General features: G+C 73.1%; 41 protein-coding genes, 1 pseudogene and 1 riboswitch. Of the genes and pseudogenes, 25 read left to right on the top strand and 17 right to left on the bottom strand.

The genetic code is table 11. The features are described 5' to 3' along the window. Window positions 1–65: 65 nt before the first annotated feature. Window positions 66–1,457, bottom strand: a complete 1,392-nt coding sequence (locus tag ACQRUO_RS09590; RefSeq protein ID WP_428315339.1) for a S53 family peptidase — start codon at window positions 1,455–1,457, stop codon at window positions 66–68. A gap of 394 nt (window positions 1,458–1,851) precedes the next feature. Here ACQRUO_RS09590 and ACQRUO_RS09585 point away from each other — a divergent pair, with 394 nt between their 5' ends. From ACQRUO_RS09585 to ACQRUO_RS09545, 9 genes are all read left to right on the top strand, one after another. Next, on the top strand, window positions 1,852–2,811 hold the full coding sequence (locus ACQRUO_RS09585; RefSeq protein WP_428315338.1) for a metal ABC transporter solute-binding protein, Zn/Mn family: 960 nt from the start codon (window positions 1,852–1,854) through the stop codon (window positions 2,809–2,811). Beyond that, window positions 2,808–3,854: a metal ABC transporter ATP-binding protein gene (locus ACQRUO_RS09580; RefSeq protein WP_428315337.1), complete on the top strand. Its 1,047-nt coding sequence runs from the start codon at window positions 2,808–2,810 to the stop codon at window positions 3,852–3,854. Before ACQRUO_RS09585 ends, ACQRUO_RS09580 begins: the two co-directional genes overlap by 4 nt. Continuing rightward, a complete protein-coding gene (locus ACQRUO_RS09575; RefSeq protein WP_428315336.1) occupies window positions 3,838–4,779 on the top strand; it encodes a metal ABC transporter permease in 942 nt (313 codons plus the stop codon). The genes ACQRUO_RS09580 and ACQRUO_RS09575 overlap by 17 nt, the downstream gene beginning before the upstream one ends. Beyond that, entirely contained in the window at window positions 4,776–5,627 is an 852-nt protein-coding gene (locus tag ACQRUO_RS09570) for a metal ABC transporter permease (protein ID WP_428315335.1), read from the top strand. Before ACQRUO_RS09575 ends, ACQRUO_RS09570 begins: the two co-directional genes overlap by 4 nt. A 256-nt stretch (window positions 5,628–5,883) precedes the next feature. Further along, a complete protein-coding gene (locus tag ACQRUO_RS09565) occupies window positions 5,884–6,153 on the top strand; it encodes a hypothetical protein (protein ID WP_428315334.1) in 270 nt (89 codons plus the stop codon). 47 nt (window positions 6,154–6,200) lie between these two features. Then, a complete protein-coding gene (locus tag ACQRUO_RS09560) occupies window positions 6,201–6,611 on the top strand; it encodes an SAV_915 family protein (protein WP_428315333.1) in 411 nt (136 codons plus the stop codon). A 10-nt stretch (window positions 6,612–6,621) separates the two neighbouring features. Beyond that, on the top strand, window positions 6,622–7,677 hold the full coding sequence (locus tag ACQRUO_RS09555) for a methyltransferase (RefSeq protein ID WP_428315332.1): 1,056 nt from the start codon (window positions 6,622–6,624) through the stop codon (window positions 7,675–7,677). Between the two features lie 54 nt (window positions 7,678–7,731). Further along, window positions 7,732–8,769: an MBL fold metallo-hydrolase gene (locus ACQRUO_RS09550; RefSeq protein WP_428315331.1), complete on the top strand. Its 1,038-nt coding sequence runs from the start codon at window positions 7,732–7,734 to the stop codon at window positions 8,767–8,769. Next, entirely contained in the window at window positions 8,754–9,788 is a 1,035-nt protein-coding gene (locus ACQRUO_RS09545; RefSeq protein WP_428315330.1) for a LacI family DNA-binding transcriptional regulator, read from the top strand. Before ACQRUO_RS09550 ends, ACQRUO_RS09545 begins: the two co-directional genes overlap by 16 nt. A gap of 102 nt (window positions 9,789–9,890) precedes the next feature. Here the strand turns inward: ACQRUO_RS09545 and ACQRUO_RS09540 are convergent, their stop codons facing one another. Then, window positions 9,891–10,256 (bottom strand): ArsR/SmtB family transcription factor, encoded by a 366-nt coding sequence (locus ACQRUO_RS09540; protein WP_428315329.1) that lies wholly within the window; start codon window positions 10,254–10,256, stop codon window positions 9,891–9,893. Between the two features lie 110 nt (window positions 10,257–10,366). Beyond that, window positions 10,367–10,603: riboswitch (cobalamin riboswitch) on the top strand. Between the two features lie 37 nt (window positions 10,604–10,640). On the opposite strand from ACQRUO_RS09540, the gene ACQRUO_RS09535 reads away from it, so the two are divergent. Beyond that, entirely contained in the window at window positions 10,641–11,762 is a 1,122-nt protein-coding gene (locus ACQRUO_RS09535; RefSeq protein WP_428315328.1) for a HoxN/HupN/NixA family nickel/cobalt transporter, read from the top strand. Window positions 11,763–11,787: 25 nt separating this feature from the next. Here the strand turns inward: ACQRUO_RS09535 and ACQRUO_RS09530 are convergent, their stop codons facing one another. The 3 genes from ACQRUO_RS09530 to ACQRUO_RS09520 all read right to left on the bottom strand — a co-directional run bounded on the left by ACQRUO_RS09530 (window position 11,788) and on the right by ACQRUO_RS09520 (window position 15,085). Next, window positions 11,788–13,575, bottom strand: coding sequence for an APC family permease (locus tag ACQRUO_RS09530; RefSeq protein ID WP_428315327.1), 1,788 nt, complete (start codon window positions 13,573–13,575; stop codon window positions 11,788–11,790). Between the two features lie 126 nt (window positions 13,576–13,701). Continuing rightward, window positions 13,702–13,887, bottom strand: a complete 186-nt coding sequence (locus tag ACQRUO_RS09525) for a hypothetical protein (RefSeq protein WP_428315326.1) — start codon at window positions 13,885–13,887, stop codon at window positions 13,702–13,704. 13 nt (window positions 13,888–13,900) lie between these two features. Continuing rightward, on the bottom strand, window positions 13,901–15,085 hold the full coding sequence (locus ACQRUO_RS09520; protein ID WP_428315325.1) for a glycosyltransferase: 1,185 nt from the start codon (window positions 15,083–15,085) through the stop codon (window positions 13,901–13,903). 440 nt (window positions 15,086–15,525) lie between these two features. Here ACQRUO_RS09520 and ACQRUO_RS09515 point away from each other — a divergent pair, with 440 nt between their 5' ends. From ACQRUO_RS09515 to ACQRUO_RS09490, 6 genes are all read left to right on the top strand, one after another. After that, on the top strand, window positions 15,526–16,545 hold the full coding sequence (locus tag ACQRUO_RS09515) for a glycoside hydrolase family 16 protein (protein ID WP_428315324.1): 1,020 nt from the start codon (window positions 15,526–15,528) through the stop codon (window positions 16,543–16,545). Between the two features lie 37 nt (window positions 16,546–16,582). Next, window positions 16,583–17,395, top strand: a complete 813-nt coding sequence (locus ACQRUO_RS09510) for an NAD-dependent epimerase/dehydratase family protein (protein WP_428315323.1) — start codon at window positions 16,583–16,585, stop codon at window positions 17,393–17,395. A 296-nt stretch (window positions 17,396–17,691) separates the two neighbouring features. Continuing rightward, complete coding sequence (locus tag ACQRUO_RS09505) at window positions 17,692–21,312, top strand: putative Ig domain-containing protein (protein WP_428315322.1); 3,621 nt, start codon at window positions 17,692–17,694, stop codon at window positions 21,310–21,312. 231 nt (window positions 21,313–21,543) lie between these two features. Then, complete coding sequence (locus ACQRUO_RS09500) at window positions 21,544–23,763, top strand: NADP-dependent isocitrate dehydrogenase (RefSeq protein ID WP_428315321.1); 2,220 nt, start codon at window positions 21,544–21,546, stop codon at window positions 23,761–23,763. Between the two features lie 502 nt (window positions 23,764–24,265). Then, the gene (locus ACQRUO_RS09495) at window positions 24,266–24,685 is read left to right on the top strand and encodes a TOBE domain-containing protein (RefSeq protein WP_428315320.1); all 420 of its coding nucleotides are present in this window, start codon (window positions 24,266–24,268) and stop codon (window positions 24,683–24,685) included. Window positions 24,686–24,805: 120 nt separating this feature from the next. Next, window positions 24,806–25,513, top strand: a complete 708-nt coding sequence (locus tag ACQRUO_RS09490; protein ID WP_428315319.1) for an RraA family protein — start codon at window positions 24,806–24,808, stop codon at window positions 25,511–25,513. 64 nt (window positions 25,514–25,577) lie between these two features. Here ACQRUO_RS09490 and ACQRUO_RS09485 read toward each other — a convergent pair whose 3' ends face one another. Together ACQRUO_RS09485 and ACQRUO_RS09480 are read right to left on the bottom strand one after the other, a co-directional pair. Beyond that, window positions 25,578–26,471: a diacylglycerol/lipid kinase family protein gene (locus ACQRUO_RS09485; RefSeq protein ID WP_428315318.1), complete on the bottom strand. Its 894-nt coding sequence runs from the start codon at window positions 26,469–26,471 to the stop codon at window positions 25,578–25,580. 1 nt (window position 26,472) lies between these two features. Next, window positions 26,473–28,164 (bottom strand): FAD-binding oxidoreductase, encoded by a 1,692-nt coding sequence (locus tag ACQRUO_RS09480; protein WP_428315317.1) that lies wholly within the window; start codon window positions 28,162–28,164, stop codon window positions 26,473–26,475. A 50-nt stretch (window positions 28,165–28,214) separates the two neighbouring features. Here ACQRUO_RS09480 and ACQRUO_RS09475 point away from each other — a divergent pair, with 50 nt between their 5' ends. Together ACQRUO_RS09475 and ACQRUO_RS09470 are read left to right on the top strand one after the other, a co-directional pair. Further along, window positions 28,215–28,997 carry a TetR/AcrR family transcriptional regulator gene (locus ACQRUO_RS09475; protein WP_428315316.1) on the top strand — a complete coding sequence of 261 codons (783 nt, stop codon included), beginning with the start codon at window positions 28,215–28,217 and terminating at the stop codon, window positions 28,995–28,997. Continuing rightward, the gene (locus ACQRUO_RS09470) at window positions 28,994–30,544 is read left to right on the top strand and encodes a glycerol-3-phosphate dehydrogenase/oxidase (protein ID WP_428315315.1); all 1,551 of its coding nucleotides are present in this window, start codon (window positions 28,994–28,996) and stop codon (window positions 30,542–30,544) included. The genes ACQRUO_RS09475 and ACQRUO_RS09470 overlap by 4 nt, the downstream gene beginning before the upstream one ends. A gap of 197 nt (window positions 30,545–30,741) precedes the next feature. Here ACQRUO_RS09470 and ACQRUO_RS09465 read toward each other — a convergent pair whose 3' ends face one another. Beyond that, window positions 30,742–31,095, bottom strand: coding sequence for a DUF6204 family protein (locus tag ACQRUO_RS09465; RefSeq protein WP_428315314.1), 354 nt, complete (start codon window positions 31,093–31,095; stop codon window positions 30,742–30,744). Between the two features lie 78 nt (window positions 31,096–31,173). After that, complete coding sequence (locus tag ACQRUO_RS09460) at window positions 31,174–32,745, bottom strand: FAD-dependent monooxygenase (RefSeq protein WP_428315313.1); 1,572 nt, start codon at window positions 32,743–32,745, stop codon at window positions 31,174–31,176. A 90-nt stretch (window positions 32,746–32,835) separates the two neighbouring features. Here ACQRUO_RS09460 and ACQRUO_RS09455 point away from each other — a divergent pair, with 90 nt between their 5' ends. Beyond that, window positions 32,836–33,561 (top strand): TetR/AcrR family transcriptional regulator, encoded by a 726-nt coding sequence (locus tag ACQRUO_RS09455; RefSeq protein WP_428315312.1) that lies wholly within the window; start codon window positions 32,836–32,838, stop codon window positions 33,559–33,561. On the opposite strand, the gene ACQRUO_RS09450 is transcribed toward ACQRUO_RS09455, so the two are convergent. From ACQRUO_RS09450 to ACQRUO_RS09435, 4 genes are all read right to left on the bottom strand, one after another. Further along, window positions 33,482–34,576 (bottom strand): AraC family transcriptional regulator, encoded by a 1,095-nt coding sequence (locus tag ACQRUO_RS09450; protein WP_428315311.1) that lies wholly within the window; start codon window positions 34,574–34,576, stop codon window positions 33,482–33,484. The two genes, ACQRUO_RS09455 and ACQRUO_RS09450, sit on opposite strands and share 80 nt — an antisense overlap. 26 nt (window positions 34,577–34,602) lie before the next feature. After that, complete coding sequence (locus ACQRUO_RS09445) at window positions 34,603–34,989, bottom strand: RNA-binding S4 domain-containing protein (RefSeq protein ID WP_428315310.1); 387 nt, start codon at window positions 34,987–34,989, stop codon at window positions 34,603–34,605. A gap of 71 nt (window positions 34,990–35,060) precedes the next feature. Beyond that, complete coding sequence (locus ACQRUO_RS09440; protein WP_428315309.1) at window positions 35,061–36,767, bottom strand: CHAP domain-containing protein; 1,707 nt, start codon at window positions 36,765–36,767, stop codon at window positions 35,061–35,063. A gap of 156 nt (window positions 36,768–36,923) precedes the next feature. After that, a complete protein-coding gene (locus ACQRUO_RS09435; protein WP_428315308.1) occupies window positions 36,924–38,318 on the bottom strand; it encodes a helix-turn-helix domain-containing protein in 1,395 nt (464 codons plus the stop codon). A 163-nt stretch (window positions 38,319–38,481) separates the two neighbouring features. On the opposite strand from ACQRUO_RS09435, the pseudogene ACQRUO_RS09430 reads away from it, so the two are divergent. The 3 genes and pseudogenes from ACQRUO_RS09430 to ACQRUO_RS09420 form a co-directional block, all read left to right on the top strand. Beyond that, window positions 38,482–39,426, top strand: a pseudogene (locus ACQRUO_RS09430) (ADP-ribosylglycohydrolase family protein); the annotation flags it as partial. A gap of 455 nt (window positions 39,427–39,881) precedes the next feature. Further along, window positions 39,882–41,144 carry a PQQ-binding-like beta-propeller repeat protein gene (locus tag ACQRUO_RS09425; protein WP_428315307.1) on the top strand — a complete coding sequence of 421 codons (1,263 nt, stop codon included), beginning with the start codon at window positions 39,882–39,884 and terminating at the stop codon, window positions 41,142–41,144. A 134-nt stretch (window positions 41,145–41,278) separates the two neighbouring features. Next, a complete protein-coding gene (locus tag ACQRUO_RS09420) occupies window positions 41,279–41,500 on the top strand; it encodes a hypothetical protein (RefSeq protein WP_428315306.1) in 222 nt (73 codons plus the stop codon). A gap of 17 nt (window positions 41,501–41,517) precedes the next feature. Here the strand turns inward: ACQRUO_RS09420 and ACQRUO_RS09415 are convergent, their stop codons facing one another. Then, on the bottom strand, window positions 41,518–41,991 hold the full coding sequence (locus ACQRUO_RS09415) for a hypothetical protein (protein WP_428315305.1): 474 nt from the start codon (window positions 41,989–41,991) through the stop codon (window positions 41,518–41,520). 147 nt (window positions 41,992–42,138) lie between these two features. Between ACQRUO_RS09415 and ACQRUO_RS09410 the strand changes: the two genes are divergently transcribed. Then, window positions 42,139–42,825: a sigma-70 family RNA polymerase sigma factor gene (locus ACQRUO_RS09410; RefSeq protein ID WP_428315304.1), complete on the top strand. Its 687-nt coding sequence runs from the start codon at window positions 42,139–42,141 to the stop codon at window positions 42,823–42,825. 58 nt (window positions 42,826–42,883) lie between these two features. On the opposite strand, the gene ACQRUO_RS09405 is transcribed toward ACQRUO_RS09410, so the two are convergent. The 3 genes from ACQRUO_RS09405 to ACQRUO_RS09395 all read right to left on the bottom strand — a co-directional run bounded on the left by ACQRUO_RS09405 (window position 42,884) and on the right by ACQRUO_RS09395 (window position 44,239). Beyond that, on the bottom strand, window positions 42,884–43,534 hold the full coding sequence (locus tag ACQRUO_RS09405) for an HAD family hydrolase (RefSeq protein WP_428315303.1): 651 nt from the start codon (window positions 43,532–43,534) through the stop codon (window positions 42,884–42,886). A gap of 82 nt (window positions 43,535–43,616) precedes the next feature. Beyond that, window positions 43,617–43,778, bottom strand: coding sequence for a hypothetical protein (locus tag ACQRUO_RS09400; RefSeq protein WP_428315302.1), 162 nt, complete (start codon window positions 43,776–43,778; stop codon window positions 43,617–43,619). Window positions 43,779–43,816: 38 nt separating this feature from the next. Next, window positions 43,817–44,239 carry a hypothetical protein gene (locus ACQRUO_RS09395; protein ID WP_428315301.1) on the bottom strand — a complete coding sequence of 141 codons (423 nt, stop codon included), beginning with the start codon at window positions 44,237–44,239 and terminating at the stop codon, window positions 43,817–43,819. Between the two features lie 156 nt (window positions 44,240–44,395). Between ACQRUO_RS09395 and ACQRUO_RS09390 the strand changes: the two genes are divergently transcribed. Beyond that, complete coding sequence (locus tag ACQRUO_RS09390) at window positions 44,396–45,436, top strand: Scr1 family TA system antitoxin-like transcriptional regulator (RefSeq protein WP_428315300.1); 1,041 nt, start codon at window positions 44,396–44,398, stop codon at window positions 45,434–45,436. Window positions 45,437–45,579: 143 nt separating this feature from the next. After that, window positions 45,580–47,274, top strand: coding sequence for a hypothetical protein (locus ACQRUO_RS09385; RefSeq protein ID WP_428315299.1), 1,695 nt, complete (start codon window positions 45,580–45,582; stop codon window positions 47,272–47,274). Window positions 47,275–47,399 lie beyond the last annotated feature (125 nt).

The raw sequence follows: 47,399 nt of genomic DNA, 5'->3' as shown, positions 1-47,399 counted from the left end.
GGACCTGCTCGCCCAGCTGGGCTGAGCGAGCAGGTCCGCGGTGGTGCTCAGGAGTTGACGATGCGTCAGCCGAGCGCGGCGATCACCGGCACGAACTTCGCCGCGTCGACCGTGCCCCAACCGGTGGCCAGGTCATAGCCCTTGGTCGCCGGGAAGCCGGTCACGCCGCCGTAGGTGTTGGAGCCGCCCACGATGTCGTTGATCCCGGTGTCCGGGAGACCGGCCTGCTGCGCCGCGCCGAGCGCGTACAGGCCGTAGTTCAGGTTGCCCAGGCGGTGCCCGGCGACCTGGTCGGCCAGCGCCACCACGCCGGAGAAGATCGGGCAGGCCACGCTGGTGCCGCCCCACAGCTCCCAGCCGTCGTCCTGCGGGCCGAAGCTGTTGTAGGTCCAGACGCCGGTGTTGGGATCGCCGACCATGCTGATGTCCGGCACGCCGCGGGAGTTGCCCACCACGTTCTGCACGCCGAGCTGGAACAGCGGCCGGTCGAACACCTTGGACTTGCCGCCGCCCGAGGCGCCGCCGCCGGTCGCCGGGTCGTCCCAGACGGAGTCCGGGCTGGTCCGGTTGCCGTTGTCGTCCAGGTGCACCGAGGTGCCGCCGACGCCGGTCACCAGCGGGTCGGAGGGCGGCCAGGAGGTCACCGGGTACGGGTAGAGGGTCGAGCCGTCCGGCTCGGCGTCGGTCACGCCGTTGTCACCGGAGGAGGCCAGCACGGTGACCCCGTGCGCGGCCGCGTCCTTGAACGCGAAGCGCAGGTTCAGCAGGCTGGAGTAGTCGCCCTGGTCGAAGCCGGGGAAGGTGTTCTCGGTGGCGCCGAAGCTCTGCGAGATCACGTCGCCGACACCCTGCTTGATCAGCGAGTCCTCGGCGGCCATCATCTCCGGGAAGCCGGTGGTGCCCTCGGTCTCCGAGACGCCGGTCTCGACCAGCACGATCTTCGCGCCGGGCGCCATCGCGTGCGCCATGTCGACGTCGATCGTGGTCTCCTCGGCCCACCCGGTCATGTCCGAGTTGGTCGGGTCGAAGGCGGGGACGTTGCCCCACTTGACCACCTGCACGTTGGTGCTCGGGATGCCGTACTGGCTGCTGTAGACGTCCAGGTCGTGCTGGATGGTCGGCGACCCGTAGGAGTCGACGATCACGATGGTGCGGCCCTTGCCGTTGACGCCCTGGTCGAACAGCGGGTGCACGTCGTAGGCCTGCTCCAGCTCGCTCGCGCCGTAGCAGGAGGCCTGGAACTGGGTCTGGCACTGGCTGGGGGTGAGGGGAGCGGGGAACTGACCCGACAGCATCCGGTGCCCGATCGCGGCCGGTATCGGCTTCGCGGCCGGTGCGGGGGCCGCCGCGGCGAACGCGGCGGTGGCCGGCGCGGCGCCGGTGAGGGCGGTCGCGGTGAACAGGGCGACGGTGCCGAACGCCGCAGCGGTGGCGCGGCTGAGGGTGGAACGACGCATGGGTGTCCCTGGGGTGATGGGGGGTGTCCGTCGATGACGGTGTGGGCGATATCGCACTCCTGTCCGGGTGGGCCTGTCCGCGGCTTGTGGGAGGCATGGGGAAACCTTTGACATGTCTGTACCTGGTGGGCTGCTGCGGGCTCCTGGGGTGGCGGCGGGTCCTGGCCAGGGACTCCGGTCCGGTTGCGCTGAGCGCTCGGCTCATCACGCTCCGTGCCGCGCGGCCGCTCGAGGCGGCGATCGGGCAGGTCAGGCGGTCAAGAATCGGTAATGATTATCAGACCGGCGGCACCTCGGCTGGATGTGAAAACCATTTCTACCTACTCTCGAAGGGTCCACTGGTTTCCGGATCCCGCAGCTGGGGCCCGGCCGACCCCCGGGAGGGTGTCCCTTCATGCACGGCGCTAGGTCCGGCGGCGGTCATCGTCGCACCACCACCACGGTGCTCGGCGTGCTCGCCGCGGCTGCCGTGCTTGCCGGCACCAGCGCGTGCTCCACGGCCTCCAGCGCCGCCGACCGACCGGCCGGCGGCGCGCGGGTGCTCCGGGTGGTCGCGGCCGAGAACTTCTGGGGCAGCATCGCCCGCCAGCTCGGCGGCGACCACGTCCAGGTGGCCAGCCTGATCACCAACCCCGACACCGACCCGCACTCCTACGAGCCGACCACGGCCGACGGCCGGGCCGTGGAGTCGGCGGACTACGTGATCACCAACGGCATCGGCTACGACGGCTGGTCCGACAAGCTGCTCGCCGCCACGCCCGAGCCGCACCGCACCGTCCTCAAGGTCGGCACGCTGCTCGGCAAGCAGGAGGGCGACAACCCGCACCAGTGGTACTCGGCGGACAGCGTGCACCGGGTGATCGACCGGATCACCGCCGACTACCAGCAGCAGGACCCGGCCGACGCGGCCTACTTCGCCGCGCAGAAGCAGGCCTTCGAGACCCAGGCCCTCGCCCCGTACGAGCGGCTGGAAGCGGACATCAAGGCGACCTACGCCGGCACTCCGATCGGTGCCTCCGAGTCCATCGTGACCCCGCTGGCCGAGTCGCTCGGCCTCAAGCTGCTCACGCCGGAGAGCTTCCTGGACGCGATGAGCGAGGGCAACGACCCGACCGCCGCCGACAAGGCGACCATCGACCGGCAGATCGCCGCCAAGCAGATCAAGATCTACGTGTTCAACACCCAGAACTCCGACCCCGACGTGATGGCCCAGGTGAACGCCGCCAAGGCGCAGGGCATCCCGGTGGCCCAGGTCACCGAGACGCTGTCGCCGGCCGGCGCGACCTTCCAGGACTGGCAGGTCGGCCAACTCCAGGGGATCGAGAACGCACTGAAGCAGGGGGTCGGCAAGTGAGCATCCAGCCCAGCGAGATAGGCAACGAGTCGGGCGACGCGGCGGCGGAGCAGCCGTCGGCCGCCCGACTGCCGCTCCAGCAGCGGCGGTCCGCGGCGACGGAGCCGGTGGCGGCGTCGGACCCGGTGGTGACGTTGCGCGGCGCGGCTGTCCGGGTGGGCGGGCGGACCCTCTGGTCGGGGGTCGACCTGGCCGTCGGTCCCGGTGAGTTCACCGCGGTCCTCGGCCCCAACGGGGTCGGCAAGTCCACCATGATCAAGGTGCTGCTCGGCCTGCTGGCCCCGGCGGCCGGCGAGGTCACCGTGCTCGGCGGCGCGCCCGGTGCGCGCGCGGGGCACACCGGCCCGGGCGGCACCGGCGGCGTCGGCTACCTGCCGCAGCGCCGCAGCTTCGACGCCAGCGTGCGGATCCGCGGGATCGACGTGGTGCGGCTGGGCCTGGACGGGGACCGGTGGGGGATCCCCGTCCCGGGCCTGGGCCGGGCCAGGCGGCGGGCCGCACGGGAGAGGATCGACGAGGTGGTGGAGCTGGTCGGCGCCGCCGACTACGCGCACCGACCGATCGGCCAGTGCTCGGGCGGCGAGCAGCAGCGGCTGCTGATCGCCCAGGCGCTGGTCCGCCGGCCCTCGCTGCTGCTGCTGGACGAGCCGCTGGACAGCCTCGACCTGCCCAACCAGAGCGCGATCGCGGCGCTGCTCGGCCGGATCTGCCACCAGGAGGGCGTGGCGGTGGTGATGGTCGCGCACGACGTGAACCCGATCCTGCACCACCTGGACCGGGTGGTGTACCTCGCCGAGGGCGGCGCGATGTCCGGCACGCCGGCCGAGGTGATCACCTCCGAGACGCTGACCCGGCTCTACCGCACCCCGGTCGAGGTGCTGCGCACCAGCGCCGGGCGCCTGGTCGTGGTCGGCCAGCCCGAGGCCCCGGCCCGGCACACCGACCGGCACGCCGAGCCGGCCGGCGCGCCCGCGGTCGAGGGCGGCCCGGCGGACGCCGAACTGATCGGGAGCGGGGGTGGCGGCCGTGCAGCTGGCAACTGACGCCCTGGCGCCGGTCTTCTCCTGGAACCTGGTGGCCGACTTCCAGGAGATGTGGTCCTACGCCTTCATGGTCAACGCCTTCCGGGCCGGCCTGGTGGTCTCGGTGGTCTGCGCGGTGGTCGGCTGGTTCATGGTGCTGCGGCGCCAGACCTTCGCCGGGCACACCCTCTCGGTGGTCGCCTTCCCCGGGGCCTCGCTGGCCGTGCTGGCCGGCTTCAGCACCTCGCTCGGCTACTTCGGCTTCTGCGTGGCGGCCGCCCTGGTGATCGCCGCGCTCGGCCGCAAGGGCCAGGGGAGCGGCGCGGAGGAGTCCGCCGTCACCGGCACCGTCCAGGCCTTCGCGCTGGCCTGCGGGTTCCTCTTCATCAGCCTGTACAAGGGGCTGCTGGAGGGGCCGACGGCGCTGCTCTTCGGCAGCTTCCTCGGCATCACCACCAGCCAGGTGACGGTGCTGGCGGTGGTCGGCGCCGCGGTGCTCGCGGTGCTCGCGGTGATCGGCCGCCCGCTCTTCTTCGCCTCGGTCGACCCGCAGGTGGCGGCCGGGCGCGGGGTGCCGGTCCGGCTGCTCGGCACGCTCTTCCTGGTGCTGCTCGGTGCGGCCACCGCCGAGGCCAGCCAGATCACCGGCACCCTGCTGGTCTTCGCGCTGATGGTGATCCCCGCCGCCACTGCCGGGCAGCTGACCGCGCGTCCGGCGCGCAGCCTGCTGCTCTCGGTGCTGCTGGGCCTGGGCGCCTGCTGGGCGGGGCTGGTCGCGGCCTACTACCAGCCCTACCCGCTCGGGTTCTTCGTGACGACCTTCGCGTTCGGCGGCTACCTGCTCGCGCACCTGGTGCGGCTGATCCGCGAGGCGCTCGGCCGCCGCCGGGAGGCCGGGCCGCGGGAGGCCGGACCGGCGCTGCTCGGGGTCGGGGGTGCGGCATGACCTCGGTCCTCACCCAGGCGTTCTTCCAGCACGCGCTGCTGGCCGGCACCTTCATCGCGCTGGCCTGCGGGCTGGTCGGGTACTTCCTGGTGCTGCGCGCCCAGCTGTTCACCGGCGACGCACTCAGCCACGTCGCCTTCACCGGTGCCATGGCGGCCCTGGCCGGCGGCTACGACCTGCGGCTGGGCCTGTTCGCCGCGACCATCGGCGTCGGCCTGCTGCTCGGCGGACTGGGCCGGCGCGGCCGGCCGGACGACGTGGTGATCGGCAACGTCTTCGCCTGGATCCTCGGCCTCGGCGCCTTCTTCCTCACCGTCTACACCACCTCGCGCAGCGGCTCCGGCCAGGGCGGTGCGGGCACCAGCGTGCTGTTCGGCTCGATCTTCGGGCTGGACTCCGCGGCGACCACGCTGGCCGTGGTCATCGCCGGCGCGGTCTGCCTGCTCACCCTGCTGATCGGCCGTCCGCTGCTCTTCGCCACCCTGGACGAGGCGGTCGCGGCCGCCCGCGGGGTCCCGGTGCGGCTGCTCGGGTACGGCTTCCTGGTGCTGGTCGGCGCCACCGCGGCGGAGGCGACCCAGGCGGTCGGCTCGCTGCTGCTGCTCGGCCTGCTGGCCGCCCCGGCGGGTGCGGCGATCCGGCTGACGGACCGTCCGTTCCGGGCGCTGGCCCTCTCCGCCGCGCTCGCGGTCGGCGAGATGTGGGGCGGACTGCTGCTCAGCGCCGCCTTCCCGCAGCTCCCGCCGAGCTTCGCGATCATGGCCACGGCAAGCGCGGTGTACGCCGCGACCTTCCTGGTCCGCCCCTCCCGCGCCGCCGCGACCCGTCCGGCGGTGGCCGGGGCGTAGCGCCCGCGGGCAGGCCGCGGAGGACGTTGGGCGGAGGGCGGCACCCCGGGGTGCCGCCCTCCGGCACGGCGGCTGCGCCGAACGGGGGAGGGGTATGTCAAGGTGCCGTCAAGGACGGGCCTGTCGGCGTAGTCCACGCGTCAAGGACGGGTGCGATCCGGGGGTGATGGGGCTGCACTGGAGCTGCGCCCGGCCGCCCGGCCCCGGCGTCGCCGCCCGGCCCCGGCGTCCGAGGCCCTGGAAGGAAGCGAACGCGATGACCACCACCCACGCCCCGAGTGACCTGCCCCTCCCGGTCGAGCCCGCCGACCTGCCGTTGCCCCGCCCGATCGCCGACGCCCTGCTGAGCGGCCTGTTGCGCGGCACGGTCTTCGATCCGGCCCCGACCCCGCGGGCGGGCACCCCCGACGTGCCGGTCGCCGAGTCCGCGCCGGAGGAGGCGGCGGAGGAGCCGACCACTCGGATGGCGGAGCGTGACCGCACCGCCCACGCGCACTGCCGCTTCGCCATGCAGTACCTGGACTGAGAGCTCCGGACCCCGTCCGCCATCCGGATCCCCGTCGGAGGAACGCCGTGACCACCGTCCACCGCGCGCCCCACCTGCCGGACCCGCCGGCCGCGCCCGCCGAGCCGTCCGTCCCGCGCTACGTCCCGGTCCGGGAGCGCGGCAGCGTCCAGACCCTGCGCCTGTTCCGGCAGCGCGACGGCAGCCGCTGCGCCGTCCTGTTCAGCTCGCTCGCCGCCCTGCACGCGCTGCTCGGCCCCGACCAGGCCGCCGCCGAGCTGACCGAGCCGGCCCTGCGCGAACTGACCGAGCCGCTGGGCGTGCACCGCCTGGTGCTCGACCCCAGGCTGGTGGCCCCGGCCCCGCCCACCGGGCGCGCCGCCCCCGCCACGCCCGCCGCGCCGACGTCCGCATCCGGTGTGCTCCGCCCGGGCGATGCCGTCCTGATTCCGGTGGTCGACTCCGGAGCCGCTCGGTAGCTTGGCGCCCATGACCGTGGCCCCCAGCGCCGACATGCTCCGCCTGCTCGGCGGGTTCCAGATCTCCCAGGCCCTGTACGTCACCGCACGCGCCAAGGTCGCCGACCACCTGCTCGCCGGGCCGCTGCCGCTGCCCGCCCTGGCAGCGGCCACCGGGCTGGACGCCGCACCGCTCGGCCGGCTGCTGCGCACCCTGGCCGCCGAGGGGGTGTTCACCGTCGAGCCGGACGATGACCCGGACGGCGAGGACCCGGACGGCGAGCCGGACGGCGCTGCGCACGGCCCGCTGGTCGGCCTCGGCCCGCTCGGCCGGACCCTGGCCTCGGACACCCCCGAATCGCTCCGCAACGTCGCGCTGACCTGGATGGAGACGCACTACCTGGCGTTCGCCGAGCTCTGGCACACCGCCCGGGACGGCGTCCCGGCCGCCGAACGGGCCTACGGCCGCCCGTTCTTCGACTGGCTCGGCGAGGACCCCGAGCGGGTGGCCACCTTCACCGCCGCGATGGCCGACTTCGCCCGGCTGCGCCGCGACGCCCTGGACGCCGTGGAGGTGGACGGCGCCCGGACCGTGGTCGACGTCGGCGGCGCGGACGGCACGGTGCTCGCCGCGCTGGCCCGGCGCCACCCGCAGGTGCGCGGGATCGTCTTCGACCTGCCCCACGTCGTCGCGGCGGCACCGCCGTTGCTCCGGGCCCAGGGCGTGGCGGACCGGGTCGAGGCGCAGGGCGGCGACTTCTTCACCGCGGTCCCGGCCGGTGACTGCTACCTGGCCTGCTTCATCCTGCACGACTGGGACGACGAGCAGGCCGGCCGGATCCTGGCCCGGATCCACCAGGCCGCCACCCCGCAAGCCCGGCTGGTGCTGGTCGACACCGTGCTCGGCGAGGGCGCCCTCCCGCAGGTCGCCACGCTGCTCGACCTGACCATGCTCGGCATGCTCGGCGGCCGCGAGCGCTCCGCCGCCGACTGGCGGCACCTGCTCACCGCCCACGGCTTCCAGCTGGACCGGATCCGCCCCACCGCCGGCCCGATGTGCGTCCTGGAGGCCACCCGAGCGGCGTAGGCCGGGCGACCGCCCCGCACCGGTCCAGCTGCGGGACCGCGATACGTTACCGACGTGCAGCCGCCCAGTGACACCCCCAGCAGCGACCGCCCCACCCCGGACGTCGGGCGGATCGACTTCGGCACCGCCGCCCCGGTCGCCGGCGCGCTGGTGGGGGTGCGCTGGATCCACGGCGTGCCGTCGGCGAAGCAGCGGGCCGGCGCGCCCAGGCTCCAGGTGCACCGCCACGACGAGCACACCGTGATCATCCGGCAGAGCAAGACCACCGACTACGAGGCGCCGTTCGTCTTCCTACTGTTCGGCAACGACCGGGCGCTGCTGCTCGACACCGGGGCCACCGCCGACCCCGAGCTCTTCCCGCTGCGGAGCTGCGTCGACGGGCTGGTCGAGGAGTGGCTGGCCGCGCACCCGCGGGAGCGCTACGGGCTGGTGGTCGCCCACACCCACGGGCACGGCGACCACGTGGCCGGGGACCCGCAGTTCGCCGACCGGGCGGACACCACCGTGGTGGGTCGGGACGAGCAGGCGGTGCGCGCCTTCTTCGGGTTCGGGGCGGACTGGCCCCGCACCTCGGTCCGGTTCGACCTGGGCGGCCGGGAGTTGGAGGTGATCGGCTCGCCCGGGCACCACCCCAGCGCGGTCACGGTGTACGACCCGTGGACCGGCATCCTGCTGACCGGGGACACCGTGCTCCCCGGCCGGCTGTACGCCCCGGACTTCCCCGCCTTCCTGGCCACGCTGGACCGGTTGGTCGAGTTCACCGGGACCCGGCCGGTCACCCACGTGCTCGGCTGCCACGTCGAGCTGGGCAGCCGGCCGGGCGCCGAGTACCCGATCGGTGCCAGCTACCAGCCCGACGAGCGGGCGCCGGAGCTGACGGTGGCTCAGTTGGTGGCGGTGCGCGACGCGGCCCGGGCGGTCGCCGGGCGGCGCGGGGTGCACCGGTACGACGACTTCGTCCTCTACAACGAGCCGCGCAGGCTCGACATGCTCCGGCTGCAGGCCCGCGGACTGCTGCACAAGGGCTGGTCTACGCTGACCGGCGGCCTGCGCCGCGCGGAAGGGCACGGGGCACCGTGGGCGTCACGCTGAGCGAGGTCGCGCGGCACGCCGGGGTGTCGCCGGCGACGGCGTCGCGGGCGCTGAACGGCTCGGCCCGGGCGGTGGGCCAGGAGCTGGCGGACCGGGTGCGGGCCAGCGCCGCGGAGCTCGGGTACCTGCCGAACGCGGCCGCCCAGGCGCTGGCCCGGTCGACCACGGCGCACGTCGGCCTGCTGCTGCCCGACATCGGCGACCCGGCCGGTGCGGCGATCGCCCGCGGGGTGTCCGGCGCGGCCGCCGCCGCCGGACTGCTGCCGCTGCTGGTGGAGACCGACGGCGACCCGGACGCCCAACTGCGCGGCATCCTGGCGTTGCGCGGCCAGCGGGTGCGGGCCGTCGTGCTGGCCGGGTCCGCGTTCACCGACCCGGCCGCGGCCCGCGCGATCGACGCGGCGCTGGCCGCCTACCGGGCCGACGGGGGCCGGGTCGCGGGCATCACCGAGCAGGGGGCGGAGCACGCCTGCGTGCTGCCGGAGAGCGAGGCCGGCGCTGCCGCGCTGGCCCGCACGATGGCGGGTCTCGGGCACCGCCGGTTCGCGGTGATCGCCGGCCCGCGCCGGTACCGGGTGTCGGCGGACCGGCTGGCGGGGGTGCGCTCGGCGCTGACGGAGGCGGGGATCGGGCTGGGACCGCAGGACGTCCGGCACGCCGAGCCGACCAGGGCCGGCGGTCGGCGGGCGATCGCCGACCTGCTGGACGGCCGGCCGGTCGAGCGGTGGCCGAGCTGCGTGCTGGCCCTCGCCGACCTCTGTGCGACGGGGGTGCTGGCGGAACTGCGTGAGCGCGGGGTGCCGGTGCCGGGGCGGATCTCGGTGGCGGGGTTCGAGGACCTGCCGTCGGCCGCCGACCTGGTGCCCGCGCTGACCACGGTGCGGCTGCCGCTGGAGCAGTTGGGGAGCGAGGCGGTCCGGCTGGCCCTGGCCGACCCGCCGCCGGGGGTCGCCCCGGCCCGGTTGCGGCTGCCGGCCCGGGTGGTGCTGCGGGCCAGCACCGGCGCCCCGCCGCGCTGAGCGGGCCTTGGGCCACCGAGGGCCCGCTCAGTGCACCTCGGGTCACCGAGGCGGGCAACCACACGCTGAGCGGGCCTCAGCCCACCTGGCCGGGCACTCTGCTCACTCCGTGTGCGGCAGCGCGGGGATCGGGTCGAGCAGGGCGGCCACCGCCGGGTCGGCCAGCCGGTAGCGCACCACCCGCCCGTCCTTGGCCGCCGTCACGGTGCCCGAGGTGCGCAGGATGCGCAGCGTCTGGGAGACCGCGGTCTCGCTGATGCCGGTGGCGATCGCCAGGTCCGAGACGGCGATCGGCCCGGCCCGGTGCACCGCCAGCAGCACCGCGAGCCGCCCGGGCTCGGCGAGCAGGGCGAAGCGGGCGGCCCAACTGCGCACGTCGCTCGGGTCGCCGATGCCGGCGACGGCCGCGCAGACCGTGTGCTCGTCGATGGGGCGCCGGTGCGCGCGCTCCTCCGGTACCAGGTGCATGGCCCCATCTTCGCCTCGGGCGCCACTGCTGTCCAAAACCCGCCGGCCCCGGCTGTGACCTGCGACACCTGCGTACCTGCGCAGGCTTGTGGTGATCACCGCCCGGGCCCTACGGTGTCCCCCGCCGTGGTGCTCGGGAAGACCGGTGCGCTGGGTCGGACGCGTTGGACGCGTTCGACGCAGGAGTCCGGAGCGGCCCTCGCCACTGTGATCAGGAAGTCCGAACCGCCACACCCACCGCCCCGCGCGGTGGGCGGCCACTGGGCGCCGCGTGCGCCTGGGAAGGCCGGGCACGTTCGGACGTTCGACCTGTCAGCCAGGAGACCGGCCACGGCACCGCATGACGAGTAACTGTCCACGAGGTGCTGGAGAGGCTGTCCCAGGATGACCCTGCCCGAAACCGCTGTGCTGAAGTCCCCCGCGAGTACCACCGCCACGTCGTTGCGGTGGGAGAGGAAGGACTGGATACGCACCGGCGGCCTGATCGCGGTCATCGCCGCGATGCACATCGTCGCCTTCGGCGTCCTGATCACCATGGTCGCCCCGCACCACTACGCCGTCGGCACCCAGGTGTTCGGCCTCGGACTCGGCGTCACCACCTACACCCTGGGCATGCGGCACGCCTTCGACGCCGACCACATCGCGGCGATCGACAACACCACCCGCAAGCTGATGGCGGACGGCAAGCGACCGGTCTCGGTCGGCTTCTGGTTCGCCCTCGGCCACTCCACCATCGTCTGCCTGCTGGCCGGCCTGGTCGCCGCCGGTGCGCACATCGCCACCACGCTGACCAGCGACACCTCCAGCACCAAGCAGCTGCTGGGCGTGGTGTCCACCAGCGTCTCCGGTGGCTTCCTGTACCTGATCGCCGCGCTCAACCTGGTGTCGCTGGCCGGGATCTACCGGGTCTTCAAGGACATGCGGGCCGGCCAGTTCGACGAGCACGAGCTGGAGAAGCACCTGGACAACCGCGGCTTCCTGAACCGCATCCTCGGCCGGCTGACCAAGTCCATCACCCGCCCCGGCCAGATGTTCCCGATCGGGCTGCTGTTCGGCCTCGGCTTCGACACCGCCACCGAGGTGGTGCTGCTGGCCATGGCCGGCTCCGGCGCCGCGGCGGGCCTGCCCTGGTACGCGATCCTCTGCCTGCCGCTGCTGTTCGCCTCCGGGATGAGCCTGTTCGACACCCTCGACGGCACCTTCATGAACTTCGCCTACCACTGGGCGTTCTCCAACCCGACCCGCAAGGTCTACTACAACCTCACCATCACCGGGCTCTCGATCGCCGTCGCCTTCCTGATCGGCACCATCGAGCTCATCGGCGTGCTGCACGACCAGCTGGACCTCAGCGACCCGGTGACCAACTGGATCTCCGGCATCGACCTGAACAACGTCGGGTTCGTCATCGTCGGCCTGTTCGTGGTGGTCTGGGCCTGCGCGCTGGCGTACTGGCGGCTGGCGAAGGTGGAGCAGCGCTGGCCCAAGCGCGACGCCGCCGACGCTTGACGGTGCCCCGCTCGGGCGGGTGCAGCTAGCGCGGGACCTCGATCCGGAACCGCAGCCGGCAGATCACCGCGTCGGTGTGCTGGCGGATCGCCCGGTCCAGGATCACCCCGCGCTGGTTCTGCAGCAGCCGCTGCCAGGGGTGCGGCAGGTGCATCTCGGGGATCAGCACCACCAGCCGGTCGTGCTCCTTGGCCGCGGCCAGCTCCTGCAGGTGGTCCACGATCGGCCGGGTGAGCGAGCGCGACCGGCTGGACAGCACGGTCAGCGGGACGTCCGGGTGCCACCGCTGCCAGGCCTCCAGCATCGCGTCGGCGTCCGGCGCGCCCTCCTCCTCGGGGTGCACCACGGTCACCGCGCGCACCTCGTCGCCCAGCGAGAGCGCGGTGCCCAGCGCCTCCTGGGTGAGCCGGTTCACCGCCCCCACCGGCACCACCACCAGCGAGTGCTCCTGCACCGGCGGGCCCGGCACCTCGCCGATGTGCAGGGCCCGCCCGATCCGCGCGTAGCTGCGGTGGATCGACTCGAAGAGGGTGACCAGCACCGCGACCGCGAGGAAGACCAGCCAGCCGCCCTCGCCGAACTTGGCGATCAGCTCGATCACCGTGGCCGCCGCGGTCAGCACCGCGCCCAGCCCGTTCAGCACCGCCCGACCCCGCCAGCCGGGGCCGCGCTCCAGCCGCCAGTGCCGGACCATCCCCACCTGGGAGATGGTGAAGCCGATGAAGACGCCGATCGCGAAGACCGGCACCAGCGCCTGGGTGTCGCCCCGCGCCCCGACCAGCAGCACCAGCGCCGCCCCGGCCAGCACCAGCACCCCGTGCCGGTAGACCTGCCGGTCGGCCCGCAACGCGAAGACGTGCGGCACGTGGTGGTCACGGGCCAGCAGCGAGGTCAGCACCGGCATGCCGCCGAACGAGGTGTTGGCCGCCAGCGCGAGCAGCGCCACGGTGGCGAACTGGACGACGTAGAACCCGGCGTTGTGCCCGAGCGAGGCGTCGGTGAGCTGGGCGAGCACGGTCTTGGTGGGGTTCGGGGCGACGTGGAAGCGGCCGATCAGCACCGAGAGGCCGATCAGCATGCTGCCGAGCAGCGCGCCGAGCGCGATCTCGGTGTGCTGCGCCCGCTGCACCCGCGGGGTGCGGAAGGTCGGCACCGCGTTGGCGATCGCCTCCACCCCGGTCAGCGCCGCGCAGCCGGAGGCGAAGGCCTTGAGCAGCAGCAGGAGGCCCACGCTCTGGGTGGCGGCACCCACGTGGGTCGGCGCGGTGACCGGGTGCGGGCGCAGCAGGCCGATCACGATCACCGTGTAGATCGCCACCACGAAGATCACCGTCGGCGGGATCAGCACCTTGGCGGACTCGGCGACCCCGTACAGGTTCACCGCGGTGATCAGCGCCAGCACCACGACGCAGAGCACCACCCGGTCGGGGTAGAGGCTCGGGAACGCCGAGGTGAGCGCGGCCACGCCGGCCGAGACCGAGACCGCCACGTTCAGCACGTAGTCGATGATCAGCGAGGCCGCGGCGACCAGGCTGACCCGGCGGCCCAGGTGTGCCTTGGCCACCGCGTAGGCGCCGCCGCCGTTCGGGAAGGCGGCGATCACCTGGCGGTAGGAGAAGGTCAGCGCGGCCAGCAGCACGGTGATGGCGATGGTCACCGGCAGTGTGAAGCCGAGCCCGTGGCTGCCGGCGACGGCCAGCACCAGCACGATCGCCTCGGGGCCGTACGCCACCGAGGCGAGTGCGTCGAGCGAGAGCGCGGCCAGCCCCTGCGGCACCGTCAGCCGGTCGCGCTCCGTGGTCTCCTCGGGCATGGCCACCCCCTCGCTCGTCGCTCGTCTCCCGCCGACGCTAGTGCGGGTCGGGCCTGTACGACGGCTCTGACGCGCGGCCAGTCGGCCGGCCGGGGGTCGGCGGGGTGCCGGGCCAGTCGGCCCGCCTCACTCCCCGGCGGCGCGGCGGTCGCGGCGGCGGCGCTTGATCGAGGCCGCGTAGGTGGTCAGCGAGACCCCGATGATCGAGACGCTGATGCCCAGGAACAGCCGCGACGGGTCCGCCACCCTGGTCAGTGCGAAGGCGACGCCGGCGAGGAGCGCACAGATCCCCAGGCCCTTGAGAGAGTTCACTGCCGTTCCCGATTCACTTCCACGAAGAGACGCGCGTCGCGTAGGACTTCACGACGGACGTGGTCAGCCAGTAGGTCCGCACCACCGTGTAGACGAGCTCGGGCAGCAGCAGCGCTTCGACGAGCATCGCCTTCCACCCCAGGTTGCGGACCCGGAGCGCCGGATAGACGATCCAGAAGGCGATGAGCACCCAGAACAGCGGCTGCTGGGCCAGGCCGTGCCGCGCCGCCTTGACCAGTTGGGTCGAGCCCCAGCCGAGGACGTACACCGAGCCGAGCATCCCGAGGATCATGGTGCTGATCGAGTGCCAGGTGAACTTGGTCCAGCCGCGGCTGCGCAGCGCGTCCACCGTGCCGCGTCCCCACCGCTCGCGCTGCTGGACCAGCTCGCGCAGGGTGGGCATCAGGTCGGTGTAGGCGATGCAGAGCTGGTTGGCCGTGACCTTCCAGCCGGACTCCTTGAGCGTCAGCGTGGTCTCGTAGTCCTCGACCAGGTTGCGGTGGTCCTCCCAGAACACCTCGTTCCGCCAGTCCAGGACGCTCTGCAGCGCCTCGCCCCGGTAGAACGACCCGGCGCCCGACATCGTGTGGACGTCGCTGCGGTAACGCGCGTTGGCGGCGCGGCCGTACTCGATGATCTGCATCCCGAGCAGGTAGCGCTGCCACGGGGTCTGCCACAGGTCGGTCCGGCCCAGGCAGGCCGCGCTGACGCCGCCGAGCTCGGGGTCGGAGGCGATGACGTTGCGCGCCCGCTCGATGAACTTGACGTGCAGGTCGGTGTCGGCGTCCATGACCAGGACGTGCCCGACCTTGCCGGCCAGCCGGCCGCCCACCGACTGCCGCAGCCAGTCGATGCCGTGGTTGAGCGCGCCCGCCTTCTTGTGCGGGTTGTCCGGGAGGTTCAGCACCACGGTGAGCGGCGCGTTGGGATCCGCGGCGAACTGCCGCGCGAACGTCTCGGTGCGGTCGGTGGAGTTGTTCACCACCACGATGACCAGGTCCGGGCGCCGGCTCTGGGACGCCAGGGAGCGCAGCGCGGTGAAGACGCCGATCTCCTCGTTGCGGGCCGGTACCAGGGCCACCGTGTCGTAGTGGAGGCCGTCGTGGAGCGGGCCGAGGGCCACCCGGCCGCGCCGGTGCCGGCTGCGTGGCGCGCCGGACCCAGCCGTACGCGAACGGCTGACAGTACTGCCGGACAAGGTCCCTCTCCCCCGCCAAGGATGACATTACTGGACCTACACAGTGTGTCGTCCTTGTGCGTGTCCGAGGGCACCGTACCCCACGGCTGACGCGGCTTCCGACCGTTCTCCGGCCCGTTCCGTCGAATGTTGCGAAGGGCACAGGAAAGGTTTCCGGCAACTGCCGTCAACGTCGACAATTCGGACAGAGGGGAGATTCTCGAAAGGGCGGGACGAGAGTGGACAAGGGGAACCCCGGGGGCGGCGAGGGCAGCGCGAAGGTTTCGGAATGGCTTGTCGTTCGGTGGCGAACGGGCGGTGGGCGGGCCGCAGATGGGCCGTGACGTGGGGCTAGGATGACCGCGAACTGCCGCCCCGGAATGCGATCCGTGCCGCGTGTCACTCCGGTCGGCGCGTCCCGGAAGCACCCTTTCGTCCTGCTGTCCCGTCAAGGAGCCATCGTGAGCCGCGCACGTCGCAACTCCCCTCGTCGTGCGTGGACCGTGCTCGGAATGCTGGCCCTGGTGGGTGTGCTGGTCGGCGGTGGAATCGCGCTTTACCCGTTCTTGGGGTCGGCGAAGTCCGCTCATCCGGCGCCGGTGGCCGGGGGCCTGCCGGCCTCCGCGGCGCCGGCGGCTCCCACCGCCGCCCCGAGCCGTCCCGCGGCCCCGGTCAGCCCGGCGGCGGCGCTGCCCGATCCGCCCGCCGGGGTCCTCTTCGACGACTTCCACTACACCGGTGCGAACGATCCGGCGCTGGCCGCGCACGGCTGGCAGGCCCGCACCGACGGTGGCGGCCCGGGGATCAAGGACACCTGGTCGGCCGACGGCATCAGCTTCCCGGCGGAGCAGACGGCCCAGGGCGGCCAGGTGCTCCGGCTGCGGGCCGGCACCGACGGGACCAAGGCGGGCACCAGGCAGGCCGAACTGTTCAGCAGCGACTCCGCCGTCTTCGACGGGACCATCGCCGCCCGGGTCTTCCTGAGCGACCAGCCGGTCAGCGGCCCCAACGGCGACCACATCAACGAGTCCTTCTACCCGATCTCGGCCTCGGACACGTCGGCGGACTACAGCGAGCTCGACTACGAGTACATGCCGAACGGCGGCTGGGACGTGAAGAGCCCCGAACTCGACACCACCAGCTGGTACAGCACCGACGACCGGGTCACCCGCCCGCAGCGCGGGCAGCACCTCGGCGGCTGGCACACCATGGTGATCACCTTCATGAACGGCAAGGTGACGTACGCCATGGACGGCAAGGAGCTGTTCACCAGCGGCGGCAAGTACGTGCCGCGCGAGCACATGGGCGTCCACTTCAACGCGTGGTTCATCGACCTCCCGTTCGCCGGTCAGCGCACCTGGGACATGAAGGTCAACTGGTTCTACTACCAGGCCGGGAAGGCCGTCCCGACGGCCGAGGTGCAGAAGGCGGTGGACGGCTTCTACGGCCTCGGCGTGAACTACGTCGACACCGTGGGGTGAGGATGGTCGAGAGACCCCACCGACCTCGGGAGCACCCATGACACCCCCTGTCGCCGCCCACCCCGACGCCCCCCGCACCGTCCTGCTCACCGGCGCCGCCGGCCTGGTCGGCGGGTTCCTGCGGGCGAGCCTGCCGAAGTACGGGTACGCGCTGCGCCTCTTCGACCGGCTCCCGGTCGCCGGCGAGCCCGCCGCGTGCACCGGGGACCTGCTGGACCCCGAGGCGCTGGCCGCCGCCGTCGCGGGGGTCGACGCGGTGGTGCACCTGGCGGCGATCCCGACCGAGGCGGCGTTCCCCGACATCCTCGCCGCCAACATCGACGGCACCTACCGGCTCTACGAGGCGGTCCGGGCAGCCGGGGTGCGCCGGGTGGTCCTGGCGAGCAGCAACCACGCGGTCGGCTTCGGCGAGCGCCCGGCGGACGGCGGCCTGCTGCGGATCGACACCCCGCACCGACCCGACACCTACTACGGCCTCTCCAAGTGCTTCGCCGAGGACCTGGCCGCGCTCTACGCCGACAAGCACGGCATCGAGACCGTCTCGCTGAGGATCGGCTCCTGCTTCCCCGAGCCGAGCACCGTCCGGATGCTCTCGACCTGGCTCAGCCCGGCCGACTGCGGCCGCCTGGTGCACGCCGCGCTCGGCGCGGCGGTCGCCGGGCACCAGGCGGTGTACGGCATCTCGGCCAACACCAGGGGCTGGTGGGACCTGGAGCCCGGGCGGCGGCTCGGCTACCACCCGCGGGACGACGCCGAGGAGTTCGCCCCGAAGCTGCTCGCCGCACACGGCGAACCGGCCGCCGACGACCCGGAGTTCCGGTACGTGGGCGGGGCGTTCACGACCTTCTGAGCCGTGGTCGGCAACAGGATGGTCAACCGCACCGGCGTGGACCTGCGGCCCCGCGACGGTCGGCGGAACCGGCCGTGGTCCACCGCCTGACCTGCACCTGACCAGCCACGGTGGGGACCTGACCGTCCGTCGGATCCCCACCATCCTCCCAGGCAACACGCCCATTACCGGCCCGTAGATGAATATCTGCCCTTGAATTCCCCATATCCCCTCCTCCTCGAGTCCCGCTCGCACCATGCTGTGGAAGCCGACCCACAGGTCGGCGTGAACCCGTACCGACATGGGGTGGGAAGACCGTGTTCAAACGAGGGGCGAAGTGGTTCGCCGCGGGGGTGGCAGCGGTCACGCTGCTGGGAACCGCCCAGGCGGGGGTGTCGGCCGTTGCGGCGACACCCCCGCAGCTGGATCTGAAGGTGCTGCTGGTCGGTGGCGGGTCGGGGGACCCGACCACCGCGGCCTGGCAGAACGCGCTGTCCACCGAGGGGGTCCCGTTCACCCTGGTGAACGCGAGCGGCGCGATCGGTAGCGAGACCGTGTCCCTGCCCGCGCTGTCCAGCGGCAGCCACGGCTACTACAACGGCGTGGTGGTGGCGGACTCGCCCACCTTCTTCGCCGCCGGGCAGCTGAGCGGGCTGTTCTCCTACGAGTCGGGCTTCGGCGTCCGCCAGCTCGACGGCTACATGTACCCGTCGCCCTCGCTGGGCCTGACGGCCGCGAGCTCGGGGGCGGTGACCGGCACCGCGCAGCTGACCGCTGCCGCGCTGGCCCAGATGCCCGAGCTGAAGGGCCCGGTGCCCTTCGAGTCCGGCTCCTACGGCTACCCGGCCACCACCGTGGCCGGCGCCCCGGTGACGCCGTGGCTGCAGAACTCGGCCGGCCAGACGCTGGCCGCCGTCTACCAGCACCCGAGCACCGACGCGCAGGCCGGCGTCGCCGAGCTGTCGATGACCTTCGACTACAACTCGAACATGCTGCCCTGGCTGGTGCTGGCGCCGGGCCTGATCAACTGGGTGACCCAGAACACCCACCTGGGCCTGTACCGCAACTACTTCGGCCAGGACATCGACGACCTGTTCATCGCGGACAACGAGTGGAGCCGGCAGTACCAGTGCACGCCGGGTGCCACCTTCCCGAACGACGTCTACTGTCCGGCGGGGGTCGGCGGCAACCCGGCCGACGGTCCGCCGGACCAGCAGATGACCGCGGCCGACGTGGACTACGTGGTCAACTGGGAGAAGCAGACCGGCATCAAGCTGGAGCTGGCGTTCAACGCGATCGGTGCCTGCACCGCGCCCAGCACCACCACCACGTCCAGCGCCAACTGCTCGGGCAGCACCACGGTGAACGGCCAGACCTTCACCGACCCGGGCCAGACGGTGGACAGCGGTTACCCGAACGACTCCGGTTTCGTCAACGAACTGCTCAAGCAGCAGGCCGCGTTCAACTGGATCACGCACACCTGGTCGCACATGTACCTGGGCTGCCAGGTCGGTGGCGCGCAGCCGGCGAACGCGCCGACCGCGGGCACCGGCGGCACGCTGGCGGCCGGCGGCTACAGCTACGAGATCACCGCGGCCACCGCCTACGGTGAGTCGGAGCCCTCGGTCGCCCAGTCGGTCACCGTCGGCGCCAACGGCTCGGTCGCGCTGACCTGGCCGGACGCCACCAACGCGGGCGGCCCCTCGCTGGCCAAGCTGGAGTCCCTGTACTCCGGCGGCACCGGCTTCTGGGGCTACAACATCTACCGCGCCCCGGCCGGCTCGACCAGCTTCGGCCTGGTCGGCCAGGTCAAGGAGGACGCGACCGGCGCCACCGCCAGCTACTCCTTCACCGACACCGGGGCGACCTCGCCCGGCGGCGGCCCGGGCAGCACCAACACCTTCCCGACCGCCACCGACCCCGGCATCGACTGCTCCTCGGCCGCGGCCTGGCTGCCGGCCACCAGCGCCACGCCGGACTCCAGCATCGAGCAGGAGATCGGCCTGGACGACGCCTTCGCGCTCAACAACGGCCTGACCAGCTACAGCACCAGCAACCTGGTCACCGGCGAGCACTCCGGCCTGGAGAACCCCAACATGCCGAAGGCCATGGCGGACATGGGGATCCAGGTCTTCGGCACCGACGCCTCGCGTCAGCCGGAGAGCTACACCATCCAGGGGACCTCGGCCGCGGGCGCGAGCAACTCCGCTGTCTCGGCGCCGCGTTGGCCGAGCAACATCTACTACAACGCGGGCAACTGGCCCGACGAGCTGAGCGAGTACAACACGTTCTACGTGAACAGCTCGTCCTCGATGGGCGACCCGTCGTACCCGGGCGAGACCGGCAAGTGCATCCAGACGCCGTCCACCACCTGCACCAGCACCCCGGCCACCGAGTCCTCGGTGCTCGCCAGTGAGTCCCGGATCATGCTCGGCCACGTGCTGGCCGACGACCCGCGGATGAACTACGCGCACCAGACCAACCTGATCGGCCCGGCCACCCAGACCGTCAACGGGGTGACCTCCGACTACGGCTACACGCTGCTCAGCCTGCTGAACGACATGCTGGCGCAGTACAACAGCTGGTACAGCACGCCGCTGGTCCAGATGACCGACGCGACCACCGCGCAGACCGTCGGCCAGATGGCCGCCTGGTCCTCGGCCGAGCAGGCCGGCACGGTCACCGCCTCGGTGCAGAACGGCAACGTGGTGATCAGCAACACCGGCTCCGGCCAGGTCTCCGTCCCGGTGACCGTGCCGGCCGGCACCACGGTGAACGGCGCGGCCTTCGGCCAGTCCTACGGCGGCACGCTGTCCGCCTGGACCCCGATCGCCGCCGGTTCCTCCAGCACCCTGGTGATCAACGTGGCCCCGCTGATCACCAGCGGCGCCACCGTGGCCGCCACCGCCGGCACCGCGTTCAGCAGCACCGTCACCGCCACCGGCTCCCCGCTGCCCGCCCTCAAGGCGAGCGGCACCCTGCCGGCCGGTGTCACCTTCACCGACAACGGTGACGGCACCGCCACCCTGGCCGGCACCCCGGCGGCCGGCAGCGGCGGCAGCTACCCGCTGGTGATCACCGCGACCAACGCCAGCGGCTCGGTGACCCAGAACCTGTCCCTGACCGTCGCCCAGGGCCCCGCCGTCACCAGCGCGGGCACCGCGGCCTTCACCACCGGCACCGCGGGCACCTTCGCGGTGACCACCTCCGGCTACCCGGCCCCCGCGCTCAGCGAGAGCGGCACCCTGCCGAGCGGGCTGAGCTTCAAGGACAACGGCGACGGCACCGGCAGCCTGTCCGGCACCGCCGCCTCGGGCACCGCCGGCAGCTACCCGGTGACCATCACCGCGACCAACGCCGCGGGCAGCAGCTCGGCCCAGGTCACGGTCACCGTCACCCAGGCCACCGGCCCGGCGGTGACCAGCGCCAGCGCCACCACGCTGACCACCGGCACCCCGGCCACCTTCACGGTCACCACCACCGGCATCCCGGCCCCGGCGCTGACCGTGACCGGCAAGCTGCCGAGCGGCGTGGCCTTCAAGGACAACGGCAACGGCACCGCCACCCTGGCGGGCACCCCGGCGGCGGGCAGCGGCGGGGTCTACCCGCTCACGCTCACCGCGGCCAACTCGGCGGGCAAGGCGATCCAGTCGTTAGAGGTCACGGTGAACCAGCCCCCGGCGTTCACCAGCAGCTCCTCGGCCACCGCGTACCTGCTGGTCCCGTTCAGCTACACGATCACCACGTCCGGCTTCCCGGCCGCGACGCTGAGTGAGAGCGGGACGCTCCCGGCCGGGTTGACCTTCACCCCCGGTGCGAACGGCACGGCCACCATCTCGGGCTCCGAGCTGGCGCTGGGCACCTTCCACCTCACCATCACGGCGAAGAGCGCGGCGGGCACGATCAGCCAGCCCTTCACGCTCAACGCCGCGCTGTGATCCGGTCGAGTCACCGATCGGCCGAGTGACCGGCTGATCTCAGACCGCGACATCCGCAGTCGCCCCAGGCCCCTGGCCTGGGGCGACTGCTCCGTTCCGGCCCGGGTGCGAGCGGCGGAAGCGGATTTCCGTTCGCCGTTCGGAACGGCTCGCGACCGGGGTTGGTATCGGGAAGACCCGATCACGGGATATCTTGATGTCAAGACGTTGTAGCCGTGAAGCGGAGCACCGATGACTGACTCGACCATCATCTATACGCACACTGACGAGGCCCCGGCCCTGGCGACGTACTCGTTCCTGCCGGTGGTCCAGGCCTACGCCTCGACGGCGGGCGTCAAGGTGGAGACCCGCGACATCTCGCTGGCCGGGCGGATCATCGCCAGCTTCCCGGAGCGCCTCGAGGAGGGCCAGCGCATCCACGACGCCCTGCACGAGCTGGGCGAGCTTGCCAAGACCCCGGGCGCCAACATCATCAAGCTGCCCAACATCTCGGCCTCGATCCCGCAGCTCAAGGCGGCCGTCGCCGAGCTGCAGGGCCAGGGCTACGCGCTGCCGGACTACCCGGACAACCCGACCACCGACGAGGAGCGGGACGTCAAGGCCCGCTACGACAAGGTCAAGGGCAGCGCCGTGAACCCGGTGCTCCGCGAGGGCAACTCGGACCGCCGCGCGCCGCTCTCGGTGAAGAACTACGCCAAGACCCACCCGCACCGGATGGGCGCCTGGTCCGCCGACTCCAAGACCAACGTCGCCACCATGGGCGTCAACGACTTCCGCCACAGCGAGAAGTCCGCGGTGATCGCCGAGGACGGCAAGCTCCGGATCGAGCTGGTCGCCGCCGACGGCACCACCACCGTGCTGCGCGAGTCGGTGCCGGTGCTGGCCGGCGAGGTCGTCGACGCCTCGGTGATGCACGTCGCCGCGCTGAACGAGTTCCTCGCCGCCCAGATCGCCCGGGCCAAGGCCGAAGGCGTGCTCTTCTCGGTGCACCTCAAGGCCACCATGATGAAGGTCTCCGACCCGATCATCTTCGGCCACGTGGTCCGCGCCTTCTTCCCGAAGACCTTCGCGCGCTTCGGCGCCGAGCTGGCCGCCGCCGGCCTCACCCCGAACGACGGCCTGGGCGCCGTCCTCAAGGGCGTCGAGGCGCTGCCGAACGGCGCCGAGATCAAGGCCTCGTTCGACGCCGAGCTGGCCGACGGCCCGACGCTGGCCATGGTCGACTCCGACCGCGGCATCACCAACCTGCACGTGCCGAGCGACGTCATCGTCGACGCCTCGATGCCGGCCATGATCCGCACCTCCGGCCACATGTGGGGCCCGGACGGCAAGGAGGCCGACACCCTGGCCGTGCTGCCGGACAGCAGCTACGCGGGCGTCTACCAGGTCGTCATCGACGACTGCCGGGCGCACGGCGCCTTCGACCCGGCCACCATGGGCTCGGTGCCGAACGTCGGCCTGATGGCCCAGGCCGCCGAGGAGTACGGCAGCCACGACAAGACCTTCGAGATCGCCGTCGACGGCACCGTCCGCCTGGTCGACGCCGCCGGCGACGTGGTCCTCGAGCAGCCGGTCGCCGCGGGTGACATCTTCCGCGCCTGCCAGACCAAGGACGTGCCGATCCGCGACTGGGTCAAGCTGGCCGTCAACCGCGCCCGCGCCACCGGCGACCCGGCCGTCTTCTGGCTGGACGCGGAGCGCGCGCACGACGCCAACCTGATCGCCAAGGTCAAGCAGTACCTCCCGGAGCACGACACCGAGGGCCTGCAGATCGAGATCCTCTCCCCGGTCGAGGCCACCGCCTTCTCGCTGGAGCGGATCCGCCGCGGCGAGAACACCATCTCGGTCACCGGCAACGTGCTGCGCGACTACCTGACCGACCTGTTCCCGATCCTGGAGCTGGGCACCAGCGCCAAGATGCTCTCGGTCGTCCCGCTGATCAACGGCGGTGGCCTGTTCGAGACCGGCGCCGGCGGCTCCGCCCCGAAGCACGTCCAGCAGCTGGTCAAGGAGAACTACCTGCGCTGGGACAGCCTGGGCGAGTTCTTCGCGCTGGCCGCCAGCTTCGAGCACCTGGCCCAGAGCACCGGCAACGCCCGCGCCCAGGTGCTGGCCGACACCCTGGACCGCGCCACCGGCACCTTCCTGGACCAGGACAAGTCGCCCAGCCGCCGCCTCGGTGGCATCGACAACCGCGGCAGCCACTTCTACCTGGCCATGTACTGGGCCCAGGAGCTGGCCAAGCAGACCGAGGACGCCCAGCTCGCCGAGGCCTTCGCCCCGCTGGCCAAGACCCTGGGCGAGCAGGAGGAGGCGATCGTCGCCGAGCTGATCGCGGTCCAGGGCGGGGCCGCCGAGATCGGTGGCTACTACCAGCCCGACCCGGCCAAGGCCGCCGCCGTGATGCGCCCGTCGGCCATCCTCAACGAGGCCATCGCCTCGCTGGGCTGACGGCTCGTCGGGCCGGTGGGCCGGTGGGCCGGTAGGTCCGTAGGCCGGTAGGTCCGTAGATCCGTAGGTCCGTGGTTCACGCTGAGCCCCCGGAACGTCCGATGACGACGTGCCGGGGGCTCCGTGCGTTCCCGGCATCCGCCGCTGCTCCAGTGGGGGTCGAGTCGATGTTGGCACGCTGTGAAGCGAGCTCGCCGGGTCATCCCCCGTCCCGGAGCGAGCCGCCTCGCCCGGGCTGCGATCCCGTGGCGAGGCCGGAGAGCCGCAGCCCCTTCCGGCTTCGGGCCTGCGGCTCTCCGGCCCAACGGGGAGCCCCGTCCGGCCGGGCCGTTGCTCCCGGCGGGTGACCCGCCCCGATCGGCGGCCGGGATCTGCGAGGGCCCTCCCGGTGCACCCCTGGCGGATGCGAGCGGTGCTCACCACGGCTGTCCCACGCGTGACAGGGTGGAGTGCGGCGGCAGTCCGATCTGCCCGCTTTGCGACGTCGAGCGAGGAGCACGTCATGAGCCTGAGCATCCGCAACCAGATCCCCGGCACGGTCACCTCGATCACCAACGGTGCCGTGATGGCCACCGTCCGGACCCGCCTGACGGGCGGTCAGGAGCTCACCTCCGCGATCACCGTGGACGCGGTCAAGGACCTCGGACTGGCCGTGGGCTCCGCGGTGAACGCGCTGGCCAAGTCCACCGAGATCGCGCTCGCCACCGGCCCGGTCACCGGGCTGAGCATCCGCAACCAGCTGCCGGGCACCGTCGCCGAGGTGGCCACCGGCGGGGCGATGGCCACCGTCAAGGTCACCATCGACGGTGGCGAGCTGACCGCGGCGATCACCAAGGACGCGGCCGAGGACCTCGGGCTGGCGGTCGGCTCCCAGGTGGTCGCGCTGATCAAGTCCACCGAGCTCGCGCTGTCCGCCGCCTGAGTCGCCCTGTGTCCCCGGTCGTTGCCGCAGGCTGGCCCGCTGCTCGATGATGAGTCGGTACGACTGCCGAACTCAGTGCGAATGCCGAACTCGTCGGACGGCGTGCGGAAGGCGGACCGGATGGACCCCCAGGAGCTGCGGAAGCGGTTCGAGACCCTGACCACGCCGCACCTGGCCGACGCCTGCCTGCGGGCCGGGGTGCCGGTGCGCTGCGCGCCCGCGGCGGTGCAGGCGGTGGTCCCCGGCGGCCGGGTGGCCGGGCGGGTCCGGCCGGCCCGGCACGTCGGCAGCGTGGACGTCTTCCTGGAGGCCTTCGAGGCGGCCGAGCCCGGCGACGTGCTGGTGGTGGACAACGGCGGCCGGTCGGACGAGGCCTGCGTCGGCGACCTGGCGGTGCTGGAGGCGAGGGCCGCCGGGCTCGCGGGGGTGGTCGTCTGGGGCCTGCACCGCGACAGCGCCGACCTGCTCGCGATCGGCCTGCCGGTCTTCAGCCAGGGCGCCCTCCCCACCGGCCCGCAGCGGCTGGACGTCCGCCCGGCCGACGCGCTGGCCGCCGCCACGGTGGGGGAGTGGACGGTGACCGCGGCGGACCTGGTGCTCGGCGACGCGGACGGCGTGCTCTTCCTGCCGGCCGACCGGGCCGCGGAACTCTTCGGGCTGGCCGAAGGGATCCGCGACACCGAGCGCCGGCAGGCCGAGCGGGTGCGGGCCGGCGAGTCGCTGCGGGCCCAGCTCGGCTTCGACGCCTACCTCGCCGCCCGCCGCGCCGACCCGGCGCTGACCTTCCGCGAGCACCTGCGCGCTACCGGCGGCGCCGTCGAGGAGTGAGCGGCTCCTGCTCGTCCGTGACATTCCGTCAGCCGACCGTGCGGGACGGTCGGCTGACGGCTGCTCAACCCTCGAGCGGTGGCACCAGCAGCGGCAGTGCGCCCGCCAGCAGCCGGATCCGGGCGGGCAGTTCGGCGATCTCGTCGCCGTCCGCGCAGACCGGCACCGGACGGTCGGCGTCCACCGTCACCTCGCGCGCGGTCCGCACGCTGACCTCCGGGCGCCGCAGGTGGGTGCCGCGCTTCACCTCGTTCATGAAGGCGACGATCTTGCTGCGCGGGCCGTCGCCGACCAGCATGACGTCCAGCAGCCCGTCGTCCGGCACCGCGGTCGGCACGATCCGCAGGCCGTGGCCGTAGGCGCCGGAGTTGGCCACCACCACGGTGTGCCCGCGCCGGGTGCTGGTCTCGCCGTCGACGGTCAGCGTGTAACCGGCCGCCCGCCAGCTCATGATCGCCCGCACCGGGGCCAGCCGGTAGAGCAGCAGCGCGGGCAGGCCGCGCCCGGCGTTGATCAACCGGGTGGCCACCGCGTCGATCCCGATGTACACGTTCCCGGGCGCGATCGACCCGTTGACCTCCAGCACGTCCAGGGTGCGGCGGTGCCCGGCCAGCAGCAGCCGGGCCTGCGCCGCGACGTCGTCGGCGGCGGGCAGGCCGAGCGAGCGGGCCAGGTCGTTGCCCCGCCCCGCCGGCACGATCGCCATGGTGCCGCCGCCGCGCACGGTGCCCTCGGCCACGTCCCGCACCAGGCCGTCGCCGCCGACCGCGACCACGGTGTCACCGCGCTCGGCGGCCTCCCGCGCGCTGCTGACGGCGTGCTCGCGGCCGCGGGTCGGCACCGCGCGGACGGTGGCGCCGGCCGCGCTCAGCAGCGCGGCGATCGGCTCCCAGCGGGCGGGGGCGTGGCCGCCGCCCGAGATCGGGTTGACGATCGCGGTGAACGCGCCAGCGGCCATCTCAGCCCTCGCTCGCGGGGGTGGCGTCCGTGCCGTCCGTGGTGGTCGTGCCGTCCGTGCCGTCCGTGGTGGTCGCGTTGTTCGGCGCGGGTGCGATCAGCACGCCCGGGTTGAGGATCCCCGCCGGGTCCAGCGCCCGCTTCACTGCGCGCAGGGCGTCGACCGCCAGCGGGCCCACCTCGCGGGCGTAGACCTCGCGGTGGTCGGTGCCCACCCCGTGGTGGTGGGTGACCGCGGCGCCGACCTGGCGGATCGCCTCGTTGGCGGCCGACTTGGCCCGCTGCCACTGGGCCACCGGGTCGTCGGTCTGGGCGCAGGCGACGGTGAAGTAGAGCGAGGCGCCGGTCTCGTAGACGTGCGAGATGTGGCAGAGCACCAGCGGCGGGGTGCCCTCGGCGCTCAGCGTCTCGCTGAGCGCGCTGGTGACGGCCGCCCGCAGCGCGTGCAGGCTGGACCAGAAGGTCACCGTCTCCAGCGTCTCGATCAGCACCCCCTCGTCCAGCAGCGGATCGCGCAGGTAGGGGGCGCGGTAGCGGCCGTGCCGCCAGGCCTCGCCGGGCTCGGTGCCCAGCGGCTGCCCGCCGGCCGCGGCCAGCAGCTCGCTCGCCCCGGCCCGCCGGGCGGCCACCTCGGCGGCGGAGCCCTCGTAGCCGGCGATCGCCAGGCAGCCGCCCGGGCCGCCGCCGAACATCGCGGCCGGGTCGGCCAGGTTGATCGACGTCTCGGCCTCGTCGGAGAGCCGCAGCACGGTGGGCAGCGGGCCGTCCTGGACCAGCTTGCGCAGCGCGGCGGCGCCCGCCTCGAAGGAGTCGAACCGCCAGCCCTCGTAGACCCGTTCGGCCGGCACCGGGCGCACCCGCACGGTCACCGAGGTGATCACGCCCAGGGTGCCCTCCGAGCCGAGCACCAGCTGGCGCAGGTCCGGCCCGGCGGCCGACTTGGGCGCGCTGCCGAGTGCCAGGGTGCCGCGCGGGGTGGCCAGCTCCAGGCCGACCACCATCTCGTCGAACCGCCCGTAGCCGGCCGAGGCCTGGCCGGCCGAGCGGGCCGCCGCGTAACCGCCGATGCTCGCGCCCTCGTAGGACTGCGGGAAGTGGCCGAGCGTCAGGCCGCGCTCGCGCAGCAGCCGTTCGGCCTCGACCCCGCGCAGGCCGGCCTGCAGCGTCGCGGTGCGGGACTCCTCGTCGACGGCCAGCACGGCGTCCAGCCGCTTCAGGTCCAGCGCCACCACGCCGGCGAACCCGGCCCGCTGCGGCGCCAGCCCGCCGACCACCGAGGTGCCGCCGGAGTACGGGACGACCGCGACGTTCGCGTGCTCGCACAGCTCCAGCACGGCCACCACCTGCTCGTGCGAGCCGGGGTACAGCACGGCGTCGGGGGCGTCCGAGACGTCGCCGGCGCGCAGCTTCAGCAGGTCGGGGGTGGACCAGCCGCGGGTGTGGCCGACCCGGGCAGCGGCGTCGGTGGCCACCTGCCCGGGGCCGAGCAGCCCGGCCAGCTCGGCCAGCAGCTTCGCGTCCAGCGCCGGCTCGGGCAGCACCAGCCCGGCCGGGTCGAGCGGCGGGTGCTCCGGGGTGCGCACCCCGAAGGCGGCCAGCGTCTCCTTGGCGGCGGCGGGCAGCGTGGTGCGGTGGGCGGGGTCGCCCCAGCGGTACGGGTGGAAGTCCACGACGGGCAGGTCTGACTCGGTCATCGGGATCCTCAAAGGGCGGAGGGGCATGCGCTGATACACTTGTACATGTGGTGTCGCAGCGAATCAACACGCCGGAAGAATCCCGCGCCGAGCCGGACGGGCCCCGCGCGGACCGTCCCCCGGAGGAGCGGCCGGCGGAAGGGCGGCCGCTGAAGGCCGCCAACGCGATCCCCGAGCAGCGGATCCTGGACGCGGCCTACCAGCTGCTGCTCACCATCGGCATGCAGCGGATCACCATGGCCGACATCGCCCGCCGGGCCGGCGTCTCCCGGGCCACCCTCTACCGCCGCTGGGGCGGGGTCCGCGAGGTGCTCGGCACCCTGACCACCCGGGTCTGGACCGAGCTGGTCGAGCAGGCCTTCGAGGCCGAGAGCGCGCTGATCGAGAGCGCGGGCGCCCGGACCGCCGTGGTCGACGGCGTGGTCCGCCTCGCCCGGGCGATCCGGGTGCACCCGCTGCTGCGCAAGATCATCGAGCTGGACCCCGACTTCCTCACCCCCTACCTGCTACAGCGCCGCGGCACCAACACCAACCACCAGCTTGCGCTGCTGGAGACCGGCCTGCGGCTCGGCATCGCCGACGGCTCGATCCGCCCCGGCGACCCCGCCCTGCTGGCCCGCTCGGTGCTGCTCACCGCCTGGTCCTTCACCCTCACCGGCCCCGTGCTGGTCGACGCCCCCGACGGCACCGGGGCCGAGGTCGACCGGCTGGACGGGGAACTGCGGCTGCTGCTCGACCGCTACCTGATGCCTGCTCCGTCCGCGGCTTCCTCTTCGGCTCCCTCCCTGGCTCCCTCCCCGGCTCCCCTTCCGGAAGGCGGTACCGACGCATGACCGTCGCCCACTCCTCGCTGAACGCCCGGCGCCGGGCCCGCGAACTGGCCGAACTCCGGGCCCCCGGCCGGCCGGTCGACCTGCTGGTGATCGGCGGCGGGGTCACCGGCGCCGGCGTCGCCCTGGACGCCGCCGCCCGCGGACTGACGGTGGTCCTCGCCGAGAAGCACGACCTCGGCTTCGGCACCAGCCGGTGGAGCTCCAAGCTGGTCCACGGCGGCCTGCGCTACCTGGCCTCCGGCAGCGTCGGCATCGCCCGGGAGAGCGCCGTCGAGCGCGGCATCCTGCTCCAGCGCACCGCCCCCCACCTGGTGCACGCACTGCCGCAGATCGTCCCGCTGCTGCCCCGCACCAAGCTCGCCGACGCCGCCCTGGTCCGGGCCGGCTTCCTCGCCGGCGACCTGCTGCGGATCACCGCCCGCACCCCCGCCACCACGCTGCCCCGCTCCCGCCGCCTGACCGCCGCCGAGGTGCTGCGTTACGCCCCCACCGTCCGGTCCGCCGGCCTGCGCGGTGGCCTGGTCTTCTGGGACGGCCAACTCGTCGACGACGCCCGCCTGGTGGTCGCCCTGGCCCGCACCGCCGCGAGCTTCGGCGCCCGGGTGCTCACCCGCTGCGAGGTCAGCCAGGCCACCGGGTCGGGCGCCACGCTGACCGACCGGCTGACCGGCGAGTCCTTCGACCTGTCCGCCCGGATGGTGATCAACGCGGCGGGCGTGTGGGCGGGCGAACTCACCGACGGCCTCACCCTGCGCCCCAGCCGGGGAACCCACCTGGTGCTGCCGCAGTCCGCCTTCACCGGCCCGACCGGCGCCCTCAACGCCGGCCTCACCGTCCCCGTGCCCGGCGAGACCAACCGCTTCGTCTTCGCCCTGCCCGCCCCCGACGACCGGGTCTACGTCGGTCTGACCGACGAGGCCGCCCCCGGCCCGATCCCCGACGTGCCGCAGCCCGCCGAGACCGAGATCGACTTCCTGCTGGAGACCATCAACTCCGCGCTGCGCACCCCGCTCACCCGCGCCGACCTGCTCGGCACCTTCGCCGGCCTGCGCCCGCTGCTCGACGACGGCACCGGCCGCACCGCCGACGTCTCCCGCAAGCACGCCGTGCTGACCGCCCGGGACGGCCTGGTCACCGTGGTCGGCGGCAAGCTCACCACCTACCGGCAGATGGCCGAGGACGCGGTCGACGCAGCCCTCACCCGCGCCCGCATCACCGTCCGCCCCTGCCGCACCCGCACCCTCCCGCTGGTCGGCGCCGCCCCGCGCCCCGACCTGGACCTGATCGCCGCCCCCCTGCGCCTGGTCCGCCGCTACGGCACCGAGGCCCCCGCCGTCCTCGCCGAGGCCGCCGGTGACCCGGCCGCACTCACCCCCATCGCCCCGGGCACCGACACCACCCTGGCCGAACTCCGCTACGCCATCCGGCACGAGGGCGCCCTGGACACGGCCGACCTCCTCGACCGCCGCACCCGCACCGGCCTCGCCCCGACCACCCGCGCCGCAGCCATGCCGGCCGCGGAGCAGGCCCTGGCCGAAGCGGAGTAGCGCGGGCCGGAGCGGGGGAGCGGGTGCGGGGCAGCTCGATGCTCGCCCGCACCCCGGGCCTCCCGCCCGGCGCTTCGAGCCCGATGCGCTGGAGGCCGGCCGTGTCCCCCCACCATGCGATGGGCCGGTGGTCGGACACGCCGATGGCCTCGGCGGGCGCTGCGCGCCGCCGAGGCCATCGGTGGGTTCCTCTGCCCTCAGGTCGTCGTCCGGGCTCGCTTCTGGCGCTTGCTCAGGGCGGCCATCGACATGTCCTCGGCCTGCGAGCGCAGGTTCTTGTACCCGTACCCGCGCTCTTCCAGCCAGGTCATCGCGGCCGCCTCGGCGCGGGCGGTGGCCGGGACGATGTCCTGTTCGGCCTCGCCCGACTCCAGGAAGCGGAAGGTGAAGTCGGCCCGGGCCGTCAGGTCGTAGGTCAGGTGGCCCTCCCGGGTGAAGGAGGCGAAGAGGACATCGTGCTGTGCGGCCTCGGCCAGCAGCTCGGCCCGCTGCGCCTCGTTCAGCCCGTCGAAGGCGCCGCGGATCATCACCCGGAACGTACGTTCGCTCATGACGGCGACCCTAGCTCCGGTGGCGAGCGGCTTTCCAACCAATTTCCGCCGTCTCGTCCCCCGCCCGACCCGCCCCGCTCAGCCGACCAGTTCCCGCAGCTGCGCCCCGAGCCGCGCCACCTCAAGCGCCCTCGCCCCCGCCCCCGCCGTGAGTGCCACGTACCCGTCCGGGCGGACCAGGACCACGGCGTTCCCGGTGACCCCGTACGCCCGGTGCGCGTGGCCCGCGGGGTCGTGCACCGCCGCCGCCCGGATCCCGGGCAGGCCGCTCGCCTCGGTCAGCGCTGCGGCGGCGCCCTTGCCGAAGCCGAGCAGGGTGGAGTGCGGCCCGCGGAACAGGTCGAAGAGCCGCACGTCCCGCCCGTCGGCGGTGCGGCAGGGGGCGTCGGGAGCCCGGTCGCCGGCGCGGATGCCGGTGCTGTCGTCGAGGTCGCGTCCGAGCGGGCCACCGCGGTAGTTGATGGTCAGGCCGGTCAGGTCGCCGCCCGCGTTGTCGGACTGGGTGACCAGCTGCCGGGTGAAGGCCTCGGCGCCGCGGTCGGTGAAGAGTGCGCGGTGCTGGGCCGAGGTGGCGGCCAGCACCGCGCGGGCGACCGGGAGCCGTTCGGCCTGGTAGCTGTCGAGCAGGGCGGCCGGGTCCAGCGGGCTGTCCGGGGTGGTGCGCAGGGCGGCGGCCAGCTTCCAGCTCAGGTTGTGCGCGTCCTGGATGCCGGTGTTCAGGCCCTGGCCGCCGGCCGCGGAGTGGCAGTGCGCGGCGTCGCCGGCCAGGAAGACCCGGCCGCTGCGGTACCGCTCGACCATCCGGACGGTGGGACGCCAGACGCTCGACCAGACCAGATCGCGGAGTTCGACCCCGGGCAGGCCGGCCCGTTCGGCGAAGAGTCGGCGGAAGGTCGCGGTCGAGGGCTCGGGCAGCTCGCCGTGCGCGTCGGGGGTGACCGCGGCGTGCACGGCCCAGTTGCCGTCGGACCGGAGCGGGACCAGGGTCAGGGCGCCGATGCCGAGTTCCGGGTGGTCCCAGAGGTGCAGGCAGTCCGGGTCCAGGCCGTCGACGTGCATCGCGGCGAGCAGGAACCGTTCCTCCTCCCAGGTCTCGCCGTGGAAGGGGATGCCGGCGAGCTTGCGGACCGCGCTGCGGCCGCCGTCGCAGCCGACCAGGTAGCGGGCGGTGACCACCTCGGTCCGCTCGCCGTGCCGCACGGTGGCGCGGACCAGGTCCGCGTCCTGCTCGTGGTCGAGCAGTTCGGTGTCCAACTCGACCTTGACGCCGTACTCGGCCAGCCGGTAGCGCAGCACCGCCTCGGTGTGGTGCTGGGGGATCAGCAGCATGCCGCGGTGCGGGCGGTCGGGGGTCGGGGCGTTGCCGGGTGCGGGGTCGGCCTCGGCGACCAGGCGGCTGCCGCGGTAGGTCCGCACTTTGGGGTTGTGCGTGCCGCGGGCGTACATCTGCTGGACCACGCCGAGGTCGTCGAGGATCTCCAGGGTCCGCGGGCTGACGCCCTTGCCCCGGACTCCGATGGTGCGGAACTCCGGTTCCCGTTCGATGATCCGGCAGTCGACCCCGCTGCGGGCGAGGCCGAGGGCGAGTGCGAGCCCGACGGGCCCGGCGCCGACCACCAGGACCTCGGTCGGGTGCGTGGTGCTGGGCATGGCTGTCCTCCTCCGTAAGATACGGCGCGTTTCTTGCTGCGACTGTAGACTGGCCCTGATAAGAAACGCAACGTATCTCCAAGCCTCCGGATGCGGACCACGGTGCCCAGCAACACGAGTGACGACCCCACGACTGCCGCCGGCCCGACCGACGCCAGCAGGCCTGACGTCACCAGGACTTCACGCCGGCGCGGCGACGAGCTGGAGCGCGCGATCCTCGACGCGGTCTGGGTCGAGCTGGCCGAGCACGGCTACGACCGGCTCACCATGGACGGCGTGGCGGCCCGCGCCCGGACCAGCAAACCGGTGCTCTACCGCCGCTGGCCGAACCGCGTCGAGCTGGTCATCGCCGCGCTCGGCCGCAACGCCCCCGACTACCAGGCCCCGCCGGACACCGGCGAGTTGCGCACCGACCTGGCGGTCTTCCTGGGCGGCCTGCTGCACCGCTTCGACGACCTGCCGACGGCCGCCGTGCACGGCTTCCTGGTCGACGTCATGCGGGTGCCCGAACTGCGCTCCCGGTTCCGCACGGGGCTCACCGGCACCGGTCCGGTGGACACGTTGGAGGCCGTCATGCGCCGCGCCGCCGACCGCGGTGAGATCAACGCGGACCGCCTGAACCGCCGGGTGGTCTCGCTGCCGCTGGACCTGCTCCGGGACGCCTTCATGACCGGCGGCACGGTCCCGGGGGACGAGCAGATCGCCGAGATCCTCGACGAGATCGTGCTGCCCCTGCTCAGGGCTCCGAGCGCGCCGACCTCGAGCCCGCCGACGCCGGGCCCGCCGCCCCCGGGCGCAGCCGCTGCGACGGGGTGATGCCGTACTCCTGGCGGTAGGTCTCGGCGAACCGCCCGAGGTGGGTGAAGCCCCAGCGCAGCGCCACGTCGGTGACCGTGCCCTCGGCCCGGCCGTCGGCGATCGCCAGCAGGTCGTGGTGGGCGAGGTCGAGGCGGACGCGCCGCAGGTAGGCGAGCGGGGTGGTCTGCAGGTGGGTCCGGAACCCGGCGCGCAGGGTCCGGAGGCTGACCCGGGCGGCGCGGGCCAGGTCGGCGACCGAGATCGGCTCGTGGGCGTGCTCGGCGCAGTACGCCGTGGCGCGGCGCAGCGCGCTGGGCAGCAGCGGGCCGCCCCGGTCGTCGGGCGTGCCGGGCAGCGCGTGCGGCTGGAGGTCGAGCAGGCCGTGCACCAGGACCTGTTCGAGGTGCGCGGTGGCGAGCGGGGACCGGCCGGCCAGGCCCGCGTCGGCCCAGTGCGCCAGGTCGGCCGCGATCCGCAGCCAGGCGTCGGTCGCGGTGTCCTCGCCGAGGACCGGTGCGAAGCGCGGTGTCCCGGCCGGGGTCTCGCCCAGCCGGCTCGTCAGCGCCGTCTGCACCGCCGCCGCGGGGATGACCAGGATCCGGTTGCGGGCCTCCCCGCTCCACACCATCGACAGCCGTTGGCCGGGGCCGGCGATGCACCGGGAGGAGTCGAGTTGCACCCCGTCGACGGTGACCGACCCCTGGCCGGCCAGCGGGACCTGCACGTTGAAGAAGTCGGCCAGCTCGCCCACCTCGACCTCGACCTCGGCCCCGTAGCCCAGCTCGTACACCGAGACCAGGCCCTGGTGGTGGCAGCGGTAGCGGCCGCTGATCGGCAGGTCGTGCAGGACCTTCAGCCGGTGCGGGGCGAAGTGGTGGCTGACCAGGGCGTGGAGTCCGGCGACGTCGGATCCTTCGAAGAGGACGCGGTCCGACCCGCCGGCCATCTCGCCGCTGAGCGCTGCGCTGCCGACCATCGTGTTGCCGACCATCGTGCTGCCGACCTCCGACGGGACCTGGCGGGGAACCGACATTGTCCCAGGTCGGTGGGCAGGTGTGGTCAGCGGCCCGGCTGGCTGAAGAGCTGCTCCAGGGCGCGCCGGTCGCGCTTGGTGGGGCGCCCCGCGCCGCGGTCGCGGAGGGCGACCGGGGCGGGGCCGAGCGCGGCGGCGGGCCGCGGCGGGCTGTTGTCGACGTAGCACTCGACGGCGACCGAGGCACCGACCCGCTTGCTGATCACCCGGGAGACCACGACCACCCGGGTCCAGTCGTCCAGCCGGACCCGGACCTCGTCTCCGATCTTGACCGAGTGGGCGGGCTTGACCCGCTCGCCGTTCACCCGGACGTGCCCGGCCCGGCAGGCGGTCCCGGCGAGCGAGCGGGTCTTGGTCAGGCGCACCGACCAGATCCAGCTGTCGACCCGTGCGGTGCCTTCGTCTACGGCCATGTCCCGACTCTATCCCGCCGTGCCCGCCGCCGGGCCGGAGTATTCACCGGGCCGGGGCGCGTTCCGGGGCGTCAGCCGCAGTGGCTCCAGCCGCTGGTCCAGCTGGTCCCCTTGTACGATCCGCCCCACTCGACGCAGGTGTTGGCCGCGGTCGCGGTGACCGGGCCGGCGTAGTAGGTGAAGCTGCCCGGATTGGCGAGCGCACTGCCGCCCTGCACGGTCAGGGTGGCGTTCATCGGCGTCGGCCCGCTCGGGTCGGCCGCCAGGGTGACCACGCAGTTGTTCCCGTCGGCGGCGTCGTAGAGCAGGTAGACGGTGGCGTCGCCCAGGCTGTGCGAGTCGATCACGGTGTACCCGGTGCCGCAGACCTGCCCGGCCGAGTACGGGTTGCCGGTGGCGGGGGAGGGGGTGGGCGAGCCGGTGCCGCAGTGGCTCCAGCTGCTGGTCCACGAGGTGCCCTGGTAGGAACCGCCCCACTGGACGCAGGCGTTGGGCGCGTAGCCGGTGACCGGGCCGGCGTAGTAGGTGAAGCTGCCCGGGTTGCTGCCCGAACTGCCGCCCTGCACCGCCAGTGTGGCGTTCATCGGGGTCGGGCCGCTCGGGCTGTGCGCGAGCGTGGTCACGCAGTTGTCGCCGGTGCTGCCGTCGTAGAGCAGGTAGACGGTGGCGGCGCCCAGGTCGTGCGAGTCGATCACGCCGTAGCCGCTGCCGCAGACCTGCGCGGGGGTGTAGATGTTGCTGCCGACCGGGCCCGGCGCGCCCGCGCCGCCGCCGCAGTGGCTCCAGCCGCTGGTCCAGCTGGTGCCCTGGTAGCTGCCGCCCCACTGGACGCAGGCACTGGGCGCGGACTCGGTGACCGGGCCGGCGTAGTAGGTGAAGCTGCCCGGGTTGCTGCCCGAACTGCCGCCCTGCACCGCCAGCGTGGCGTTCAGCGGGACCGGGCCGGCGGGGTTGGTGACCAGCGTGGTCACGCAGTTCTGGCCGGTCGCACTGTTGTAGAGCAGGAAGACGGTGGCGCCGGCCAGGGCGTGCGAGTCGATCACCCCGAAGCCGGTGCCGCAGACCGCGTTGGGACTGTACGGGTTGCCGCCGGCCACCGGGGGCGGGTTGTTGCCGCTGCCGCTGGCCACCGGGGTGGTGTAGCCGACGATGTAGTAGCCGTCGCCCGGGTCCACGGTGCTCGGCTCGGTTCCGACGGCGGTCTGCCCGGCCGGGATGGTGATCGACACGACGCTGGAGCTGACCGCGAAGCCGGCCATCGAGCCGGTGCCGGTGGTGCCGTTCCAGTCCCCGTTCGCGGTGGTGACCGAGCCGTCGCCGTTCACCGAGGTGACGATCGCGACGTGGTGGATCTCGGAGTCGTAGATGCTGCCGTACTCCACCGCGTCCCCGGGCTGCGGACGGTAGGAGGTGGCGGTGTGCAGGGTGCCGTTGTTCTGGCCGTAGGTGTAGAAGCTGGCCGCGGCGGCGGTCAGACCGTTGGTGGCGAAGCCGGAGTGCTGCCAGACCCACTCGGCGAAGTCGGCGCACCAGTACTCGGGGCCGCCCGAGTAGCCGCCCGAGCAGCTGGTCTCGAACTGGCTGCCGCCGAGGCTGTTGTAGGTCGGCGCGTTGGCGCAGGTGCCGGCGGTCTTGCCGACGTTGGCGGCGGCCAGCGCGGCCGCGTCACCGCCGGCGGCGGCCGTGGCGGAGCCGGCGGGCAGCAGCGTGACCAGCCCGGCGAGTAACAGGACCACCGCGGCGCCGGATGTGCGGCGCAGGAGTCTCGTGACGAACACCGTTCTCCTCAGGTGAGCGCAGGACCGAGCACCGGCGCGCGGCGGCCTGGTGGGGCCGCGGGCGTGCGCCGGTGTTCGCGGGTGCGCCAAGTGTGGGAGGTGGGTGTGGCGTTGCGGTAGCCCTCTGCTGACGATGAGTCAAAATTGATGGTCGGGTCAGGCGTTGGGGTTGGGGTAGCGACAGGCGGCGCGTTCGGCGACGGCCTGCTGGTCGGGGGTGAGCTGGGTCGGGGCGGCGGTGCCGTCGGGGGCCAGGAGGTGGGCGTCCGCGACGGTGGTCGCACCGTCACCGCCCAGGCAGGCCACGGCGACCACCGGGATCGGGGTGGTCGAGCCCTGCAGTGGGCCGAGGCGCCAGACGTAGTCGAAGGAGCTCTGCTGGTCGGCGGTGAGCCGGATCTGGTGCCAGCCGGGGGCGGGCGGCGCGCTGGCGGAGGGGGAGGTGCCGTCCTGGGTGCCGGCGGGGGCGGAGGCGGTCGGGGCGCCGGCGGGGGTGCCGGCCGTCGGGGCGCCGGTCGGGGTGGGGGCCGGCGCGGCGTAGTACGCGGCGTAGCCGACGATCGCCACCTGCTTGCCGGTCGCCGACAACTGCACCGTGCCGTCCGCCGCCGGGTGGTCCAGGTGCAGCGAGACCTGCTGCGGCATCGGGGCGTCGTCCGGGCAGGCCGAGGGCTTCATCACCCCCGGCGGGTCCCCGTGGATGATCGCGGAGGCGACCACCCCGCCGCCGGCCAGCTCGAACCAGCGGATGTCCGGCTCGCCGCCACTCGGGTCGTAGACCACGTCGCCCAGGCAGTAGCCGGTGAGTTGCAGGGTGCAGCCCGGTGGCGCGGTCCACAGGGTGTCCGCGTTCAGGCTGGCTCCGGCGTGCACGTGGGCGCCGGACCCGTAGGTCAGACCGGTGAACCGCACCGGCGCCGACCCGGCCGCGGTGGCGGGCGGGTTGCCGGCGGCACCGGCGGGAGCCGAGCAGAGCGGGTTGGCGGTGCCGGGGGCGGTGGGGGAGGCCGAGCGGTGCGGCGACTTGCCGGGCAGCACCAGTGCCGCGAGCACCGCGGCGGCGGCCACCGCCGCGGTGCCGGCGGCGAGCAGGGTGCGCCGGCGGGGGCGGAAGCGGCGGGGGAGCGGTGTGGCGGAGGTGGGAGCGGGGGTGGGTGCGGGCGCGGCGGAGCTGGGTGCGGGTGCGGTTGTGGCTGCCGCTGCGGGCTCGGCCGGGGCCTGCGCTCCTTCGTCGGCCGCCTCCGTCGGCGCCCCCGGGCACTCGTCGTCCGTCCCCGGGCACTCGCCGAGCTCCCGGTCCAGTTCCTCCCAGCGCTGCTGCCAGGCCGCGACATCGCCGCCGCAGGCCCCGACATAAGCCAGCGTCACCTCCAGGCTGGGACGCCGCATGCCGCCGGCCGCGTCGCTCAGCGTGCTGGCGCTGAACCCGGCCAGCGTGGCGAGGGCGCGGTAGGTGGGGTTGCCGGCCTGCTCGCGGACCAGGCGCAGATCGTGGGCGAAGGCCTGCAGCGGTCCCTCGGTCGGGTCGATGGGTCGAGGCTTGCGGGCCAAGTTCGGTCTCCTGTTGGGCGATTGTTAGGCGATATGTCCTGTTCGCACCTGATGCGCGGTCACGGTCGGTATCGCGGTGATCGTAGTCGGTCAGAAAAGGTGCCCACTTGCGCCCCGGTACGAACATTCCCCCCGGCGCCAGGGCCTGGCAGGATGGCCCCCAATGACCGCGAACCCATCGACCGACCCATCGACCGACGGAACCAACCCGACCACCCCGACCACCCTCGACCACCGCGCCGCCGCCCGCGACTCCCTGCGCGGCCTGGCCACCGGGGACGCCTTCGGCGCCCAGTTCTTCGTCCCCGACAACCTCCCCGCACTGCGCGAGCGCCGGCTGCCGCCCGCCACCTGGCCGTGGACCGACGACACCGAGATGGCCTGCGCCGTCTTCGCCGCGCTGCGCCACCGCGGCATGGTCAACGGCTACGAACTGGCCCACTCCTTCGCCGAGCACCACGACTTCGACCGCGGCTACGGTGCCGCCACCAACGTGCTGCTGCGGCAGATCCGGCAGCGGCAGGGCGACTACCGCAAGCTCGCCGCCGCGGCCTTCGGCGGCCAGGGCTCCTGGGGCAACGGCGCCGCGATGCGGGTGGCGCCGCTCGGCGCCTGGTTCGCCGTGGACCCGACCGAGGCGGCCTGGCAGGCGGCCCGGTCCGCCAAGCCGACCCACACCCACCCCGAGGCGGCGGCCGGCGCGATCGCCGTCGCCGTGGCGGCCGCCTGGGCGGTGCGGGCCCGCACCGAATGGGTCACCGACGCCGACCTGCTCACCGCCGTGCTCGCCCTGACCCCGCCGGGCAAGGTGCGTGAGGGCATCGCGGAGGCCCGTCAACTGCTCGGCGCACAGCCGGAGGACGTGGCCAAGCTGCTCGGCAACGGACGGTACGTCAGCGCCGTCGACACCGTGCCGTTCGCGCTCTGGTGCGCGGCCACCCACCTGCGGGACTACCCGGCGGCGCTGTGGACCACGGTCTCCCAGGGCGGGGACGTGGACACCACCGGTGCGATCGTCGGCGGCATCGTCGCGGCCTGCGTCGGCACCGAGGGCATCCCGGCCGACTGGCGGGCCGCCACCGAGGAGTTGCCGGACTGGGCGGAGGCCGAGGTGCTGGGCGCGGACGTCGGCCCGGCCGACTTCCCACGCCACCGGCCGATGGCGGCGGCCGCCCCGATCCCGGTGACCACGCTGGACTGGACGCCGGGGCAGTGGCAGCGGATCCGGCACGGCGTGCGGTCCCACGCGATGGAGGAGCGCTGGGAGGCGCACCTGAGCGCCGACGGCCGACACCTGGAGATCTACCGCAACTCGATCGACACCCCGCGCTACGCGGTCGAGGTCGCCCACACCCCGTACGGCGCCCGCCCGGTGCGCGCCTGGGTCAACGCCGGCGCCGAGCACCAGCGGCACGACGGCGGCGACCAGGTCGAGACCGCGTACCTGGAGTTCCTGCTGGACGGCCTCTTCGGCCACGACCGCCGCCCCGACCTGTGGGACCGCTACCAGCAGCTCACCACCCAGCGCACTACCCGGCCCACCCCGCCCGCGGGCGGCCCGGCATGACCGTCGACGCGATACCGCTCGACGTCACCACCGACCGCGCCACCGGACTGTGGACCGTGACCGCCCCCGGCTTCAGCCTCGGCCGGCCGGTGGTCGGCCCGGAGCGGGTGTACGTCGTGGTGGCGGACCGGATCACGGCCCTCGAGCGGCACAGCGGCGAACTCCGCTGGCAGCGGCCGGTCGACGTGCAGACCCGGCACGGCCTGCGCTACGAACGGCTCACCCTGGCCGGCGACCGGCTGCTGCTCCGCGGCGAACTGCCCGACACCCGCCGCGAACTGCTGGTCGCGCTGGACAGCGCCACCGGGGAGCAGGTGTGGACCCGGAAGATCGTGGCCTGGACCGAGCTGATCAGGGACCAGGACACCCTCTACCTCCGTGAGCCGGCCGCTCTCGGCGTGGCCGGCGCCGACGAGCAGCTCACCGCGGTGGCGCTGTCGGACGGACAGCCGCGCTGGCAGCAGCACCACGGCTCCCCGATCCGCTCGCTGGTCCTGGCAGGCCGTCAGTTGGTCCACCGGGACGGCCGGCGGGCCGTGGGGCTCGACCCGTCCACCGGTGCGGTGCGCTGGCACAGCCCGCCCTGGCCCGGGTACGGGGACCTGCTCGTCGATGGGGTGGACGGGCCGGTCTTCACCTGGGAGTACGACCGGCAGCTGGTGAGCTGGTTCGACCCGGCCACCGGCGAGAGCCTCGGCGAGCGAGTGGTGCGACTGCCGTTCGGCGCCGGCGCCCACCTCTCGATGCGGGTCACGGACGGCGGGCAGACGCTCTGGCTCAGCCAGCACCGGCACCGGATGGTCCACTGGCTGCGCCCGTTGGAACCCGACGAGCCGCTGCGCACCTTCCACACCGGCGTCCGCGCGCTGGACTCCGGGGACGAGGCGCTGACCCTGGCCGGCGACTGGGTCTACGCCGTCGACCGCGGCGACCGCCTGCTCGCCGGCCCGCTCGCGAAGCCCGGCTGGCTCCGATCGGTGGGCCGCCAGTCGAGCCGCCTGCTGCCGCGTCGCCGGCGCAAGCAGTTCGAGCTCGTCCCCGGTGGCAACCTGCTCTACGCCCGACAGCACGGGCCGGATGGATACCAGCTGCTGGGCCTGGTGGAGGGCCGGGTCAGCTGGCGGCTGCCGATTTTCACGATGCACCCTGTCCCCGTCGGCGACCGCCTGCTGGTCCCCGACCTGGGCTCCGGTAACGATCACCTCCGCCTCCTCGACGGCCTCACGGGCACCACCGCCGGCCCGCCGCCGCGGGGGTAGGACCCTTGACCACCGGCTCGGCTTCCCCCATCCGGGGGGAGCCGGGCCGTCGTGCCATCGGCGGGGGAGGCGCCTCGACCATGCTGTGGTGAGAGCCCTGCGAGGGCCTTCAGCTCTACGACCACGGAGGCACGATGCCGACCGACGAACTCAAGCGATTTCTGGCAGCCCTGAGCCCAGCGAACCGGCACCTGGTCGAGCAGCAGCCGGCCGAGCAGCAGGAGCGGCTTGCTGCCGCCTGGGAAGCAGAGCTGAGGGAGGACCACGACCTCGACACGCTCAGCGAGCTGTCGCCCCCTGCTGCCGAAGCCGAAGCGGCTGAGCGGGTCGTGCAGGAGCTCCTCGGACTCCGCTGACCTTCGGTGCTGACCCCCTATTCCGTGAGCTCGAAGCGGCGGGCGATCTCCTCGATCAGGGGCAGGTGCTCCTCCCAGGTGGTGCTGCCCATCCCGAGGATGAAGCCGGCGTTGCCCCGGACGGTGAAGTACTCGCGGGTGCGGTAGATGGCGGTGCCGTTGCTGCTGCGGGTGATGAAGTCCAGGGACACGGCGGGCTGCCCGGCGAAGCGTGTCTCGGCGTGGGTGAAGTCGGTGTAGCCGTGGGCGGCGAGCTTCTGCTGGGCGGTTTCCGCGATCCGGGCTGCGGTGAGGCCTCGGGCCGGGATCTTGAAGACGATCAGGTTCCGGCCCGGGCCGCCGGTCGCGCGCAGGATCTCCGGCCCGTTCGCCGGCTCCGGTGGCAGCGCCTCCCAGCCGGCCGGTACGTGCAGTGCGGCGCCGTAGGGGACGATCTCGAACCGCTGCCAGTTGTCCACAGCCTTCTCCTCCACTGTTGTCTCCTCTGTCATGGTGAGCCTCCCGAGCTAGTGACCAGTGTTGTTGTCGCCAGTTCTGATACCGGCTCGCGGTCCCGATGCGAACCTCGCATTCCGTGCGTCGCCCGGTATCGGTAGGAGCGACAACCGTCCAACGACCCCAGCGAGGAGGACAGCGCCGTGCTCAGCAGCCACCAGACCGTCCCGGACGACCCCGGGCGGGACCGCCTCGTCGCGGACCACGCCCATCTGGTCGAGCGCGAGGTCGCCCGCTACCGCACCTGGCACCTGGACCGTGCCGATCTACGACAGGCCGGCATCCTGGGCCTGCTGGTGGCGGCCGGCCGTTTCGACCCCACCCGCGCCGTACCGTTCGCCGCCTACGCGCACACCTGGGTGCGCAAGGAGATCCAGCGGGCCATCGCCAACCAGGAGTTCCCGGCGGTGCTGCCCGCCGACCTGGTCGGCCGCACGGTCGCGCTCCGCCGCGCGCTGGCCGAGCACGCCGACCACCTGGGCCTGGCCGCCGCCGCCCTCGGCATCTCGCCGAGCACCGTCGCCGCGCTGCACCGTCAGCTGCGCACCACAGGAGAGGAGCAGGACGATGAGGAGCCGCCGGCCCCGCCGGGCCAGGTCTTCGCCGACCCCGAACACGCCGCCATGGCGCGGGACTTCGCCACCGGCGTGCGGGCCGCGCTGGCGAGGATGGACCCGCGTCAGGCGGATGCCCTGGTGCTCCGCTACGGGCTCGACGACCACCCCGAGCGGTCGTTCCGCGAGATCGGGCGGCACCTGGGTGTCTCCGGCCACACTGCCCGCAGCTTCGTGGAGCGGGCGCAGCAGGAGTTGCGGTTGCTGCTGGACTGAGGGGAGCGGACAGAGGGGACCGAGCAGACCGGGCCGAACCAACGGAGGTGCAGGGCGGCTACTGCTGTGCGATGAGTGCCGGCAGCTCGCGCATGTCGTGGAAGACGGTGGTGCCGTGGCCTTCGAGGCGTTCGGCCGGGGTGCGCCCGCCGGCGTAGCCGAAGGACCGCATGCCGGCGGCGCGGGCAGCACGGACGCCCGGCCGGCTGTCCTCCACCACGACGCAGGCGGCAGGATCCACGCCCATGCGTCGGGCGGCGTGCAGGAACAGGTCCGGGGCGGGTTTGCCGTGGGAGACCTCGGTGGCGCTGTAGATGCGGCCCGCGAAGCGTTCGTAGAGTCCGGTGCGGCCCAGGGTGTGGCGCATCTTGTCGTGGGAGCCGCTGGAGGCGACGCAGGTCGGCAGGGTGAGCGCGTCGAGGGCTTCCGGCAGTCCTTCGACCGGGGCGAGTTCACGGTCCACGGCCTCGCGGTGGAGCTGCTCGAACCGCTCCGACCAGGTCGCGGCCGTGTCCTCGCCGAGCCGGGCCGCGAGCTGTTCGCGGATGGCGGCGTGCGAGCGCCCGATGAACCGGTCCACGACCTCGGCCTCGGTCAGTGGCCAGCCCAGTTCGGCTCCGAGGGCGACCTGCACGCGTGCGGCGATGCGCTCGCTGTCGACCAGCACGCCGTCGCAGTCGAATATGACGAGTTCGATGGGCTTGATCATTCCCGCAGCATAGGACCTCGGCGGTCAGCGGCGGGCGGCGGGCGGCAGCCGGGTGGGGCGGCCGCCCGGGGTGAGGTGGGAGTCAGGCGCGCTCGGCGGCGGCCCGGATGGCGAGGGCGAGGTGAACCAGTTCGGTGAGGAGCAGGGGACGCAGTTGCACCAGCAGGGTGCCACTCTCGGTCACCAGGAAGCCGCCGTCCAGCGGGCCGAGGTCGACTCCGAGGCGGCTGATCGCCTCGGTCAACAGATCGACCGAGTCTGTTACTTGCTGGCGGAGACTGTTCACGAAGCAGCCCCGAACTCGCCCGGCCGGGCAGCCTGCGGCGAGGTGGGGGTGGAGCTGGTGGGGCTGTAGGGAGTGGAGGGGGCGGCGGGCGGCCGCTCCAGCCACGCCGGGTCGGCTACCCACTCGGGGCCGCCGCGCTCGGGGCGCAGGTAGATGGTGCGGCCGACCTGGTCCATGAAGACGCCGAGCCGCTGGTTGAGCGCGTCGTAGACCAACTCGCCGCGGCGACGCGGGGCGTAGGTCAGCTCGGGCGGGTGGTTGCCGACGGGCTTCACGGCGGGGTACGCGAGGGTGAGCCGCTGCCCGAACTCGGGCCGCCCGCCGCAGCCGGCGGGGCAGCGGCATTCGGGCATCCCGCGGTCGAAGAGGGAGAAGCCACCGTCGGGGTGGCCGTCCGAGCTAGTCGTATGATCGGTCATTTTGCCTGCTCCGTCGCCGAGTTGGTGCGGGGGATCGCTCTCCGTGATGGATTGGATCCGCAATGTTGCTGTTTTACCAGCAGGCGTCGGCGTGGCGCCGTACGATCGAGGAGGTATCCACTGGACAACCTGGTGTGTTGTTTTGGAGGAACTCCCTTGAACAAGAACGATCTTGACCCGACGTCCTCCCCGCTGGCGGCCTTCGGGGTCCAGTTGAGGCGCTCCAGGGAGAGCAAGGGCCTGACGCAACACCAGCTGGGCAAGCGGATCAACTACAGCGGGGCTTTCGTGTCCTATGTGGAGCGGGCGGAGCGCATGCCGAAGCTCCCGTTCGCCAGGCGATCCGACGAGGTGCTGGAGACCGGCGGGACGCTGGAGCTGATGTGGTGGCTCATGGGACACGCATCCCTGGTGGAGGGCTTCCCGGAGTTCGCGGCACACGAGGCGTTGGCGAAGGTGATCAGGACATTCGAGGTGGGTGTCATCCCGGGCCTTCTGCAGACGCGGGACTATGCTGCGGCGGAGCTGAACTTCTGCAAGGTCCGAGGCGCCATCTTCAAGCAGTACACCGAGGAGCGACTGGCGTTCCGGCTGGCGCGTCAACGGTCGCTCGAACGCGACCCGGCCCCGATCCTTCACGTGGTGCTGGATGAGAGCTGTCTGCGTCGGGTGGTCGGCGGTCCGACCGTGATGGCTGAACAACTGCGCTATCTCGAAGAAGTGGCGCAGCGACCGAACTTCATCATCCAGGTCTTCCCGTTCGCGCTTGGAGCGACCCGGGGTCTGCAACTGCCGGTGACATTGCTGACCATGCCCGATCGATCCCTGCTCGGGTACACCGAGACACTCCAGCGTGGATACCTGGAGCGCGATCGGGAGACCCTGGACCGCTGGACCGGACAGTACGATCTTCTGCAGGTTCAGTCCCTCTCGCGGGCTGACTCCCTGGAGATGATCCGCTCGATCCGGAAGGAACTCCTCAACATGACCTCCGCCCGTCTCCCGCAGCAGACTTCATGGCTCAAGAGTAGTTACAGCCAGCAGGGCGGCCAATGCATCGAGATCGCCCCCACTGCCACCCCCACCCTCCCCCTCCGCGACTCCAAGGACCCCGAGGGCCCGGCCCTCCTCTTCCCGACCACCTCCTTCACCGCCTTCGTCAACGGCATCAAGAACGGCGAGTTCATCAGCCCCTGAACCACGTGATCGGGCGCCCCGTTACCCCGTTGGGGGGAATCGGCGGGCTGTCATAGCGGGCTGAATGCCCGATATGCAACATATGTCCCCTTAGGCTACCTCGCGCAGTGGATCGACTGTGCTACGTAGCCAAGGAGATTCGCGTGCCCCTCGCTCCCCCCATCGCCCATCGCCGCTCAGTTGCGCTGGCAGCCGCCGTCCTGGTCGCCGGAGGGGTCCCGCTGACCCTCGCCGTAGGTTCGGCCCACGCCGTCGACAACGGATGTACCACGTCAGGCACGACCATCACCTGCCCCAACGGCATCCCCGCCGGCAGCACCCTGGACGCCAGTGCCGCGACGAAGGTCACCATCAACGGCTCGGTCCTGGGCAGCCTCACCAGCACCACCTCCGGCACCCAGAACATCACCGTCACGGCCAGGTCGGGCCCCGGCATCGGCGCCACCGACCGGGTCGGCAACGGCACCGTCACGCTGAACGGTGGCGGCATCAGCCTCGAGGTCACCGGCGGCACGAGCAGCAACGGTAACGACGGCACCCTCAACCTCACCGGCAGCACGGCCAACTTGACCGGCGGCCCGAGCATCGAGGGCAGTTCCAGCGCCAAGGCCGGGGACGGGAACCACGGCACGATCACCGGTACCGGCACGGTCACTGTGATCGGTGGCTCGGGCGCGGCGGGCGGCACTGGCGCCAACGGATACGACTTCTTCCACCAGAACGGCTACGCCGGCGGTGTCGGCGGTCTCGGAGGTGCCGGCAACAGCGGTCAGGTGACCGCCGCGACCGTCACCGCGCAGGGCGGGAACGGTGGCACCGGTGGTACCGGGGGTGACCGCTACAGAATCAAGGACTCGTTCCAGTTCGAGTTCGGCAACGGTGGTATCGGCGGCGCCGGTGGTACCGGTGGGGCGGGCAACAGCGGCCAGGTCACCGCCACCGCCGCCACCGCGACCGGTGGCAACGGCGGAGGTGGCGGCTTCGCCGGGACCGGCAACTACGGTGGTGGTGGCGGCGCCGGTGGGACCGGTGGTGCGGGCAACGCCGGTTCCGTGACCGTCAGCACCGGCGACGCCGTCCTGGCCGGAGGCAACGGCGGTGGCGGCGGTTCCGGCAACGAAGGCGGCACCCGGGGCGGCGGCGGAGGCAACGGCGGTACCGGCGGCGTCGGCAACGGCAAGACCGTGACGGCCAAGGACACCGCCGTCTACGCCACGGGTGGCAACGGCGGCGCCGGTGGCCGCGGCGGGGCCGGCCACTTCCACACCCCCACCAACGGCGGTCCGGGTGGCTACGCCGGTTCGGGCGGTACGGGGAACAGCGCGGGCGGTACCGTGACGGCCGTCGTCGCCACTACCACCGGCGGGAACGGCGGTGTCGGCGGCAAGGGTGGCAGCGGCTCCGGTGATCCTGCGGGCAGCGGCGCCAACCGCCCCGGCGGCGCCGGTGCGCCCGGCAACAGCGGCACCGTCAACGGAGCCCCCACGAGCGACAACCGGCTCACCGTGACGGGAGGCACGGGCGGCAGCGGGAGCAGCAACGGCAGCAACGGGGTCGGAAACTCCTCCGGCGGCCGGGTCACGTCCGGCGACAACCCGCCGAACTACAACTTCATCGTCGCCAACGGTGACAACGACGGGCTGCTCAAGGCCGGCACGTCCAAGGCCCCGATCTACAACAAGATCAAGGTCAACGGCAACAACACCGGAGCCCGCGGCCTGGGAATCGATGGTGGACCGAACTACGCCGAATGCGAGGTGACCGGGACCCAGGGCCGGCAGGTGCACTGCCTGGCCGGGCTGACGGGGGTGGGATCCCCGGTGCACCGCCCGAGCTGACACGCGGCACCGGCACGGCCGCACCGCTCCTCGGCGAGGCCGCACCCCTCACTGGCGGGGGGGGGGGAGCCCCCTATTTTTGTTTACCTCCTCCTTTTCCCCCCCCCCCCCCCCCCCCCCCCCCC

Origin of the sequence: Kitasatospora sp. LaBMicrA B282 (assembly GCF_050325825.1) — a bacterium.
In the GTDB taxonomy this organism is placed as follows: domain Bacteria; phylum Actinomycetota; class Actinomycetes; order Streptomycetales; family Streptomycetaceae; genus Kitasatospora.
This window is presented reverse-complemented; position numbering and strand designations above follow the sequence as displayed.

Excerpts from the sequence above, each read along its gene's own strand:
- ACQRUO_RS09425 (WP_428315307.1), top strand. The coding sequence starts at position 39,882 with ATGACCGTCGACGCGATACCGCTCGACGTCACCACCGACCGCGCCACC.
- ACQRUO_RS09455 (WP_428315312.1), top strand. The coding sequence starts at position 32,836 with ATGCGGACCACGGTGCCCAGCAACACGAGTGACGACCCCACGACTGCC.
- ACQRUO_RS09565 (WP_428315334.1), top strand. The coding sequence starts at position 5,884 with ATGACCACCACCCACGCCCCGAGTGACCTGCCCCTCCCGGTCGAGCCC.
- ACQRUO_RS09465 (WP_428315314.1), bottom strand. The coding sequence starts at position 31,095 with ATGAGCGAACGTACGTTCCGGGTGATGATCCGCGGCGCCTTCGACGGG.
- ACQRUO_RS09590 (WP_428315339.1), bottom strand. The coding sequence starts at position 1,457 with ATGCGTCGTTCCACCCTCAGCCGCGCCACCGCTGCGGCGTTCGGCACC.
- ACQRUO_RS09500 (WP_428315321.1), top strand. The coding sequence starts at position 21,544 with ATGACTGACTCGACCATCATCTATACGCACACTGACGAGGCCCCGGCC.
- ACQRUO_RS09490 (WP_428315319.1), top strand. The coding sequence starts at position 24,806 with ATGGACCCCCAGGAGCTGCGGAAGCGGTTCGAGACCCTGACCACGCCG.
- ACQRUO_RS09510 (WP_428315323.1), top strand. The coding sequence starts at position 16,583 with ATGACACCCCCTGTCGCCGCCCACCCCGACGCCCCCCGCACCGTCCTG.
- ACQRUO_RS09485 (WP_428315318.1), bottom strand. The coding sequence starts at position 26,471 with ATGGCCGCTGGCGCGTTCACCGCGATCGTCAACCCGATCTCGGGCGGC.
- ACQRUO_RS09420 (WP_428315306.1), top strand. The coding sequence starts at position 41,279 with ATGCCGACCGACGAACTCAAGCGATTTCTGGCAGCCCTGAGCCCAGCG.
- ACQRUO_RS09480 (WP_428315317.1), bottom strand. The coding sequence starts at position 28,164 with ATGACCGAGTCAGACCTGCCCGTCGTGGACTTCCACCCGTACCGCTGG.
- ACQRUO_RS09530 (WP_428315327.1), bottom strand. The coding sequence starts at position 13,575 with ATGCCCGAGGAGACCACGGAGCGCGACCGGCTGACGGTGCCGCAGGGG.
- ACQRUO_RS09540 (WP_428315329.1), bottom strand. The coding sequence starts at position 10,256 with ATGCACCTGGTACCGGAGGAGCGCGCGCACCGGCGCCCCATCGACGAG.
- ACQRUO_RS09585 (WP_428315338.1), top strand. The coding sequence starts at position 1,852 with ATGCACGGCGCTAGGTCCGGCGGCGGTCATCGTCGCACCACCACCACG.
- ACQRUO_RS09570 (WP_428315335.1), top strand. The coding sequence starts at position 4,776 with ATGACCTCGGTCCTCACCCAGGCGTTCTTCCAGCACGCGCTGCTGGCC.
- ACQRUO_RS09445 (WP_428315310.1), bottom strand. The coding sequence starts at position 34,989 with ATGGCCGTAGACGAAGGCACCGCACGGGTCGACAGCTGGATCTGGTCG.
- ACQRUO_RS09495 (WP_428315320.1), top strand. The coding sequence starts at position 24,266 with ATGAGCCTGAGCATCCGCAACCAGATCCCCGGCACGGTCACCTCGATC.
- ACQRUO_RS09405 (WP_428315303.1), bottom strand. The coding sequence starts at position 43,534 with ATGATCAAGCCCATCGAACTCGTCATATTCGACTGCGACGGCGTGCTG.
- ACQRUO_RS09460 (WP_428315313.1), bottom strand. The coding sequence starts at position 32,745 with ATGCCCAGCACCACGCACCCGACCGAGGTCCTGGTGGTCGGCGCCGGG.
- ACQRUO_RS09470 (WP_428315315.1), top strand. The coding sequence starts at position 28,994 with ATGACCGTCGCCCACTCCTCGCTGAACGCCCGGCGCCGGGCCCGCGAA.
- ACQRUO_RS09450 (WP_428315311.1), bottom strand. The coding sequence starts at position 34,576 with ATGTCGGTTCCCCGCCAGGTCCCGTCGGAGGTCGGCAGCACGATGGTC.
- ACQRUO_RS09555 (WP_428315332.1), top strand. The coding sequence starts at position 6,622 with ATGACCGTGGCCCCCAGCGCCGACATGCTCCGCCTGCTCGGCGGGTTC.
- ACQRUO_RS09395 (WP_428315301.1), bottom strand. The coding sequence starts at position 44,239 with ATGACCGATCATACGACTAGCTCGGACGGCCACCCCGACGGTGGCTTC.
- ACQRUO_RS09535 (WP_428315328.1), top strand. The coding sequence starts at position 10,641 with ATGACCCTGCCCGAAACCGCTGTGCTGAAGTCCCCCGCGAGTACCACC.
- ACQRUO_RS09415 (WP_428315305.1), bottom strand. The coding sequence starts at position 41,991 with ATGACAGAGGAGACAACAGTGGAGGAGAAGGCTGTGGACAACTGGCAG.